The 57,671-nt window shown below is 39.6% G+C and carries 63 protein-coding genes and 1 pseudogene (2 of these 64 running past the window's edge); 11 read left to right on the top strand and 53 right to left on the bottom strand.

Annotated features, from left to right (window positions below; all coding sequences use genetic code 11):
- A protein-coding gene (locus tag X781_RS11790) for a YadA-like family protein (protein WP_025235655.1) crosses the window boundary here: on the top strand, positions 1–2,726 show its 3' portion. Its footprint begins 1,933 nt before the window's first position; the window shows 2,726 of its 4,659 coding nt (coding positions 1,934–4,659); the start codon falls outside the window, past its left edge; it ends in the stop codon at positions 2,724–2,726.
- Positions 2,727–2,840: 114 nt separating this feature from the next.
- Here X781_RS11790 and X781_RS03860 read toward each other — a convergent pair whose 3' ends face one another.
- From X781_RS03860 to X781_RS03915, 12 genes are all read right to left on the bottom strand, one after another.
- Positions 2,841–4,130 (bottom strand): MFS transporter, encoded by a 1,290-nt coding sequence (locus tag X781_RS03860; protein WP_025235656.1) that lies wholly within the window; start codon positions 4,128–4,130, stop codon positions 2,841–2,843.
- Between the two features lie 206 nt (positions 4,131–4,336).
- The gene (locus X781_RS03865) at positions 4,337–4,660 is read right to left on the bottom strand and encodes an RnfH family protein (RefSeq protein ID WP_051411624.1); all 324 of its coding nucleotides are present in this window, start codon (positions 4,658–4,660) and stop codon (positions 4,337–4,339) included.
- On the bottom strand, positions 4,650–5,084 hold the full coding sequence (locus X781_RS03870; protein ID WP_025235658.1) for a type II toxin-antitoxin system RatA family toxin: 435 nt from the start codon (positions 5,082–5,084) through the stop codon (positions 4,650–4,652). The genes X781_RS03865 and X781_RS03870 overlap by 11 nt, the downstream gene beginning before the upstream one ends.
- Positions 5,085–5,138: 54 nt before the next feature.
- Positions 5,139–6,194 (bottom strand): molybdenum ABC transporter ATP-binding protein ModC, encoded by a 1,056-nt coding sequence (gene modC / locus X781_RS03875; RefSeq protein ID WP_025235659.1) that lies wholly within the window; start codon positions 6,192–6,194, stop codon positions 5,139–5,141.
- Positions 6,181–6,873 (bottom strand): molybdate ABC transporter permease subunit, encoded by a 693-nt coding sequence (gene modB, locus X781_RS03880; RefSeq protein ID WP_025235660.1) that lies wholly within the window; start codon positions 6,871–6,873, stop codon positions 6,181–6,183. Before modB ends, modC begins: the two co-directional genes overlap by 14 nt.
- Entirely contained in the window at positions 6,873–7,631 is a 759-nt protein-coding gene (gene modA / locus X781_RS03885; protein ID WP_025235661.1) for a molybdate ABC transporter substrate-binding protein, read from the bottom strand. The genes modB and modA overlap by 1 nt, the downstream gene beginning before the upstream one ends.
- Positions 7,632–7,640: 9 nt before the next feature.
- Positions 7,641–8,402, bottom strand: a complete 762-nt coding sequence (locus X781_RS03890) for an ABC transporter permease (protein WP_025235662.1) — start codon at positions 8,400–8,402, stop codon at positions 7,641–7,643.
- 1 nt (position 8,403) lies between these two features.
- Positions 8,404–9,312 carry an ABC transporter ATP-binding protein gene (locus tag X781_RS03895; RefSeq protein ID WP_025235663.1) on the bottom strand — a complete coding sequence of 303 codons (909 nt, stop codon included), beginning with the start codon at positions 9,310–9,312 and terminating at the stop codon, positions 8,404–8,406.
- 4 nt (positions 9,313–9,316) lie between these two features.
- Positions 9,317–11,356: a DNA polymerase III subunit gamma/tau gene (dnaX, locus tag X781_RS03900; protein ID WP_025235664.1), complete on the bottom strand. Its 2,040-nt coding sequence runs from the start codon at positions 11,354–11,356 to the stop codon at positions 9,317–9,319.
- A 147-nt stretch (positions 11,357–11,503) separates the two neighbouring features.
- The gene (gene apt / locus X781_RS03905; RefSeq protein WP_025235665.1) at positions 11,504–12,043 is read right to left on the bottom strand and encodes an adenine phosphoribosyltransferase; all 540 of its coding nucleotides are present in this window, start codon (positions 12,041–12,043) and stop codon (positions 11,504–11,506) included.
- A gap of 83 nt (positions 12,044–12,126) precedes the next feature.
- A complete protein-coding gene (locus X781_RS03910) occupies positions 12,127–12,477 on the bottom strand; it encodes a TusE/DsrC/DsvC family sulfur relay protein (protein ID WP_025216984.1) in 351 nt (116 codons plus the stop codon).
- A 28-nt stretch (positions 12,478–12,505) separates the two neighbouring features.
- Complete coding sequence (locus X781_RS03915) at positions 12,506–13,171, bottom strand: Bax inhibitor-1 family protein (RefSeq protein WP_025216985.1); 666 nt, start codon at positions 13,169–13,171, stop codon at positions 12,506–12,508.
- 197 nt (positions 13,172–13,368) lie between these two features.
- On the opposite strand from X781_RS03915, the gene pgsA reads away from it, so the two are divergent.
- The 8 genes and pseudogenes from pgsA to X781_RS12490 form a co-directional block, all read left to right on the top strand.
- Positions 13,369–13,917 carry a CDP-diacylglycerol--glycerol-3-phosphate 3-phosphatidyltransferase gene (gene pgsA, locus X781_RS03920; RefSeq protein WP_025216986.1) on the top strand — a complete coding sequence of 183 codons (549 nt, stop codon included), beginning with the start codon at positions 13,369–13,371 and terminating at the stop codon, positions 13,915–13,917.
- A 75-nt stretch (positions 13,918–13,992) separates the two neighbouring features.
- Positions 13,993–15,828, top strand: a complete 1,836-nt coding sequence (gene uvrC / locus X781_RS03925) for an excinuclease ABC subunit UvrC (RefSeq protein WP_025235666.1) — start codon at positions 13,993–13,995, stop codon at positions 15,826–15,828.
- Positions 15,829–16,071: 243 nt separating this feature from the next.
- Entirely contained in the window at positions 16,072–17,382 is a 1,311-nt protein-coding gene (locus X781_RS03930) for a nucleobase:cation symporter-2 family protein (RefSeq protein WP_025235667.1), read from the top strand.
- Positions 17,383–17,511: 129 nt separating this feature from the next.
- On the top strand, positions 17,512–17,841 hold the full coding sequence (trxA, locus tag X781_RS03935; protein ID WP_025235668.1) for a thioredoxin: 330 nt from the start codon (positions 17,512–17,514) through the stop codon (positions 17,839–17,841).
- A 210-nt stretch (positions 17,842–18,051) separates the two neighbouring features.
- Positions 18,052–19,317 (top strand): FtsH protease activity modulator HflK, encoded by a 1,266-nt coding sequence (gene hflK / locus X781_RS03940; RefSeq protein WP_025235669.1) that lies wholly within the window; start codon positions 18,052–18,054, stop codon positions 19,315–19,317.
- 2 nt (positions 19,318–19,319) lie between these two features.
- On the top strand, positions 19,320–20,207 hold the full coding sequence (gene hflC, locus X781_RS03945) for a protease modulator HflC (protein WP_025235670.1): 888 nt from the start codon (positions 19,320–19,322) through the stop codon (positions 20,205–20,207).
- A 173-nt stretch (positions 20,208–20,380) separates the two neighbouring features.
- Positions 20,381–21,679, top strand: a complete 1,299-nt coding sequence (purA, locus tag X781_RS03950) for an adenylosuccinate synthase (protein WP_025235671.1) — start codon at positions 20,381–20,383, stop codon at positions 21,677–21,679.
- Between the two features lie 414 nt (positions 21,680–22,093).
- Positions 22,094–22,772: pseudogene (locus X781_RS12490) on the top strand (IS3 family transposase); the annotation flags it as partial.
- 44 nt (positions 22,773–22,816) lie between these two features.
- Here X781_RS12490 and X781_RS03960 read toward each other — a convergent pair.
- From X781_RS03960 to atoD, 5 genes are all read right to left on the bottom strand, one after another.
- Positions 22,817–24,142 (bottom strand): GntP family permease, encoded by a 1,326-nt coding sequence (locus tag X781_RS03960; RefSeq protein WP_025235672.1) that lies wholly within the window; start codon positions 24,140–24,142, stop codon positions 22,817–22,819.
- Between the two features lie 111 nt (positions 24,143–24,253).
- Entirely contained in the window at positions 24,254–25,012 is a 759-nt protein-coding gene (locus X781_RS03965) for a 3-hydroxybutyrate dehydrogenase (RefSeq protein ID WP_025235673.1), read from the bottom strand.
- A 29-nt stretch (positions 25,013–25,041) separates the two neighbouring features.
- On the bottom strand, positions 25,042–26,223 hold the full coding sequence (locus X781_RS03970; RefSeq protein ID WP_025235674.1) for an acetyl-CoA C-acetyltransferase: 1,182 nt from the start codon (positions 26,221–26,223) through the stop codon (positions 25,042–25,044).
- Between the two features lie 87 nt (positions 26,224–26,310).
- Positions 26,311–26,970, bottom strand: a complete 660-nt coding sequence (locus X781_RS03975; protein ID WP_025235675.1) for a 3-oxoacid CoA-transferase subunit B — start codon at positions 26,968–26,970, stop codon at positions 26,311–26,313.
- Positions 26,971–26,986: 16 nt separating this feature from the next.
- On the bottom strand, positions 26,987–27,634 hold the full coding sequence (gene atoD / locus X781_RS03980) for an acetate CoA-transferase subunit alpha (protein WP_025235676.1): 648 nt from the start codon (positions 27,632–27,634) through the stop codon (positions 26,987–26,989).
- Between the two features lie 280 nt (positions 27,635–27,914).
- Here atoD and X781_RS03985 point away from each other — a divergent pair, with 280 nt between their 5' ends.
- Entirely contained in the window at positions 27,915–28,814 is a 900-nt protein-coding gene (locus X781_RS03985; RefSeq protein ID WP_025235677.1) for a LysR family transcriptional regulator, read from the top strand.
- A gap of 316 nt (positions 28,815–29,130) precedes the next feature.
- Here the strand turns inward: X781_RS03985 and X781_RS03990 are convergent, their stop codons facing one another.
- The 35 genes from X781_RS03990 to X781_RS04150 all read right to left on the bottom strand — a co-directional run bounded on the left by X781_RS03990 (position 29,131) and on the right by X781_RS04150 (position 56,575).
- Complete coding sequence (locus tag X781_RS03990) at positions 29,131–29,472, bottom strand: hypothetical protein (protein ID WP_025235678.1); 342 nt, start codon at positions 29,470–29,472, stop codon at positions 29,131–29,133.
- A gap of 62 nt (positions 29,473–29,534) precedes the next feature.
- On the bottom strand, positions 29,535–35,204 hold the full coding sequence (gene gpJ / locus X781_RS03995) for a TipJ family phage tail tip protein (RefSeq protein ID WP_025235679.1): 5,670 nt from the start codon (positions 35,202–35,204) through the stop codon (positions 29,535–29,537).
- A 71-nt stretch (positions 35,205–35,275) separates the two neighbouring features.
- A complete protein-coding gene (locus X781_RS04000; protein WP_025235680.1) occupies positions 35,276–35,788 on the bottom strand; it encodes a tail assembly protein in 513 nt (170 codons plus the stop codon).
- A 17-nt stretch (positions 35,789–35,805) separates the two neighbouring features.
- Positions 35,806–36,585, bottom strand: a complete 780-nt coding sequence (locus X781_RS04005; RefSeq protein WP_025235681.1) for a C40 family peptidase — start codon at positions 36,583–36,585, stop codon at positions 35,806–35,808.
- Between the two features lies 1 nt (position 36,586).
- Positions 36,587–37,318 (bottom strand): phage minor tail protein L, encoded by a 732-nt coding sequence (locus tag X781_RS04010; protein WP_025235682.1) that lies wholly within the window; start codon positions 37,316–37,318, stop codon positions 36,587–36,589.
- Complete coding sequence (locus X781_RS04015) at positions 37,318–37,653, bottom strand: phage tail protein (RefSeq protein WP_025235683.1); 336 nt, start codon at positions 37,651–37,653, stop codon at positions 37,318–37,320. The genes X781_RS04010 and X781_RS04015 overlap by 1 nt, the downstream gene beginning before the upstream one ends.
- A 9-nt stretch (positions 37,654–37,662) precedes the next feature.
- On the bottom strand, positions 37,663–41,088 hold the full coding sequence (locus X781_RS04020; RefSeq protein ID WP_025235684.1) for a tape measure protein: 3,426 nt from the start codon (positions 41,086–41,088) through the stop codon (positions 37,663–37,665).
- 53 nt (positions 41,089–41,141) lie between these two features.
- Complete coding sequence (locus X781_RS04025) at positions 41,142–41,378, bottom strand: hypothetical protein (protein WP_025235685.1); 237 nt, start codon at positions 41,376–41,378, stop codon at positions 41,142–41,144.
- Between the two features lie 73 nt (positions 41,379–41,451).
- Positions 41,452–41,727 (bottom strand): phage tail assembly protein T, encoded by a 276-nt coding sequence (locus X781_RS04030; protein WP_428993369.1) that lies wholly within the window; start codon positions 41,725–41,727, stop codon positions 41,452–41,454.
- A complete protein-coding gene (locus X781_RS04035) occupies positions 41,727–42,143 on the bottom strand; it encodes a hypothetical protein (protein WP_025235687.1) in 417 nt (138 codons plus the stop codon). The genes X781_RS04030 and X781_RS04035 overlap by 1 nt, the downstream gene beginning before the upstream one ends.
- A 57-nt stretch (positions 42,144–42,200) precedes the next feature.
- Entirely contained in the window at positions 42,201–42,857 is a 657-nt protein-coding gene (locus tag X781_RS04040; RefSeq protein ID WP_006252746.1) for a hypothetical protein, read from the bottom strand.
- Between the two features lie 4 nt (positions 42,858–42,861).
- On the bottom strand, positions 42,862–43,206 hold the full coding sequence (locus X781_RS04045; protein ID WP_038643902.1) for a DUF3168 domain-containing protein: 345 nt from the start codon (positions 43,204–43,206) through the stop codon (positions 42,862–42,864).
- On the bottom strand, positions 43,203–43,685 hold the full coding sequence (locus X781_RS04050; protein WP_025235689.1) for an HK97-gp10 family putative phage morphogenesis protein: 483 nt from the start codon (positions 43,683–43,685) through the stop codon (positions 43,203–43,205). Before X781_RS04050 ends, X781_RS04045 begins: the two co-directional genes overlap by 4 nt.
- Complete coding sequence (locus X781_RS04055) at positions 43,678–44,001, bottom strand: phage head closure protein (protein WP_025235690.1); 324 nt, start codon at positions 43,999–44,001, stop codon at positions 43,678–43,680. Before X781_RS04055 ends, X781_RS04050 begins: the two co-directional genes overlap by 8 nt.
- Positions 44,002–44,319 (bottom strand): head-tail connector protein, encoded by a 318-nt coding sequence (locus tag X781_RS04060; RefSeq protein WP_025235691.1) that lies wholly within the window; start codon positions 44,317–44,319, stop codon positions 44,002–44,004.
- Between the two features lie 43 nt (positions 44,320–44,362).
- Complete coding sequence (locus X781_RS04065; RefSeq protein WP_025235692.1) at positions 44,363–45,559, bottom strand: phage major capsid protein; 1,197 nt, start codon at positions 45,557–45,559, stop codon at positions 44,363–44,365.
- 1 nt (position 45,560) lies between these two features.
- The gene (locus X781_RS04070) at positions 45,561–46,238 is read right to left on the bottom strand and encodes an HK97 family phage prohead protease (RefSeq protein WP_235068790.1); all 678 of its coding nucleotides are present in this window, start codon (positions 46,236–46,238) and stop codon (positions 45,561–45,563) included.
- Positions 46,210–47,448, bottom strand: coding sequence for a phage portal protein (locus X781_RS04075; protein ID WP_025235694.1), 1,239 nt, complete (start codon positions 47,446–47,448; stop codon positions 46,210–46,212). The genes X781_RS04070 and X781_RS04075 overlap by 29 nt, the downstream gene beginning before the upstream one ends.
- Entirely contained in the window at positions 47,445–48,956 is a 1,512-nt protein-coding gene (locus X781_RS04080; protein WP_025235695.1) for a terminase large subunit, read from the bottom strand. The genes X781_RS04075 and X781_RS04080 overlap by 4 nt, the downstream gene beginning before the upstream one ends.
- Positions 48,956–49,420, bottom strand: a complete 465-nt coding sequence (locus tag X781_RS04085; protein WP_025235696.1) for a hypothetical protein — start codon at positions 49,418–49,420, stop codon at positions 48,956–48,958. The genes X781_RS04080 and X781_RS04085 overlap by 1 nt, the downstream gene beginning before the upstream one ends.
- 97 nt (positions 49,421–49,517) lie before the next feature.
- Positions 49,518–49,841: an HNH endonuclease gene (locus tag X781_RS04090; protein ID WP_025235697.1), complete on the bottom strand. Its 324-nt coding sequence runs from the start codon at positions 49,839–49,841 to the stop codon at positions 49,518–49,520.
- Positions 49,842–49,965: 124 nt separating this feature from the next.
- The gene (lysC, locus tag X781_RS11960) at positions 49,966–50,250 is read right to left on the bottom strand and encodes an Rz1-like lysis system protein LysC (protein ID WP_025235698.1); all 285 of its coding nucleotides are present in this window, start codon (positions 50,248–50,250) and stop codon (positions 49,966–49,968) included.
- Positions 50,156–50,518: a DUF2570 family protein gene (locus tag X781_RS12645; protein ID WP_081732096.1), complete on the bottom strand. Its 363-nt coding sequence runs from the start codon at positions 50,516–50,518 to the stop codon at positions 50,156–50,158. The genes lysC and X781_RS12645 overlap by 95 nt, the downstream gene beginning before the upstream one ends.
- An 83-nt stretch (positions 50,519–50,601) precedes the next feature.
- Positions 50,602–51,201 (bottom strand): hypothetical protein, encoded by a 600-nt coding sequence (locus tag X781_RS04100; RefSeq protein ID WP_025235699.1) that lies wholly within the window; start codon positions 51,199–51,201, stop codon positions 50,602–50,604.
- The gene (locus X781_RS04105) at positions 51,202–51,555 is read right to left on the bottom strand and encodes a phage holin, lambda family (protein ID WP_025235700.1); all 354 of its coding nucleotides are present in this window, start codon (positions 51,553–51,555) and stop codon (positions 51,202–51,204) included.
- Positions 51,556–51,691: 136 nt separating this feature from the next.
- Positions 51,692–52,204 carry an antiterminator Q family protein gene (locus X781_RS04110; protein ID WP_259740469.1) on the bottom strand — a complete coding sequence of 171 codons (513 nt, stop codon included), beginning with the start codon at positions 52,202–52,204 and terminating at the stop codon, positions 51,692–51,694.
- The gene (locus tag X781_RS04115) at positions 52,191–52,556 is read right to left on the bottom strand and encodes a RusA family crossover junction endodeoxyribonuclease (RefSeq protein ID WP_025235702.1); all 366 of its coding nucleotides are present in this window, start codon (positions 52,554–52,556) and stop codon (positions 52,191–52,193) included. Before X781_RS04115 ends, X781_RS04110 begins: the two co-directional genes overlap by 14 nt.
- Positions 52,553–52,831: a DUF1364 domain-containing protein gene (locus X781_RS04120; protein ID WP_025235703.1), complete on the bottom strand. Its 279-nt coding sequence runs from the start codon at positions 52,829–52,831 to the stop codon at positions 52,553–52,555. The genes X781_RS04115 and X781_RS04120 overlap by 4 nt, the downstream gene beginning before the upstream one ends.
- Positions 52,832–52,932: 101 nt before the next feature.
- Complete coding sequence (locus X781_RS12295; protein WP_158497208.1) at positions 52,933–53,073, bottom strand: hypothetical protein; 141 nt, start codon at positions 53,071–53,073, stop codon at positions 52,933–52,935.
- Between the two features lie 40 nt (positions 53,074–53,113).
- Positions 53,114–53,746, bottom strand: a complete 633-nt coding sequence (locus X781_RS04125) for a DUF1367 family protein (RefSeq protein ID WP_025235704.1) — start codon at positions 53,744–53,746, stop codon at positions 53,114–53,116.
- Positions 53,716–54,228 carry a DNA N-6-adenine-methyltransferase gene (locus X781_RS04130; protein WP_025235705.1) on the bottom strand — a complete coding sequence of 171 codons (513 nt, stop codon included), beginning with the start codon at positions 54,226–54,228 and terminating at the stop codon, positions 53,716–53,718. Before X781_RS04130 ends, X781_RS04125 begins: the two co-directional genes overlap by 31 nt.
- Positions 54,225–54,872 (bottom strand): replication protein P, encoded by a 648-nt coding sequence (locus X781_RS04135; protein ID WP_025235706.1) that lies wholly within the window; start codon positions 54,870–54,872, stop codon positions 54,225–54,227. The genes X781_RS04130 and X781_RS04135 overlap by 4 nt, the downstream gene beginning before the upstream one ends.
- On the bottom strand, positions 54,872–55,645 hold the full coding sequence (locus X781_RS12495; RefSeq protein WP_025235707.1) for a replication protein: 774 nt from the start codon (positions 55,643–55,645) through the stop codon (positions 54,872–54,874). Before X781_RS12495 ends, X781_RS04135 begins: the two co-directional genes overlap by 1 nt.
- A complete protein-coding gene (locus X781_RS04145; protein WP_025235708.1) occupies positions 55,642–56,352 on the bottom strand; it encodes a Rha family transcriptional regulator in 711 nt (236 codons plus the stop codon). Before X781_RS04145 ends, X781_RS12495 begins: the two co-directional genes overlap by 4 nt.
- A 55-nt stretch (positions 56,353–56,407) precedes the next feature.
- Positions 56,408–56,575: a transcriptional regulator gene (locus tag X781_RS04150; protein WP_269464900.1), complete on the bottom strand. Its 168-nt coding sequence runs from the start codon at positions 56,573–56,575 to the stop codon at positions 56,408–56,410.
- Positions 56,576–56,748: 173 nt separating this feature from the next.
- Here X781_RS04150 and X781_RS04155 point away from each other — a divergent pair, with 173 nt between their 5' ends.
- Complete coding sequence (locus tag X781_RS04155) at positions 56,749–57,447, top strand: XRE family transcriptional regulator (protein ID WP_025235710.1); 699 nt, start codon at positions 56,749–56,751, stop codon at positions 57,445–57,447.
- A 42-nt stretch (positions 57,448–57,489) separates the two neighbouring features.
- On the opposite strand, the gene X781_RS04160 is transcribed toward X781_RS04155, so the two are convergent.
- Positions 57,490–57,671, bottom strand: the 3' end of a protein-coding gene (locus X781_RS04160; RefSeq protein ID WP_025235711.1) for an exonuclease domain-containing protein. It continues 685 nt past the right edge of the window; 182 of the gene's 867 nt are visible here — the last part of the coding sequence; the start codon falls outside the window, past its right edge; it ends in the stop codon at positions 57,490–57,492.

A 57,671-nucleotide genomic window follows, 5' to 3' on the forward strand; every position in this document is an offset into this window, starting at 1 on the left:
TAGGTGATACAGCCACCATAACAATTACAGATGCTAATGGTAAGACTACTACCACTACTATTAAGGATGGTCCAGCGGGTCCACAAGGTCCAGCGGGTCCAGCAGGTAAAGATGGTGAAGCAGGTCCACAAGGTCCTAAGGGAGAAAATGGAAAAGACGGCAAATCGGTGGTAGCGGAGAAACAAGATGACGGCAGTGTGAAAGTCAGCGAAGTTGATCCTGTAACCAAAGAGAAAACAGAAGTTGCAACGATTACTAACGGTAAAGACGGCAAATCAGTGGTTGCGGAGAAACAGAATGACGGTAGTGTGAAAGTCAGCGAAGTTGATCCTGTAACCAAAGAGAAGACGGAAGTTGCAACGATTACTAACGGTAAAGACGGTAAATCAGTGGTTGCGGAGAAACAGAATGACGGCAGTGTGAAAGTCAGCGAAGTTGATCCTGTAACCAAAGAGAAGACGGAAGTTGCAACGATTACTAACGGTAAAGACGGCAAATCAGTGGTTGCGGAGAAACAGAATGACGGCAGTGTGAAAGTCAGCGAAGTTGATCCTGTAACCAAAGAGAAGACGGAAGTTGCAACGATTACTAACGGTAAAGACGGCAAATCGGTGGTAGCGGAGAAACAAGATGACGGCAGTGTGAAAGTCAGCGAAGTTGATCCTGTAACCAAAGAGAAGACGGAAGTTGCAACGATTACTAACGGTAAAGATGGTAAGGATGGCAAAGACGGCAAATCGGTGGTAGCGGAGAAACAAGATGACGGCAGTGTGAAAGTCAGCGAAGTTGATCCTGTAACCAAAGAAAAGACGGAAGTTGCAACGATTACTAATGGTAAAGACGGTAAAGATGGCGTTAGTTCTTGGAATATTGCAGAGAACGGCAAGCCAAAAGATGTTGTGAATAACAATGACACAGTAAGTTTTGTTGATGGTAAAGGTACAACAGCTGTTGTTGAAAATACCGCAGAAACCTTAACAAATGTTACTTTCAATGTTGATAATGGTGATATCACCAATAACACAGATGGTTCTGTAACTGGTCCTGTAACCAATGCTAACCAAACACTTGAAGATGCAAATAAAGCACTTGAAGATGCGAAGAAAGCATTAGCAGAATTACCTGCAAATGCTACACAAGCAGATAAAGATGCAGCACAACAAGCGGTTGAAAATGCACAAAATGTTGCAAATGAAGCTCAAAAAGCAGCAGATAAAGCAGGTAATAAAGTTGCAACAGCACAAAATGTAGCGGATGCAATCAACAAGTCTGGCTTTAACCTAACCACCTCTAACAACGGTGAGAATACTAGTGAAAACAACCTAGTTAATCCAGGTGATACCGTAACTATTGATGGTGGTAAGAATGTTACTGTTACTCAAACTAAAGATGCAAACGGTAATCCGATTGTTTCTGTAGCAACCAAAGACCAAGTAACTTTCGGTGAAAAAGCTGAACCAGGTAAAGATGGTAAACCGGGTAAAGACGGTGTTGATGGTTCTGTTGGTGTAAACGGTAAAGACGGCTCCGCTGTTGTATTAAACGGTAAAGACGGTTCTATCGGCTTGAATGGTAAAGACGGCAAAGACGGCTTAACCTTCAAAGCAGCTGACGGTGCACAAGGTGTTGATGGTACAGACGGTGAAAACGGTCTACCGGGTAAAGACGGTCAAACTCGAATCGTTTACCAGCCAACAAATCCGGATGGCACACCAAAAGGTAAACCGGAGCAAATTGCAACACTTAACGATGGTTTAATCTTCACAGGTAACAATGAAGAGCTTAACCGTCATAAGCTAAACACAGTAGTGAAAGTGGTTGGCGAAGGTGTTGATAAAGCAGCATCGGAAAACTTTAAGTCTGCAGCAGGTAACATCAACGTGAAAGCGAACGGAACTGATACCTTAGAAGTTCAATTAGCGAAAGTGATTGATTTAACCGAAGATGGCTCTGTAACAACAGGTGATACTACGGTAAACAACAATGGTTTAACCATTAAAAATGGTCCAAGTGTAACTAAAGCTGGCGTAGATGCAGGTGATAAGAAAGTAACCAATGTAGCAGATGGTGAAATCTCAAGCACAAGCAAAGATGCAGTAAACGGTAGTCAGTTATACAATGTTATCCAAAACACGGGCTGGGATTTAACGGTTGATGGTAATGTTGCAGAAAACACTGGATCAACTCGCGTAGCTAACAATGGTAAAGCGACTATTAAAGGTGGCAAAAACATCGTTGTTTCGCGTAAAGACTCTGTGGTTGAAGTGGCAACTTCAAATAACCCTGAATTTAATACAGTGAAAGTAGGCAACACAACGCTTAGCTCAAAAGTAGCACAAGATGGTGTAAATGAGCTGAATGTTGCCGGTAACAACGGTGCTCCAACGCGTATTACCAATGTTGCACCAGGTGTGAAAGGCACAGATGCAGTAAATGTGAATCAGTTGAAAGGTGAAGTTAATAACATCAATAACAAGATTAACCGTAACCAGAGAGAGTCTCGTGCAGGTATTGCAGGTGCAGCGGCGATTGCGGGCTTACCTGAAATCCACTTAGCGGGTAAATCAATGGTTGCTGCTGCAGCAAGTACCTATAAAGGTCAGAATGCAGTTGCTGTAGGTTACTCACGCTTATCTGATAATAGTAAGGTTAAACTGAAACTTTCAGGTAGTGCCGATACTCAAGGTGATTTCATTGGTACTGTAGGTGTTGGCTACGCTTGGTAATCTGTGAAATAAATAAGGTTGCTAATATAGCAACCTTATAAAACTATAATTTAAAGGGCTGAATTGGTTATCCAATTCAGCCCTTTTTTATACTAGATTATAATATTAGGATTATTACTTCTTCTGTTTAAGAAAATGTACCGTACAAGCTGCAATCAATAATACAGCTGCCGCTCCTAAATAGAGTTCATTCTTTTTCCAGCCGGCATCTAATAAAACACCGGCAAGTGTTGGTGAAACAATTGAACCTAAGCGACCTACACCAATAGCAGTGCCTACACCTGTACTGCGAAAATCCGGTGCGTAAAGCGTTGGGTTGATAGTGTATAAACCTGTAATGCAGCCATTAATTAATCCACCAACAAGAATTGCTAAGGCAATGGCTAAGCCTAAAGTGCTTGAGAACACGAAAGCAATGACAGCACTTGCAGCAAGAATACTAAATAGCTGTAAAATATTTTTTGCAGCCCAGCGGCTAACTAAGAAACCGAAAATTAATGAACCGATTGTTCCGCCCACTGAAATTGCCATACCAACCGTTTGGCTTTGGGTTTTAGGCATTCCGGCTTCTTCTAACAAGGCTGGTGTCCACGAGCTGATGAAATAGAATGAGGCTGAAATTGCAATAAAGGCAACCCAAATTAATAAGGTATTGCGACGATATTCAGGTTCAAAAAGGCGTGCGATAGCAACCTTTTGTTTACCTTTCGCTTCAACTTCCGGTAATTCCCAATTCCCACCTAAGCCTAATTTTACCGCAATTTGGTTTAAACGCTCTTTGGCATTTTTAGGTCTTTTAGAAATTAAAAATTCGACGGATTCAGGTAAAACAAAAAAGAGTAAAAGGAATACTGCACCGGTTAAGATTGCACCCACTAAAAATACCGCTCTCCAGCCATATTCACCTTGTAACAATACGGCGGACATTCCCCCCAGCATCGCCCCAATACCAAAGCCGGAAGCATAAATGGCAATTGCCAATCCACGCCATTTTTGGCTGGCATATTCACTGACTAATACGTTTGTACCCGTTAAAATAGAGGCAACGCCTAAACCTGTGATGATGCGATATAAGCCAATCTCAAAAGCGGAAGAGGCGATATAGGTGAGTAGCATACCCAATGTAGCTAAGCCTGTTCCGATTAAAAGGAGTGGGCGACGACCAAATTTATCTGCAAGCGGTGAAAGGAATAACGAACCGATTGCCATACCAAATAAACCTGCACTCATTAGTGTACCGATAGTTGCACCATCTAAATTTAATTCTTCTCGGATACTTTTAGCGGTAAAGGCGAGTGCCATTAAGTCAAAGCCATCAAGTAAGTTAAGTAAGACTGTTAGCCCAACGACTAACCATTGAAATGAAGTCATTTTATTATGAGCAATTTGATCACGAATATCCATAAGTGGTTCTCCAAAAATAATGTGTAAAGCTATTGTTATAGCTTGAACTATATGGACTTAAAGAAAATTAATCAAACGCAAAATTTACATAAAATTTATGAAAGATTTTCATAATAAGGTTTTAATGGAGGAAGGGAAAGTGAAAATAAAGCTGAAAGCTTTCCCCTCTTGATAAAAGAAGGGGGGAAGGAGAGTTGATAACGGTTTTATTTCTTCTCAGCTTGTTCAGCTGCTCTTTTGCGTCTAATTTCTTTCGGATCAGCAATCAGAGGACGGTAGATTTCAATTCTATCGCCATCTTCTACTGTTTCATTGAGTTTGGCAGGGCGGCTGAAAATACCGACTTTATTTTCTCGTAAGTCGATTTCAGTGTATTTTTCTAACACGCCTGAGAGCAGAATAATATTTTGAATAGTGGTAGTTTGCGGCACTTGTAGCTTTTTGAGGAAATATTTATCCGGATAGGCATAAAGCACCTCTACGTTAATCTCTTGTATTTCCTGCTCTGTTTGACGTTGTTCAGACACCATAGACCTCTTTTGCACGTTGTTTAAACGCATTCACCATTTTTAACGTAAGTTCGTTGAATACCTTGCCGAAAACTAATGCCACAATCGGGCTTGAAAATTCAAAATTAAGTTCAAGTGAAATTTTACAGCTCTGTTCATCGAATGGAGTGAATGTCCAAAAACCGTGTAAATGGCGAAAAGGACCTTCCACTAAAGTCATCTCAATTTTATAGGGTGGGCTCATTTTATTATGAGTGCTAAACGTTTGGCTAATCCCCAATTTTTGAATATGGAGCTCAGCAGTTAATTCATTTTCCCCTGTGCTTAAGGTTTTTGTACTCACACAGCCTGATAAAAACTCAGGATATCTCTCATAATTATTTACAAGCCGGTACATTTGTTCAGCACTGTAAGGCACAAGGGCAGATTGATTAACAATTGGCATAATATCTCTTTTTTGAATTAACAAGCGGTCATATTTTACAGGAAATTTGCAAGTCTATAAAGAAACGCTTTTGACTTGAAGATAAACCTCTTGCCCTTCTTTAAGCGAAAGCTCATCAAAAGACCACAGGCTTATCGTACTCCAAACAGTTTGATTTTCGACAAGAACAGCCACATCAACCCGATCTAAATGGTTTTCGATTTTCTGTATATCACCTTTTAATATATTGCGGATTGAACTTTGCATTGGTTTTTGTAAGCTGATAGAAACATCTTTACTCGCAATGGTAACACGCAAATTTTCGCCTATTTGATGACGAGGAAGTTGATGAATCCAAAGGCGTTGCTCATTTAGCCCTAGTCCAAGCATATTATATCTTGGTTGCTGCTCTTTTATCGGTAACTCAAGTAAACTAATGCGTTGATTGTTTGGTTGCCAATCGGCAAAAGCCGGGCTATGCCACACATTAACAACGCTATCAAATGCCATCACTTTGCCATTATTAAGTAAAAGGAGCTGATCAGCAAGGCGAACGATTTCTTCTAAACTATGGCTAACATAGAGAATGGGTATGTTAAGCTGAATAGCTAATTTATCTAAATAATCTAATAGCTCTTGTTTGCGTGGAAGGTCAAGAGCAGATAAAGGCTCATCCATCAATAAAATATCGGGCGAACTTAATAATGCACGCCCAATTGCCACTCGTTGTTTCTCTCCACCAGAAAGGCTGGCAGGGTAGCGATCTAACAAATGAGAAATGCCTAAAAGCTCCACAATTTGCAAAAAATCGAAAGAATTTGACCGCTTGTAGCCATATTTCAGATTTTTCTCCACCGAATAATGAGGGAATAGGCGATTCTCTTGGAATACATAGCCAATATTGCGTTTTTCAGGCGGAAGATTGATTCCTTTTTCGCTATTAAATAGCACTCGTCCGTTTAATTCAATCCGTCCAGATTGAGCAGTAGAAAGCCCTGCAATTAAATTAATCAGGCTTGATTTACCCTCCCCCGAACGCCCGAAAATAGCGGTAATACCTTGAGCAGGAATCTCTAAATTGACATTCAAATCAAGATTGCCGAGTTGCTGAATAAGGTTAAGTTTTAGCATAACGTTTCTGCCTTTCAGCTAACCATTCCGAACAGAATAGGGCGATCAGTGAAATCGCAATCGCCACCAAACATAAGCGGGCAGCAGCCATTTCGCCATTTGGCGTTTCAATAAAAGTAAACAGGGCAGCCGGAATGGTTTGGGTTTGATTTGGAATGTTGGATACAAAAGTAATGGTTGCCCCAAACTCACCTAATGAGCGAGCAAAACCGAGTACACTCCCGGCAATAATACCTGAAAATGCAAGGGGTAAATTTAAGGTAAAAAAGACTTTTAATGGGCTTGCCCCTAATGTGCGTGCAGCTTGTTCGAGTTTGGGATCAACCGAATCAAATGCCAAACGGATTGAGCGAACCATTAGTGGAAATGCCATTACCATTGAGGCAAGTACCGCACCTTTCCACGAAAAACTGAAACTAAACTGAAACCATTCCCACAAATATTGCCCGATTACCCCACGTTTCGCCATAGAGATTAACAGCAAATAGCCGATTACTACCGGCGGTAAAACCAACGGTAAATGAACAATACCGTTTAAAATGCTTTTGCCCCAAAATTGTTTACGAGAAAGCACCCAAGCCACCCACACGGCAAGTGGTAAAGCAAGTACCACCGCAATGAAGGCAACTTTTAGGCTGAGAACAATCGCATTTAGTTCTTGTGAGGTAAAATCAAACATCACTCAATCGGTTTAAATCCAGCCGCTTCAAATCGAGCTTTGGCTTCCGGTGTTTGTAGAAAATCTAAAAATTTTACGGCAGATTGTTTTTCACTCACCACTGCGGCAGGGTAAACAATTTCGCCATAGCTTTCCTGTGGAAATACGGCAAGCACTTTGACTTTATCAGACACTTTTGCATCGGTGGAATAGACAATCCCTAATGGTGATTCACCACGTTCAACAAAAGAAAGTGCATCTCGTACGTTTTTTGCACGAGCTAATTTGGGCTCAACGGTTTCCCATAAATTATAGTAGGTTAAGGCTTTTTGAGCATATCTTCCAGCAGGAACGTGGGATGGGTCGCCCACAGATAAATAACTATTTGTTAATTCTTTGGCAAAATCGACCGCTTGTATGCTTTCTGCTTGGATTTTGCTCTCGTTTGGGGCAATTAAAACCAGTTCATTTTTAATGAGATTGATCCGCTGCTTAATTTTAGCTGGTTGTTTTTCTACAAGATAATTCAGCCATTGTTGGTCGGCAGAAATAAAGAGATCGGCAGGAGCATCTTGCTCAATTTGTTTGGCTAATGCAGAAGAAGATGCAAATGAAAATATGATCTTATCTTCCGGATATTTTTGTTCAAAATCTTGCCCGATTTCTTGCAGCACATTATTCATTGACGCGGCAGCAAAAACAGTAAGATTTTCTGCAAATGCCATATTAAGTGTTAATGCAAAAACAGTGCTGATAGATAATTGATTTAACATTTTCATCTTGATTACCTAAGAACGTAGCCCAATTCCTCGCTGAATTAACGAATAAGCTACAATATATAGCCCTAAACATAATGAAATTAACACCCCAAAGGTGTAAATCAATGCTACATCACTAATACCTAAAAAACCATATCTTAAGCCGTTGATCATATACACAATAGGGTTAAATTTTGACACTGTTTGCCAAAACTCTGGCAGAAGCGAGATAGAATAAAACACACCACCTAAATAAGTGAGTGGTGTAAGCACAAAGGTAGGAATTAATCCTACATCATCAAAGGACTTCGCAAAAACGGCATTAATCAAACCGCCTAATGCAAAGGCAACAATGGTTAAAAATAGCGTTAGTACAATGATAGCAAAGGAATGAATATCAAAGCTCACAAATATCATTGCAACTAACATTACCAAAAGAGCTGCCAAGCCGGCTCGTAAAATACTACCTAATAAATAGCCCCAAATAATGTTATGAGTGGAAAGGGGAGAAATCAGTAATTCTTCAAAATCACGGGTAAATTTGCTTAAGAAGAAAGACGAAGCGGTATTCACATAAGAGGCAGTAATTGCCGTCATCATAATCAAGCCGGGAGCAATAAATTCCATATAACCCACGCCATTCATCTCGCCAATGCGTCCACCGATTAATTTTCCAAAAATTAAAAAGTAGAGGGTAGTGGTAATTACAGGCGGCACAAGAGTTTGTCGCCAAATTCTCAGAATACGACGGCACTCTTTGCACGCTAAAGTATAAAATCCGATAAAATTCATTTTATTGAGCCATATTAATAAAGAGTTCTTCCAAGCGGTTAGATTTATTTCGCATACTTAATACTTCCGCACCTTGAGCCGCGATTTGTGAAAAGAGATTTGTTAGCCCTTGCTGACGTTTCACATTGACTTCAAGGGTGTTTTCATCGATCCATTTATGCGGATAATCTTGAATGGCAAGCGGTTGATTTTGAATAGAATTTTGCAAATCCAACACAAACACCTCGCTTTCTAATTTCGCAAGCAAGGCTTTCATTGATGTGTTTTCAATCAATTCACCATTTTGAATAATGCCAATATGGCGGCATAACATTTCAGCTTCTTCTAAATAGTGGGTAGTTAGAATAATCGTTGTGCCTTGATTATTTAGATCTCGTAAGAAATCCCATAATGAGCGGCGGAGTTCAATATCCACCCCTGCGGTGGGTTCGTCTAAAATCAATAGTTTGGGATTGTGCATTAAGGCTCTGGCGATCATCACACGGCGTTTCATTCCGCCGGAAAGCTCACGAGTAAGATGTGTGCGTTTTTCCCATAAATCGAGCTGTTTTAACCATTTTTCGGCACGAATAAGAGCCTCTTTGCGTGGAATACCGTAAAAACCGGCTTGTTGTACCAGCACATCAATGACCTTTTCAAACTGATTAAAATTAAATTCTTGTGGTACAAGCCCGATTTGGTGTTTTAATTCCACTTTTTGTGTATCTAAATCGTAGCCAAACACTTTTACGCTACCACTTGTTTTATTTACAAGGGAGCTAATAATACCAATAGTGGTGGATTTTCCTGCACCGTTATGCCCAAGTAGAGCGTAGAAATCCCCTTGCTCTACCACAAGGTTGATCCCTTTTACCGCTTTAACACCGGTCGGGTAGGTTTTCACAAGATCAATTAATTCTAATGCTTTCATCTATTTACTCACTCTGTGCAACCGCTCGAATGGTCGATTCATCAATTTGTGCATCGAAGGCGTTGCGAAGTAACATTAATTTTTCATCGTTCAGCAAAGCAGATTTTGCTGCTTCGGTGAGTTGTTTGAAAATGGCTCGACGAATTTCCAGCGGCGTTTGTTTATCAGCATTGTCGCCGATAGATAAATCATAGCTATAGCCTTTTTCAGCCAATGCCACTTCTAAATTTTTACGAGATTCCACATTATCTAAATGTGCCATATTGGGCTTTAACACCAACGAAAGATGGTTGTCTGCGTGTTTATCTAAGTAGCTGTTTAAGGCAATTTGGCGTGAAAAACCGCCTAAATTAAGCGAATTAGCAATCTCACACCATCTATCTTGTTGACAAGATAAATCAATGGTTTTTGCCACTAGTTCTGGTGTACGTTCTTGCAAAATAGCTTGCTTAATATCCGACGGTTTGGCACTGTCTGCTTGGTTTTCTAATTCAGGGTTGAGCCAAGTCCAACGGTAATCTTCATCGTCTATGCTTTTAGGCGTGTTTTCTGCTTTTGAAACGGATTGATGTGCCGTTTGCTGTTGATTTTCTGCAAACTGGATAAATCGTTCTTGTAATGAAGCGGTCGAATTTTCCGATTTTTTTGCAATAAATTGAGGCGTTTTTAACTCAGGCTTTTTTTTTTCGGCTTGAGTTAAATCAGCTTGCTGTTGCTGTAATTTTTTGCGGGCTTCAAGTGCAGCCATTGCCGGAGAAAACGTAGTGGTATTTTCTTCTTTAGGCATTATAGGAGCTACAGTTGGTGCTTGTGTCGTTTGTGAAGCCACTACCGATTTTTGCTGATTTTTCTCTAAGGTTTCTCTTAGTTGAGCAATTTGATTTTGTGGCTTCGGCAGAGTATTTGTAACCACATTAGTTTGCGGAACGGCAGATACCGTTGGAATGACCATAGTTGCCATTCTTTCCGCCTGTTTCGGGTGGAAAGCTAATGCACGCAGTATCGCCATTTCTACACCGGCACGTTGTTCGGGTGCAAAAGGTAGCTCTTTTTTGCTGTTAAGGATAAGTTGATAGAAAAACTGCACATCTTCAGGTGGCATCTGTTTTGCCAGAAAATGAATGAGCGTTTCTTCTGCGGTGGTAGTTTTGACTAATTGTAACATCGCAATTTTGTGCAATGTTTCTGCAATATCACTCAGCAATTGCTGCCAATCCACCCCTTTAGAGGCAATTTGTTCAATGATTGCCATTGCTTTTTCGCCATCAGCTTGGGCGATTGCTTGCACTAATTCTAATGGCTGATTGTCATCAATGAGCCCCAACATTTGGCTTACCGCATCAAGAGTAATATTGGCATTACTCATTGCGATAGCTTGATCAGTGAGACTGAGTGAATCACGAATACTACCCTGTGCCGCTTTTGCTAGTTTTTCAATAGCAATAGTTTCATAAGGAATACTTTCTGCGTTGAGAATAAATTCTAGGTGTTTAGCAATTTGCGATTGCTCTAATGCACGCAAATGGAATTGCATACAGCGAGAAAGAATAGTGATCGGCAGCTTTTGTGGATCGGTAGTCGCCAATAAGAATTTAACGTACTCAGGCGGCTCTTCAAGGGTTTTAAGTAACGCATTAAAGCTGTGGCGAGAGAGCATATGCACTTCGTCGATCAGATAAACCTTAAAACGCCCAACAGTGGGTTTGTATTGTACGTTATCCAGTAGTTCACGAGTATCTTCTACTTTGGTGCGAGAGGCTGCATCGATCTCAATCAGATCGATAAAATGCCCTTCTTCGATTGCCTTGCAGTTGGCACATTCTCCACAAGGGTCAGCAGTAATGCCATTTTCGCAGTTTAGCCCTTTTGCAAAAAGGCGAGCAATGGAGGTTTTTCCTACGCCTCGGGTGCCTGAAAACAGATAGGCGTGATGAAGCCTATCTTCTCTTAAACTGTTTTCAAGAGCAGATAAAACGTGTTGTTGTCCAACGACTTCCGAAAAGCGTTGTGGTCTCCATTTACGGGCTAAAACTTGATAACTCATTGATTTCTTTCACAGAATATTTTTACAAGCGGTTATTTTTTCTAAATTTTTTGCAAAATGTCTGCGTTTTAACATCAACTTTGCTGACAAAACAAAATGCGAACATAGTGAGTAAATTTTTAGTAAAAAGCGACCGCTTGTAATAGATTAATGGCCTTCAAAGCTCACTAAACTGAAGGATTTAACTCCTTCTTTTTCTAAACGCTCTTTGCCACCTAATTCCGGTAACCAAATTACAAATGCGGCGTGTTCCACTTTGCCACCTAAACGGCGAATCAATTTAGCTGTTGCATCAATAGTACCACCAGTGGCTAATAAATCATCGATCATTAACACATAGTCATTAGCGTTGATAGCATCTTTGTGGATTTCTAGCGTATCTTCACCATATTCAAGAGTATAAGATTGAGAAATTACTTCACGTGGTAATTTTTTGGGTTTACGAACTAGCACAAAAGGCACACCAAGTGCTAGGGCAACAGGGGCTCCGAAAATAAAACCACGAGATTCCGTGCCGACAATTTTAGTAATGCCTTTGTCTTTAAATTCAGCCACAATAGCATCAATGGTTGCTTGGAATGCGGTTGGTACCTCTAAAAGTGAAGTAATATCACGAAAAATGATCCCTGCTTTAGGGTAGTCAGGAATAGATTTGATAGAAGATTTGATTAAATCTAATTGGTTCATTATTTGACCTATATGTAATTTGAAAATAACTGGAAAACTCTATAGAAAAATGAGGGAAATTTCAAGGAAATTAGTCAATTTAATCATAAACATTTCGCAGGTTTCGGCAATCCTGCAATTTTTGTAGCTTGTTTTGCAGGTCCGTCGGGGAATAAACGTTGCAAATAACGGCTATTGCCTTTTTCTTCGCCAAATTTTTGTGCCATTGCTTTGACTAACATTCTAATTGCAGGAGAGGTTTTATATTCTTGGTAAAACTCTCGCACTAAGTAGATGATTTCCCAATGTTCAGCAGTTAATGTAATTTGTTCTTTTTCTGCGATTTTTTCAGCAAGTTGTTCAGACCAATCATTTAGGTTTTTCAAATAACCTGCATCGTCAGTTGGGTATTGGATATTATTCAGTTCTATAGACATAAAATAAAAATGCCACATAAAGTGGCATTCCTCTTATATTTTAATATTAATCATCACTACCTAATACACCAAAGATTTGTAAGAAACTTACAAATAGGTTATAGATAGAAACATATAAATCAACAGTTGCACGAATGTAATTTGTTTCGCCACCGTGAATAATATTGCTAGTTGCAAGTAAAATCGCACCGCTTGAGAAGATAACAAATAAGCTGCTTAACGCTAAACCTAGCGCTGGAATCGCTAAGAAAATATTAGCGATAATGCCGACTAATAGTACCACAAATAATGCTACCATCATTCCACTTAAGAAACTCATATCTTTTTTTGTGGTTAAGACGTAAGCTGAGCAAGCGAAGAAAACTAATGCCGTTGCACCGAATGCAAGGGCAACAATATCGCCTAAACCGGCACCGATGTAACGGTTAAGAATTGGCCCTAAGGTATAACCTAAGAAGCCTGTTAACGCAAATACGCTTAAGATACCCGTACTGCTATTTGAGGTGGCATTTGTTAAGAATAGTAAGCCATAAAAGCCGATTAATAAGCCCCACCAAGGCATTGCCGGTGCGTTCATTTGCATTGCAACAAAAGCAACAACAGCTGAGAAAGTCAGTGTCATTGCCAATAACATATAGGTATTGCGAAGCACTTTGTGAGTGCTAATCAGTGATTCAGATGTTGAGTAACTATGAGCTAAACGATTTTCCATAAAAATTCCTTCTGTTTTTGTTTTTAAATCGGAAAAACCGACGGATTGATATGTATGGATAAATTCCCATAAATCAAGTCTTAAATTAGCGGTAATTTATTGTAAAGTCAATGCGATTTTGTAACAGGGGAGTAAAAAAAATAATTTAGTTATGTTACACTTAACGCAATTCTACTGCTTGTTCCTTTAGTTTTGTTATGAAGCTTAATTTCCCAACTTTTTTAACTTTATTTCGTGTCGGAATGATACCACTTTTTATTGTGGCGTTTTATCTGCCGACTAAATATGCTCCAGAAATTGCTACCTTAATATTTTTCATTGCTTCTATTACTGATGCGTTTGATGGCTATTTAGCCCGTAAATGGAATCAAACCACTAGACTTGGAGCATTTTTAGACCCTGTCGCAGATAAAGTACTGGTTGCTGTTGCTTTTGTTTGTGTGGCGGAGCATTACCATACTTGGTGGGTTACCATTCCAATCTGTATTATGATTGCCAGAGAGATTATTATTTCTGCTTTGCGTGAATGGATGGCAGAGCTTGGCGAGAGAGCAAGCGTTGCCGTTTCAATTTGGGGAAAAGTTAAAACAACTGCTCAAATGTTAGCCTTGGGCGGAATGATTTGGCGACAAAGTGAAGCAATGGAAATTTTAGCCTTTATTCTACTTTATATTGCGGCAGGTTTAACTATTTGGTCGATGTTGCAATATTTGAATGCTTCCAAAGGCAGCTTGTTGAAGTCGTAAGCGGTCTATTTTTATTATTTTTTTGCAATTGTGAGGCTATTTTGCAATTGCATATTCTGAATTTCATCACGCATAATGTCCGAATTTGATTCCAAATCTTTTCTTGTTGATGTTCCTCATCAGCCCGGTGTTTATCGTATGTACGATGGCAAAGGAAAGATTATCTATGTTGGTAAAGCCAAAGATCTAAAAAAGCGTTTATCGAGCTATTTCCGTGCGAATTTACCTAATCGTAAAACCGAGGCATTGGTGTCGAATATTGCCCATATTGAGACAACGCTAACCCATTCCGAAACAGAAGCCCTACTGTTAGAACACAACTATATTAAAGAAAATCAACCTAAATATAATGTGCTTCTGCGTGATGACAAAGCCTATCCTTATATTTTACTCACTAAACATCAACATCCGCGTGTGGGGAGCTTTCGAGGCAGTAAAAAAATCAGTGGTGAATATTTTGGACCTTACCCTAATGCCACGGCAGTGCGGGAAACGCTCTACTTGTTGCAAAAAATTTTCCCTGTCCGACAGTGTGAAGACAGCTATTATAAAAACCGCTCCCGCCCTTGTTTACAATATCAGATCGGACGTTGTCTTGCCCCTTGTGTGGAAGGTTATTGCACGCAAGAAGAATACGATAATCAAGTGAAATTGGTTCGATTGTTTTTACAGGGTAAAGATCATCAAGTGGTAGAATATCTGATTGGTAAGATGGAAAGTGCGGCTGAAAATCTGGAATTTGAAACGGCGGCACGTTATCGAGATCAAATCCAACTCGTGCGTGAAGTAATGGAAAAACAGTCGATCTCAACTGATCGTCAGGACGATCTGGATTTTATTTCGATTGCTTACCAATATGGTATTGCTTGCGTGCATATTTTGTTTGTACGACAAGGCAAGGTATTAGGCAATCGAAGCTATTTTCCAAAAGTGCCAAATCATACCGATCTTGCTGAATTAAGTGATACCTTCATCGGGCAGTTTTATTTGCAGATGAACCAGCATCGCACAATTCCCAATCAGATCATTATCGATCAAACAGTGAGTGAAAAAGAAGCCTTAGAAACCGTACTATCTGAACAAGCCGGGCATAAAGTTACCATTTTAAATAAAGTACGAGGTGAAAAAAGTCGCTACCTCGCTCTTGCTCAAACCAATGCAATTGCTGCTCTGAATGTTCAATTAAAGCAAGACGAACGTATTCACACTCGCTACGAAGCTTTACAAGCGGTGCTAAATCTCGAAAAAATTGCAAGAATGGAGTGCTTTGACATCAGCCACACAATGGGTGATCAAACAGTCGCTTCTTGTGTAGTGTTTGATGAAAACGGCATTTTGAAATCGGATTATCGCCGTTTTAATATTGAAGGCATTACGCCCGGTGATGATTATGCCGCAATGGAGCAAGCTCTTCTGAAGCGTTATGACCGACCACTTCCACCGGAAAAAATTCCTGATATTATTTTTATCGACGGAGGCAAAGGGCAGCTTAATCGAGCGTTAGATACTTTTTCCAGGCTGAAGGTGGAGTGGGATATATCTAAACCGCTCTTAATTGGTGTTGCAAAAGGTGTAGAACGTAAAGCAGGGCTAGAAACCTTGATTATCAGCAAATGGGATAAAGAGATCAACTTACCGCCCGATAGCCCTGCTTTGCATTTAATTCAGCATATTCGAGACGAAGCACATAACTACGCTATCAATGCACATCGAAAAAAACGCCAAAAAGCCTTTACTGAAAGTGGGTTAGAAAGCATTGAGGGCGTTGGAGCTAAACGTCGCCAAGCTTTATTAAAATATCTAGGCGGAATGCAAGGTGTGAAAAATGCCACGCTTGAAGAAATTCAAAGCGTGCCGGGTATTTCTAAAGCTTTAGCGGAAGTTGTTTTCGATACTTTGAGAAATAGTTAATTAAACAAGCGGTCATTTTTGTTGAAAAATTTACTCGTTATGCTTGCAGCTCGTATCATCAGTAGCACTGATGTTAAAACGTAAGTGTTTTTGCAAAAATGTCCGAAAAAACAACCGCTTGTTATATTGCAAATTGAAATGAAAAATAAGCAAACGTTTGCGTAATCGTTTGCTTATTTGGCGGGAAATCCGTATAATTCGCCCCTAATTTTTTATTTCTTTCAATCTTATTTTGAGGCATTTATGCAAAAAATTCTTTACCCTGTTGATTCTAAACCGCCATTCGGTCTAACGCTTCTTCTTGCGGCACAACATTTGTTGGCGGCACTTGGTGGTATTATTGCCGTGCCGTTAGTCATTGGCAATGTGCTAAATTTACCTGCATCGGATATTATCGTGCTGGTTAATGCAGCGTTATTGGTGTCGGGTATTGTAACGATTATTCAATGTCAAGGCATCGGACCTATCGGTTTACGTTTACCAAGTGTGATGGGAACGAGTTTTACTTTCGTAGCGGCAGCACTGGCTATCGGTTTTAGTGAGCACGGAGTAGCAGGGATTATGGGGGCATCGTTAGTTGGTTCTCTAGTAATGATTATCGGCAGCTTTTTTATGCCTTATGTGCGTAAACTTTTTCCACCTGTGGTAACCGGTGTTGTTGTAATGATGATCGGTTTAAGTTTAATTCCTGTGGCGGTGGACTGGTTTGCAGGCGGTCAAAGAGGTGATGCACATTATGCCGATCCTGCTAATCTTGCAATGGCGACTTTTGTGCTGGTTCTGGTTGTGATTTTAGTACAATGGGGCAAAGGCATTTTTTCAGCAGCTGCAATTGTGATTGGTATGATAGTAGGCTATGTAGTGGCTTTAGCTTTAGGTTGGATAAACTTTGATAACGTGAAATCAGCCGATGTGGTAGCTATTCCACAGCCATTGCATTTTGGTCTTGCTTTCCCGATTTCAGGTATTATTGGGATGAGCATCGCTTATTTAGTAACCATTGTGGAATCAAGCGGTAACTTTTTAGCGTTAGGAAATGCGACACAAACCGAAATTACAGGTAAACATTTACGTGGGGGCGTGTTGTGTGATGGACTAGGCTCAGCATTTGCAGCAATTATGTCTACCACGCCATTTTCATCATTCGCCCAAAATATCGGTGTGATTTCTTTAACCGGTGTTGCAAGCCGCTATGTTGTAACTGTGATGGGGTGCTTATTGGTATTAGCCGGTATCTTCCCTTGGTTTGGAGCCTTGATTGTGTCTATTCCAACCCCGGTTTTAGGTGGAGCTGGCTTAATGATGTTTGCGATGATTATTGCAGCAGGTATCCAAATGTTAGACAAAGTAGAACGTTCAAAACGTAACGGGTTAATTATTGCGATTTCAATCGGTTGTGGCTTAGCTGTTACTACTCGCCCGGAGTTATTAGATAAACTCCCTTCGTTTGTAAAAGAAGTATTTGGGTCGGGCATTACTGTTGGCTCACTATTTGCACTCATTTTGAATTTAATTCTACCAAAAGATGAAAATAAAGAATTAGAAAATGAATAGTGATTGATTTAATCGGTAAATCTTACTTGAAATTTCATTGATTAATCACTATCTTAGCAAAAGCTGTACGCCTTAACTCGTAATCAGTTGGGGCGTTTCTTTTTTATTTAGATGTTTAAGGACAAATTTATGAGTAATGTTATTCACACAACAGATGCAACATTTGAACAAGATGTTTTAAAATCAGATGTGCCTGTATTGTTAGACTTTTGGGCACCGTGGTGTGGTCCTTGCCGTATGATCGGACCTGTGCTTGACGAGTTATCGGTTGATGCACAATTTGAAGGCAAAGTAAAAATTGCAAAAATGAACGTAGATGAAAATCCAAATGTAGCGGCACAATTTGGTGTACGTAGCATTCCATTTTTACTTTTATTTAAAAACGGCGAGGTTGTTGCACAACAAGTTGGTGCTCTTCCACACGCACAAATGGCTGAATTTATTAAACAAGCGTTATAATTAAATTAAAGCAAAAATAGGGCGAATTTGTCGCCCTCTTTTTTTGTGATTTGAATATTGCTTGCACAAGGGTAAATCTGCAAAAAAATAGCAAAAAAAGACCGCTTGTTTTATCAGATAAGCCTAGTCAAATGATGACTAAATAGGTACAATCTTTAAATTGCGTTTTAAATTTTAAAGTGCGATTCGATTTTATTTTTGGAGATATTTATGTCGTGGAATGAATCAGGTAATCAGCAAGACCCTTGGGGGAAGCCGGGGCAGAGAAGATCTGAGCCAAAGCCTGAACAGCAAGAACAAGATCAAGGGCAAGGTCCTGCTCAAGGCTCACAACAAGGACCAACCAATAATCAACGAAACGAACAGCAACCACCTGATTTAGAAGAAGTTTTCAGTAGTCTATTGAAAAAAATGGGCGGTGGAAAATCGCCTAATAATGGTTCTAGCAATCCAAATAGTATCGGATTTGGCAAATTTCTACCTGTTGTTTTAGGACTTGCCGCTGTGGTGTGGGCAGGTTCAGGATTTTATACTGTACAAGAGGCTGAGCGAGGTGTCGTTACCCGTTTAGGTAAACTTGATAATATCGTTATGCCGGGCTTGAATTGGAAGCCAACTTTTATTGATTCTGTAACTAGAGTGAACGTAGAACGTGTTTCTGAGTTAAATACGAGCGGTTCAATGCTTACTCAAGATGAAAATATGGTTCAAGTTGAGATGACGGTTCAGTATCGTGTAGAAGATCCTGCTAAATATCTGTTTAGTGTGAGCAATCCTGATGAAAGTTTAAAGCAAGCCACAGACAGTGCGTTACGTTATGTGATTGGTCATATGACAATGGACGAAATTCTAACCACAGGTCGAGCAACAGTGCGTGAAAGAACGTGGACGACTTTGCGTGAGATCATCAAAACCTATGATATGGGCTTGTTGGTAACGGATGTGAACTTCCAATACGCTCGTCCGCCTGAAGATGTAAAAGCAGCATTTGATGATGCGATTAAAGCACAAGAAGATGAGCAGCGTTTAATTCGTGAGGCGGAAGCTTATGCAAGAGGGGAAGAGCCGATTGCACGCGGTCAAGCACAGCGTACGATTGAACAAGCAGAAGCCTATAAAGAAGCTGTTGTGTTAAATGCAAAAGGGGAAGTTGAACGTTTAAGCCAATTATTACCTGAATATAAGGCTTCGCCAGCGCTGACTCGTGAGCGTTTATATATTCAAACGATGGAAAAGGTGATGAAAAACACACCTAAAGTTGTGATGGATTCATCAGGTAATAATTTAAATGTATTACCTTTTGATAAGTTAATGAATAATTCATCAGCTCCTAAATTTGAACAACAAAAAATTGAGCAGCAAGTCGCACCGGTACAAACACAAGTTGCACCGCCACCGGTTGTTCAACCAAGAATACAGGTTCAGCCACAATCAGCAGAGCAGCAAATAGACCAAACTCGTAAAGGGAGATTTTAATAATGCGTAAATTATTATTACCTGTACTGGCTGTGGTAGCATTTGTTGTACTGCAATCAGTAACCATTGTGAACGAAGGCGAGCGTGGCATTATGTTACGTTTTAATAAAGTTCATCGTGATAGCGATCAAAAAGTGGTGGTTTACCAACCGGGTATTCATTTCAAAATGCCATTTATTGATAGCTTGAAAGTGTTAGATGCCCGTATTCAAACGCTAGATGGTCAAGAAGACCGCTTTGTAACGGTGGAGAAAAAAGACCTCTTGGTAGATTCCTATGTGAAATGGCGAATTAGTGATTTTGGTCAATTCTACACCTCAACAGGTGGCGATTATCAGAAAGCAGCTGATTTATTACGTCGTAAAGTCAGCGACCGTCTGCGTTCTGAAATTGGTTCTCGTACTATTAAAGATATTGTATCAGGCTCTCGTGGTGAATTAATGGCAGGAGCTCAAAAAGCATTAAATACCGGTGAAGATGGCACAGAACGTTTAGGTATGGAAGTTGTTGATGTGCGTGTTAAACAGATCAACTTACCGAATGAGGTTTCTGCTTCTATTTACCAACGTATGCGTGCAGAGCGTGATGCGGTTGCTCGTGAACACCGTTCACAAGGTAATGAGAAAGCAGAAATTATACGTGCTGAAGTAGATAAAAAAGTAACTTTAATTTTGGCAAATGCTAATAAAACGGCTCAAACATTACGAGGCGAAGGCGATGCTCAAGCGGCAAAACTCTATTCAGAGGCGTTTGGTAATGAGCCGGAATTTTATAGCTTTATTCGAAGTTTAAAAGCGTATGAAGATAGCTTTGCTGAAGGGCAGAATAATATGATGTTATTGAAGCCAAATAGTGAGTTTTTACGCTTTATGCAAGCTCCTACAAAATAGTTGTATCTATAAAACCCGATCTAGTATCGGGTTTTGATTTTTTACCTATTTAGGCGATTACAAGCGGTTAATTTTAATAAAAATTTTGTAATTTTCTGCGATAAATTGACCGCTTGCAATATACCGTTATAATAGGTTATCACTGTTCATTCTAATTTAAAGAGGCATTTTCTATGGGTAAAAGTGTTGCGATTCTCGGGGCTCAGTGGGGCGATGAGGGCAAAGGCAAAATTGTTGATTTATTAACAGATCGTGTGAAGTATGTGGTGCGTTACCAAGGCGGTCATAACGCAGGGCATACGCTAATCATTAATGGTGAGAAAACCGTTCTTCGTCTTATTCCATCTGGTATTTTACGCGATAACGTAACTTGCTTAATCGGTAACGGTGTGGTGCTTTCGCCGGAAGCGTTAATGAAAGAGATGGGTGAATTAGAAGAGCGTGGCATTAATGTGCGTGAGCGTTTAAAAATCTCAGAGGCTTGCCCGTTAATTTTACCTTACCACGTTGCGATGGATCACGCTCGTGAATCGGCACTTGGTAAAAACAAAATTGGTACAACCGGGCGTGGTATCGGTCCGGCTTATGAAGACAAAGTTGCCCGTCGTGGTTTGCGTGTAAGTGATTTGTTTGATAAAGAACATTTCGCAGAAAAATTAAAGGATATTTTAGATTACTACAACTTCCAATTGGTGAACTATTACAAAGTAGAAGCGGTAGATTACCAAAAAACTTTAGATGATGTTTTTGCGATTGCCGATGTAATCACTGGAATGGTGGCAGACGTAACAACTTTACTCCACGAAGCTCGTAAAAATGGAGATAACATCTTATTTGAAGGTGCTCAGGGCACAATGTTAGATATCGACCACGGTACTTACCCATTCGTAACCAGCTCAAATACTACCGCAGGTGGTGTTGCAACAGGTTCTGGCTACGGACCTCGTAACTTAGATTATGTGTTAGGAATCATCAAAGCCTACTGTACACGTGTAGGAAGTGGTCCATTCACTACCGAATTATTTGATGAAGTAGGAGCAGAAATCGCTCGCAAAGGTAACGAATTCGGTGCAGTAACAGGTCGCCCACGTCGCTGTGGTTGGTTTGATGCTGTAGCAGTTCGCCGTGCAGTACAAATTAACTCTATTTCTGGTTTTTGTATGACAAAACTTGACGTATTAGATGGTTTCAAAGAGTTAAAAATCTGTACAGCATATAAAATGCCAGACGGCAGAATTGTGGAATATGCACCACTTGCAGCAAAAGACTGGGAAGGTGTTGAACCAATTTACGAAACAATGCCGGGCTGGTCAGAAAACACCTTCCGTGTAACTAAACGTGAAGAGCTACCGCAAGCTGCATTAGATTACATCAAACGTATCGAAGAATTGGTCGGCGTACCGGTGGATATCCTCTCAACAGGTCCGGATCGTGTAGAAACGATGATTCTAAGAGATCCGTTTGCAGCATAATTTTTGTAATGCTTGAGTACTAAAACCATTTAGTTGTAAAAAACTAAATGGTTTTTTTAGTGTGTAAAAAAGTCATAAAAATAAACCGGCTTGTATAGTATTATCTAACAAGCGGTCAAAAACGGTCAATTTTTTGCAGAATATGCTACTTTTTATTTTGGTATTGTCAATTCGGGATTATAAGTCAATGATTGTAAGCCTTTGATAAATAAGGTATAAACAGTTTCTTACCTAAATCAAAAGATCACCCGTCAATGAAACCCAAATACCCAAAATGCCATCGCCACCTAAAACCGAAGAAGAGCACTTACGTTATCGTATTTTAGAGCCGGAAGCGGAGAATACTATCCTAAAAAGTAGCAGGAGTTAAACCAAGCAAAAATACCGATATTGAGCAGAAAGTTGTCTAGATTTATCCACGACAATAACAACGGCTATCGTCGGATTACGTTGGTGCTGTGGTTGATTTAGACAATTAACCACAAAAAAGTCCAAACGATAATACAAAGATTGGATTAAAAGGGAAAAGTAAACGCCGAAAATATGGCTCCTATCAAGGCAACTTAGAAAAAATAGCGGATAATCTTTTTTGGCACGAAATTTTGTTTCCACTACCCCAAACGAGAAATGGGGAACAGACGTGAGCGAGTTCAAATGTGAGGAAGGTAAGCTATATTTATTGCCTATCAAAGACTTATTTAATGGTAAAATTATCGCTTACGATTTGACGAGAACCCCAAATTTTGAGCAAATTACCCGAATGATCGCACAGGCTGTGGTAAGGCTTGAAGAAGCTAAACCGATATTGCACTCAGAAGGTTGGCTGTATCAAATGTCGGATTTTCGAGAAATTTGTCAAAAAACGGCATAACGCAAAGTATGCCGAGAAAAAGATATTGTCCGGATAACGGGGTGATGGAGAGTTTTTCTGGCGACTGAAAAAGGAATATTATTTTAGCAAGCGGTTTGAAACCTTTGAACCGCTTGAACAAATAATTCACAATTACATTTATTACTACAACAATGAGCGTATTCAAGTGAAGCTAAAAGGACTCAGCCCTGCGGAATACAGAGAACTCAGTCCTTGAATTAAATCAGTTTAACTTTGGGGGGAGAGCATTATCCAACCTTTTTAAATTATGCTATACCAAATAAACTATATAATGTAATCACTAATATGGTTGCAAGAATTGGCATAAGGAAAGATGTTACCGCGATTTCCAGGTAGGAATCTTTATGAGTCATTCCAGTATTACTCAATAAGGTTAATACCGCACCGTTATGTGGCATAGTATCTAAACCGCCAGATGAAAGTGATGAAACACGGTGCATCGCATCTGGTGAAATTCCGAATTGTTGGGCAATTTGTAAGTATTTCTCACCAAGAGCTTCTAACGCAATACCCATACCGCCTGAAGCAGAACCTGTTGCACCTGCTAAGACATTAATCGCAATAGAAAGTGAAATTAATGGGCTACCTGGGATATTTAAGATCATTATAGTTAAATGTTCAAATCCCGGTGCCATACGAACTACGCTACCAAAACCTACTGCCGCTGCCGTATTGATAATTGCCCCTACTGCACCATTCGCACCTTTACCTATTGCAGGAATAAATTTATCGCGTTTGTTTAAGCTGAGCAATATAACTAATGCAATACCCGCTAGTAAGGCAATTACGATATTTTTAGGATCACTATTTTTTAAACCGATTAATTCTGGTACAAAGTTTAATACGACAATAACAGCAATTAATGGCAAAATGGCTAAAAGTGGATTCGGTAATTTTTCATCGGTTACTTTTTCTATTCCTTCCGTAGGTTCTACAAAAAATTCACCATTTGCTACGTATTTTTTACGACGCATTTCAAGGTAGGCAACACCGCCAAAGAATAAAAATGCGGTTGCAACAAGCCCCATGAATGGTGCAGCCATTGCATCGGTATGGAAATAGCGTGTTGGAATTAAGTTTTGAATCTGTGGTGAGCCCGGTAAAGCTGTCATCGTGAAAGTAAATGCACCTAATGCGATAGTGCCAGGAATTAGACGACGAGTAATATTCGCTTCTTTAAATACTGCTAATGCTAGAGGATATACTGCAAATACAACTACGAATAAACTCACACCGCCATAAGTTAATAATGCACAGCCTAATACGATTGATGCAATAGCACTTTTGGTGCCTAATGCTTTAGTTAGCCAAGAGGCGATAGATTTAGCTCCTCCGCTCACATCCATTAAGTTACCAAAAATCGCACTTAGTAAGAAAGCAGGAAACCAAGCTTTCACAAAGCCGACCAGACCTGTCATATAGCTATCTAAATAGGCATCTAGTACGTCTAAATCTCCTGTAAAGGCAACCACAGCAGCACATAACGGTGCAATCCAAACGATTGAATAACCTCGGAATGCAAGATACATCAATAGTACTAAGCCGACAAAAATGCCAATTAAACTTAACATATAAATCTCCTAGAAATATAAGGGTGCGTATAAAAGCACCCTGATTAATAATGGTGCCTTTACATTAGCATGCACCCGTGAAATTTAAGGATTATTCCTCAATTTTGTTGATTAACGAGCAGTCCAACCGCCGTCCATAGTTAAAGTAGAACCGGAGATAGATGCAGCAGCATCAGAGCATAAGAATTTCACAAATTCACCTAGCTCTTTTGGCTCAATCATACGTTTCACCGCAGCGTTCGCTAACATAATCTTGCTGATAACTTCTTCTTCTGAAATACCGTGGTTTTTCGCTTGGTCAGCAATTTGTTTGTCCACTAATGGAGTACGAACATAAGCAGGGCAAATAGAGTTTACGGTAATACCAAATTGACCACCTTCTAATGCCGCAGTTTTGGTTAAACCAGATAAACCGTGTTTAGCTGACACATAAGCAGATTTGTAGTCAGAAGCTACTAAGCCGTGGATTGAATTCAGATTAATAATACGTCCCCACTTATTCTCCTTCATATGTTTCCAACTATATTTGGTAAGTAAGAATGGGGCAGTAAGCATTAGATTGATCATAAAATCCCATTTGTCTTCTGGGAAATCTTCAATCGCAGCAACATTTTGGATACCTGCAACATTCACTAAAATATCCACGCCGCCAAATTTTTCTGTAGCGAAATCGACAGCAGCTTTACAACCTTCACGTTTAGAAAGATCTGCTTGAATATAAACCGCACCTAAACGAGAGGAATGTTCTTTCAATGCTTCCTCATTTACATCAACCATCACGATATTTAAATCTTCGGTTGCAAGACTTTCACATACTGCCAAGCCAATACCACTTGCCGCGCCTGTTACTAAAGTTGTTCTTTTAGCCATAATAATTTTCCTTCTGTTTTTAGTTGTGATTAAATACGTTCAACAATCATTGCAATGCCTTGACCACCACCAATACATAATGTTGCTAAACCAAATTGTTTATCACGTGCATGCATTGAGTGTAATAAGGTAACTAAGATACGAGCACCACTCGCACCAATTGGGTGACCAAGTGCAATAGCACCACCATTTACATTTACTTTTTCAGGATCAAAACCTAATTCTTTGCCAACTGCTAAGAATTGTGCTGCAAAGGCTTCATTTGCTTCAATTAAGTCAATATCACTTAACTGTAAGCCTGTTTTTTTCAATGCATTTAAAGTCGCAGGAACAGGTCCCATTCCCATAATATCCGGAGCAACACCACCGCTTGCGTAACCTTTCACACGAGCAAGAATATTCAAACCTAATGCTTTTGCAGTTTCTTCTTCCACGATAACTAATGCTGCCGCACCATCGTTGATACCTGAGGCATTACCTGCAGTAACCGTACCTTCTTTATCAAACGCAGTACGGAGCCCCGCTAGAGCATCAAGCGTTGAATCTTGTTTTACGAACTCATCAGTATCAAAAACAACGTCTTTACGTTTGATCTTGATATTTAATGGCACGATTTCATTTTTGAATGCACCTGATTGAATTGCTGCGGTGGCTTTTTGTTGAGAGGCAAGAGCTAATTCATCTTGCATTTCACGAGTGATACCATATTTTTTTGCTACATTTTCAGCAGTAATTCCCATATGATAGTTATTTTCAGCACACATTAGACCATCGGATAAAATCACATCTTGAACTTTCGCATCACCTAAACGATAGCCCCAGCGAGATTTAGAATCTAATAAGTATGGAGCTTGGCTCATATTTTCCATACCACCTGCGACAATGATATTGGCATCACCCGCTTTAATTGCCTGTGCAGCTAACGCCACCGCTTTTAAGCCTGAACCACATACCTTATTAACGGTATAAGCAGGAACTTCTTGTGCAATTCCCGCTCGTAATAACGCTTGACGTGCAGGATTTTGTCCAAGACCTGCTTGCAAAACATTACCCATAATCACTTCATCAACGATACCAATATCAATACCTGATTTTTCAATCGCTGACTTAATGACACTTGTACCCAGCTCAACTGCGGATACACCGGCTAAAGAACCACCAAAACTACCGATAGCGGTACGTACCGCACTTGCAATAACGACATTTTTCATACTATATCTTTCCTTTTATTAGGATAAATCTCATTTACAAGCGGTCTGTTTTTGCAAATTTTTTACTAAAATTGACCGCTTGCTACTTTATAAGCCTGCGAGTGGCATTGTTTTTAAGTTTGGAGAAATAATAAATTCTGCTTCGGTTTTAACTTTAACAGTCTCTAAATCACAGCCTTCGGCAATTTCAGTTAGGGTTAATTTACCGTCGATAAATTCAAATACCGCAAGCTCGGTAACCACTAGATGGACTTTATTACGTGCGGTTAAAGGTAGCGTGCATTTTTTCAAGATTTTTGAAGCACCTGTTTTAGCACAATGTTCCATTCCAATAATGACTCGACGGGATCCAGTCACTAAATCCATCGCTCCCCCCATTCCAGGAACCATTTTCCCCGGTACCATCCAGTTGGCTAGGTTTGCTTCTTGATCGACTTCTAAACCACCAAGTACGCAAGCATCGACATGGCCACCACGGATGAGAGCGAATGAGTAACTACTATCAAAGAACATACCACCGGCTTGGATTGAACAAGGTTGACCACCAGCATTGACGATGTTTTCATCAGGATTTTCAGGATCAAAGGCAGCCAAGCCCAAAAAGCCATTCTCAGATTGCAGAGTGATGGAAATATCACTTGGCACGTAGTTCGCTACCATAGTGGGTAAACCAATACCAAGATTAACGATATCTCCGTTTTTAAACTCTAGGGCAATACGACGGGCAATAATTTCTTTAGCATTCATTGTTATTCTCCTTCCATTATCCTTGTACGATGTAGTCCACAACCGCCGCAGGGGTCATTACTAAATTCGGATCAATTTCACCTACTTTCACGATTTTTGTGGCTTGCACGATCACGGTTTTTGCAGCTAATGCCATCATTGGGTTAAAGTTGCGAGCAGCCCCAGCAAAAACTAAGTTGCCACTTTCATCGGCTATATCTGCTTTAATAATGGCTACATCAGCTTTTAGTGGTAGCTCAAGTAGGTATTCAACACCATCTATAGTGATTTTTTGTTTGCCTTCTTCTACCACTGTGCCAACACCAGTTGGCGTTAAGAAACCACCTAAGCCTGCACCACCTGCACGAATACGTTCTGCAAGCGTACCTTGTGGGCAAAGTTCAACATCGATCTCACCTGCAATCATACGTTTACCGGTTTCAGGGTTTGTGCCGATATGTGAGGCGTAGAGTTTTTTCACTCTCCCATTAACAATTAAAGGACCTACTCCGGTATCGATCATTGCTGTATCGCTACTAATCAGAGTAATGTCCTTAATTCCTAAATCTAAAATTTCTTTAATGATGATTTCGGGAGCCCCACACCCCATAAATCCACCTGACATTATGGTCATACCATCAAAGAAATGGGTTCGGATCTTATCTATTGAAATACATTTAGACATAACACTCTCCTATAAGATAAAATGAATTTATAAATAAGGTTAAAAATTGATTACAGATAAAAGAGCAAGTTGGTCAATAACCTTTAAGTAAATCGACAGATTATGCCCATAAAGCCTAAATTGGAATGCTTTCTACCTTACTTTTAGATAGAGAGTGTAGTGGCTTGTTTTGTTAATTTAAAATACAGTTTTTTTACTTATCTATAAATTAATTTTATAGTTTGATTTGAGTGTTTAGTGATTGCTAAAATTGCTAGATAGAGATAGGTTGGGAGAAATAATGGATATCAAACATTTACGCTATTTTATTGGAATTGTAGAGAACGGTTTCAATTTAAGTCGGACGTCACAAAATCTTTATATTTCTCAGCCCGCTTTAAGTATGATGATCAATGAATTTGAACATCAGGAGAATGTTGCGTTATTTACAAGGGCAAATGGCAAAATCAGTGGTTTAACCTATGTTGGTGAGAACTATTACCGAGATGCGAAGGAATTGCTTGAAAAATATCACCAGATGAATCGAAATTTGCATAAGAAAAAGCAAGAAATTACAGGGAAAATCTCCATTGGTATTCCGCCTTTAATTCTTTCTATCATTTTTCCTAAAATTTTGCCGGAACTGATTTTAAATAACCCTCAAATTGAGTTTGAGGTAAAAGAGTTGGGGGCGTATTCATTAAAAAGTGAATTATTATTGGGGAATGTGAATTTTGCGACTTTACTATACCCAGAGCATATTTCATCTAAAATTATTGAATCCTTTGAGATTTATCGCTCGGAATTGTCCGTCTTTTGTTCCCCAAATCATCATTTAGCACAGAAAAAAAGTGTTACTTGGCAAGATCTGCATAAAGAGAAAATAGTTACTTTTGATAAAACCTTTATGATTTATCAGCACCTAAAGGAGTCTTTTGAAAGATATAATATTCACCCAGATATTGTTTATGAATCGGCATCTTGGGATTTTCTATATTATACGGCAAAATCTAATTCCGATATTTTAACTATTCTTCCATTGGCAACAGGGGAATATTATCAAGATCCACATTTGGTTAGTGTTAAAATTGAAGATCCTGTCTTATGGCGGGTAACACTATGCCGTTTGAAGAAAAGTAATTATTCCAACGCTGAGAATTATATTTTTGATGAAATATTAAAAGTATTTAGTTTACTATAAGTATAAAATTGTTTTTAGATATGGAACTAAATGGCACGCCCTAAAGGATTCGAACCTTTGACCCACGCCTTAGAAGCCCGTTAATTACAAATAGATGCAATTAAAATATTTAATATAAACAAAGACTTATAGAGCAATCCCAATCTAAAGTACTGTGTATATTTGCATCTTTTTAGTATAAATTGATGTAACTTAGTCACAAATTAGTCACAAAATCCCACCTCTTTCAATTCTATTTTCACTCCTTAAAATTATCAAGATAATAATCACATACCTGAATTTTTCAGGGGCATTTTCAGCCCCATGCAGTAATGTTTTATTTAGTTTCTGTCGTTTCTTTAACCTTACCTCCAGCAAACATATATGGATTTACATAACCGCTGTATGTTTCAGGTACAAAATCTTCTGGTTGTGCTTTGACTAATTCAGATAAAGCCCACTCATACGGAATTTGATCCCACGATGGGACAGCCGAAATAGTGAAGGTATTTACCGATAGAGATTCCTTACCCTCATCTTTTTTCTGTTTGGATACATACGATGCCATTGTGATAAAAGTACTATTATTCACATAGTCCACTTGTAAGCCTGTTACCACGTGATGATTTGATAATGCACCTGTACGTTGGCATTCAGTTTGTTTTTCGATGAATTTCATAATGTTTTCCTTTTTGTGTTGATAATAAAAAAAGCCCAAGTATTTCTACTTGAGCCGTTGAGCTATGCAACTAACGCAACTAAAGAGTTTTGTCCGCTTAGTGCTGTTGAATTATTTGCTGTTACTTTTATAAGAACACTTTCACCTGTGATCTGTTTGTAACCCGAGATGCTTCCTGATGTAGGAACTTCCAGCATAAATGATGTCCTAATAGTTGTCATTGGCGTTGTTCCTGTCGCAAAGCCAGTAGCTGTTCCTGTAACTCTCCCTGTCGCTCTGCCATGAGCCTCGCCACTCACTTGACCTGATAAAGAACCTGAAGCCGTTCCTGATAGGTTGCCTGATGCCATTCCTGAAACGTGTCCACTAACAAAACCTCCATTGACATTCCCATTTACATTACCAGAAACAGTACCACTAGCTTGTCCTGAAACCATACCACTAGCTTGACCAGAAACTGAACCTCTAACGCTTCCTGATAAATCGCCACCGACATCACCAGAAACCGATACTGATACACTTCCCCTAATCTCTGTGGGAGCAATAGTTGCCATAATTGGTATTTCTTTCCTTATTCCTGAAACACTTGATTCAGCTACTTTTGACCCATCGATATATATAGTGACCGTACTTGTTTCACCACTATTTGCATTAAAACTGATTGATGGAATAACTACAGTACGAGAGGAAATCTCACTTGCTGGTACAGTACCTTCAAAGTCATTTCCTTTTTTAGTCAGAATAACTGCTTTCACAATATCCCCAAGGATTGTTGAACCACTAATTACTCCACCTTCAATACGAGAACCTTTAACTGTACCCCCACTAACTGTCGTACCAGTTACCGTACCACCACTAACGGTTGTACCTGTAATAGTACCACCACTTATTGTTGTACCAGTGATGTTAGTCCCTGAGATATTACCGCCATTGATATTAGGAGAGGATAAATCGGTATTTGCTCGAATTTTATCTCCAATAATAGAACCATCAGCAATCAGATCTCCACGAATACCAACTTGACCATTTGCCACACTAAATACAGGTTTCACATTTCCATCATTCGCATTAGCAACAATGCCAAATTTATCCGCCATTACGATAACAGATGATTCTGTAGTTACACCGTCAGAACTTGCTCCCATCGCGATACCTGCAATAGCAGTTCGTCCACCTGCAATAGTCTGTGCTTTGATAGTGTGAGTTGCAGATAATTTACCATTTACACCTGCAACCGCATTACTCACCTGTGAAATTTGTGCTTTATTGCTATTCACGGATGCTGTTACGCTGTCAATGCGAGAACTTAAAGCTGAATCAGAATTAGCTAGAGTTTGCTGAATGGTATCAATTTTGGCTGACACAGCACTCACACTGCTTTCCACATCTTCAGGGGCAGGTGTCCAGTCTGTAGCAATATTGCCTTTCTCCAGTTTGATATTCTTCAACCAAACTTCAGCACCTACAGTAAAACAACCTAAAACAGCTAGCCAATACTTATGTGTTTTATCAGATGAAGCTCTATCTTCAATCTCAATCTGAGCTGAAAATTTACCCCACTCATTACTAATACCTGTAACCCATACTGCTTTGTTGTTACTTTCACCATTATTAAAATATTGGCGTACTGAAAACCAAATGCGGTCATTATCAATATTGCTCTTAGCCATAAAGCTAATTGTATATGTGCCAGACTCTAACCGGTTCAGCGATTCTGATGATAATCTCTGACTTACTGAACTTTCTCGGCTAAATTGATGCCACTCTGAAACTTTATTGGTTTTTGAGTTAAAGTACAAACAACCATCAATAATAGTACCGTTGCCATTTAAAGCGGTTTCATTAGCGTGTTGAGCAAACTCCCAGCCGGAAGAAAAATCTTTAGTGTAGCCTAAATAATTCCGACCTCCGACTTTAAATCCATTAACCGCAGACTGTACATCTGCTTTCCAAATTGCTTGCAATGAATTTTGAGCAAGGCTTGCTACTTCTGTCTTGCTCGCTTTGGTGGATTGAATACCGGTAATGCTTGACTCTGCATTTGCAACACGGCTTGTTATGTCTGTGAGTTTATCTGCATTCACTTTATCTGCATCAACACGAGCTTTTTTTTCTTCCGTGATTTTGGCATTGAAATTAGTCTCTGCTTTGGTCAAGTTCACAGATAACTGATTAAGTTGCTGTGCTTGTGCTGAATCGGCAGCTGCTTGGGTTTGTTTGTAGGTGGTTAAATCAGCAGATACAGCACTCACACTGCTTTCCACATCTTCAGGGGCAGGTGTCCAGTCTGTAGCAATATTGCCTTTCTCCAGTTTGATATTCTTCAACCAAACTTCAGCACCTACAGTAAAACAACCTAAAACAGCTAGCCAATACTTATGTGTTTTATCAGATGAAGCTCTATCTTCAATCTCAATCTGAGCTGAAAATTTACCCCACTCATTACTAATACCTGTAACCCATACTGCTTTGTTGTTACTTTCACCATTATTAAAATATTGGCGTACTGAAAACCAAATGCGGTCATTATCAATATTGCTCTTAGCCATAAAGCTAATTGTATATGTGCCAGACTCTAACCGGTTCAGCGATTCTGATGATAATCTCTGACTTACTGAACTTTCTCGGCTAAATTGATGCCACTCTGAAACTTTATTGGTTTTTGAGTTAAAGTACAAACAACCATCAATAATAGTACCGTTGCCATTTAAAGCGGTTTCATTAGCGTGTTGAGCAAACTCCCAGCCGGAAGAAAAATCTTTAGTGTAGCCTAAATAATTTCGCCCACCCATACTTAAATTATCCAGCTTCGCATTTAAATTTTGGCTGACTTCACTAATGCTTTGGGCATTAGTTGCTACCGTACGTTGAATAGTTGCGATATTGCTTTCAGCAGATCCCATTCTTGCTGTTAATGCTTCACGGGCTTGAGATTCAGCTTTATCGCCGTTTGCTCGGGCGGTTCTTTCTTCTTCCAAACCTGATAGAGCGTTATTAGCTTTTGCCGTGACAGCAGAAATGAGTTGTGCTTGTTGAGCATCAACATTTTGTAACTGTGTAACAGCATTCCCTCGGGTCGCTGCTTCGGCTTGAATTTTTTTCGTTAAATTTACACTTTCTGCTTGAATTGCTTTGGTGCGATTATTAGCCTCGTCCTGAATGGCTTTAGCTCTAGCTTGAGATTCTGATATGATTTGTGAAACAGCATTAGCGACAGCTGATTGTCTTAATCCTGCTTCACCTGCAACAGCAGTATCAATATCTTGCTGTAATGAGGCAATCAAATCTGAACCTAACTGGCTACGAGTAATTTGACCTTCAAGCACATTTAGCAAAGTGTCAGGATTATGATCTGCTTCGCCAAATACGCCTTCTGTAAATTGCCCTTTATTCCCTGCTTTATCGCCACAACGAACAAAGAAATAATAACTTTCGTTTAAATCAATGCCGTTGAGAATATAGCTATTTTGTGGATACGGCAATGTCGCAATTTTTTTCGCATTGCTGATATTATTATCCACGCTACGCCAAATTTCGGTGTAATTACCTACGGTTGCCGTTTTCGGTAGATCCCAGTCTAATTGAATAGAGAAATAAAGTGATTTTGTGGTTAAACGGTTGATCGTAAGATTGATTTCAAACGCACGAGTAACAGGATCAGATAATTGACCATTAGCATTTTTAGAGCGAATTTCTGCAACATAACTACCATCCTGTAAATCATCAAAAGTAAGCTCGGTGGTTTCCAAATCTAAATAGGTTTGGTAAAGAACGCCATTGCGATATAGGCGAACTTCATATTTTACAATGCTATTAGATGATGGCATCTCCCACGTTAATTTCACACCGTTTTCGTTAATGCTTGCTTCCGCATTTGCTACTTTCTGAGTACCACCAGTATGAGCTGTTGTCACAACAGGAATGAAACTCGCACTACCATCAACAATCGACTCTTTTTGCGGTTCGTGTTGGAGAGCGGTAATGGTATAACTGCCGTCGTCATTTTCTGTAATACCAATCGCTCTATAAAGCTGAGTAGAAACGGTTGGTGTTTTTAGTACCCAATCATCCATTGGCTCAAGCCCTGTTGGAACTGTTGCCAATGTAACTACGGCTTTATTTTTGCTATCTACGCTAGAAATTGCCACTTTTACGACTTTCATTTCATCGTTGAGGTAGCTCAAATAACTATTACCTGAAATTTCAATCGGCTGATCAAGCGTAACTACTTTACTATTAACCGCTACAACACGACCGCCAAGCGTTTTGCCTGCGTAATCGTTATCAGCGATTTCGATAATATCCCCTGGTAAATGTAATAAGCCTTGGCGACCAACACTAAATGTAATGGTACATTGTTCTAGTAGTGATGTGGCTAAAACCCATTTACCCCAACGGTGGGCTTGCCCACGACTTGTTGTGGCGTAAGCGGTCATTTTCTTGACGTTGTAGCCGTAACGCTCGATCATTAAATCATCAGCGACATATTCCACCGCCTTTTGATACATATTGCGTTCATCGGCATACTCAACTTCGGCAGCGGTATAGATGGATTTCATCGTCGCATACTGGCGAGAGAATTTACCGTCGATTACGTTTGCTTGGCTATAAGTACAAACTGGATCGGCTGTACGGTCTTGAATTGCTGTGAATTGCGTACCGTTCCATACGGCAATCGCACGAAATACCGATGCCATATCAGAAAGCACTTCATAGGCAGAACGTTGATCGGTCAGCCATAAATTAGCTGTCATTCGTGGTTCTTTGCCACCGTAGCCGTCATCAACCAACTCGTCGCAGTATTTGGCAATTTGGTAGAGCTGGAATTTATCCAAACCATAATCGCCCACACGTTTACCTAATCCAGCTAAAGGGTCGGTTACTAAATCGTAAAACACCCAAACAGGGTTATTTGTCCAAGCTTGTTTCCAGTCGCCTTTCCAAAGTGCAGAAGAATAGGTACGAGTTTCAGGATCGTAAGTGCTTGGCACTTTAACCAAACGTCCATAAAGCAAGAAATTCACATTCGGGAAGTTGGGGTTGTAGCGTGAATCAGTTTTAATGCCAACCAATGCCATATTTGGATAAGACAATTTAGTGTCAATAATCTCTGTATAGCTGACCCAGTTCGTCGCATTTTGTAAGCGTTGGCTTTTAGAATCCGTCGTTGTACGTTCTACCGTAATAGTGAAAGGGCGTTCAGGTAAATTATCAACAATGTAGCTACGATAAAAACGTGATGATGACTTACCGTTAATTTCATAGGTAGCACGTGGCAAACCGTTAATTAAAATACGAAACCAAACCGATGTGCCATTAGTATCGCCCTGATCGTTTTGTTCATAGAGAGCATTTACGCCCAAAGTTACACGTAAACGAGTAACATCAGGATCGGTAACGGTTCGAGTGATTGGCGTGGTGTATTTCACTTCAGTGCTAACCGATACTTCACGCTCCGACATTTCAAAGCCTTGTAATGGGAGTTGATCTTGTGTGCCTAACGTAAATGACACTTCGGTATTTTTAAAGTTAAAACTGGCTTCATCGTTATCATCAACGCCATTTTCGTTTTGAATTGGTGTATTATCAAAAAAAGTGGATTTCCACTTGTTTACAGGGCCTTTAATTGGACCTAGTGAAATCAAACCAATCGCACGTAATCGCTGTGCTGATTTTAGGCTATCAGGTGCTTCGTGTGGTGTGCGTGCTGAACCTTGTTTTTTACCGCCCATACATACCTCTTAAAAACAGAAAACCGCCTGTAAACAATGCTTACAAGCGGTCAAATTTATTCAGAATTTTGCTAATTATTTAATGTTTCAACATCATCAAAGGTTTCAATCCCTTGTGAAATCAAGACAAGGCTGGTCATCATTTTGCCGTAAAGCAATGGAATTGGTCTGCCTTGAGGGGTTAAGTTACGGATATTACTAAATGATGTGCTTTGTTTTTTCTCGCTTTCGCTAGCACCTGTGCTCATTTCAGGTGTTCGAGTTAAAAGGGAAATTGCCCCCGACATCGCAAGTGAAGCTCCCATAGCACCAGCCATCATTGCAGCACCTGCCGACCAGCCTAATGGGTTCCACCACGCTACAGCAATCAGAACAACACCAACCACCGCTTGAATAATACCTGCTGCTTTACCTGCACCAGCGATCACAGGTGTGAAATGAATGGAAGAATTGTCATCAAGATCAATCATCGGGTTGGTTTGTAGCTGTTCATTGTTTAAGTAATTCTTACCAATCCGCACTTTGTAATAACCATTACGTAAATGTTCACGTAAACCTTGAATTTGCGTAAGTAGCCCACTCATTAATTCACGGAAGTTACTTACTTCAAGCTCGAACGGATGATTGCTAAATCGTTTAAGATCGCCGTGAAATGTAATTTTTGCCATTGTGAATGTCTCCAAATTGAATGAGTGGATTTAAGCCAAAAGCCGTCGTAGGGTACCCGTGCCGATAATCGCCCTTCGCTATGATGAATCATCATTTGATTGCCAAGGTAAACGCCAGCGTGATTGCCTACCTCTGATCCCACCTGAATTAAAATGACATCGCCAAGCTGTGGCTCTTCATCAAAAGGAATTTTTTCAAATCCGCAACGAACCAAGCCCTCTTCATATAAATTAGAATGCTCAAACCATTCAAATTCGTAAGTAGATTGATCGGGTAATTCAATACCGGCCAACATATAACAATCAAGAATGATATTTCGGCAATCTTGTTTATTATTTTCAAATTGACGACCAATAAGCGGTGCAATAGGGCGAAACTGTTTAATGTCATTATCCACCACTAACCAAAAATCTAATTGTGTACGGAGCTGACATTCTCTGTCTGCCGTTGATAAATACGGCAAGCCTTTTTCTGTTGCGGAATCGGAGTGCGAATGAACCAACGCCACAATATGCCCCAACTCTTCCGCACGAATAAATTCATCAGGCGAAATTTCAAAGAAATTGATTGGGTCGTCTGCCACGTTTTCGCAAGGCAAATAAATCAACTGCCCATACATATATTCAGAAACAACAAAACCGCAAGATTCTTGCGGTTCACATTGTTTGGCGTGAGCGAGCATTTCTTTTTTTAATCGGCCATCAATTTTCATTTTAATTTCCGTATTGTGTAGTGCTAGGGAAACCGCCAAAGGGTAACACGGCATTTTCACCGAACCGTAATTTACAGCCACGAATGCAATGTGAGCATTTATCTTTTTTACGGTCGGTGGTTGGCTTATCAAATTCATCCGCTACCGGTCCACCGGTATAACCACATTGTGCGGAGCGATATTGCCAAATACACACATCAGAAGTAATCATTAGTAGCGGAATTTTGGCGTTATCGGTTTCTGCCGGCGAAGCCAGTTCAAAGGTCGCTTGTTCATCATCGAGGCTTTTCAGTTGCTCAATAATAAAATAACTGATTGCTTCTTGTGTCGGATCAGATTTACTGTTTTTGTTACCTATAAAATTACGAGCATCAAGGAATTGAGCATACACCAAGCGGCGAGTTACTTTACCGCCTACACCTTGTCCGAAATTAGCAGCAATCCCTGTAATAATGCCGTACAGGTTGGAAACTGTAAGCGTAGGGCGTGAGCTTGGTCCATTGCCCGAAATCTCGAAACCGTCTGCTTTTATCGGGTAGGCTTGGTATTCATTGCCTTGCCACCAAATATTCGCACGGCTTTGACTTACACCATTATGGAATCGATACAACTCGCCACTATCGCCATTGCTGTTGGCAATATGACGTAAGTCAATTTCCCATAATTCAATCAACGCCCCTTGTTCCAATTTTGGCAATTCTTGAGACATTTTGGACGGTAGATCTTTTGGCATTACACCACCTCTTCAAATTCACAAGTAAATATTGTGTGTGTTTTCCCCACTTGTCGAGGAAATTTAGTACATACAACCTTTACTAACTCGCCACCAAGAGCTATATCTTTAAAATAAAAGGCACGAACTCCGCTATGTTCTTTCATAAAGTTACGGAATTGTGCCGATTCTTTGTTTTTTATTTTGTAGATTACGGAATACTTACGTAGCAGCGTATTAATTCCATCTTCCATTCGTTGCTGATAGCCATTACCATACTTCAGCACTTTTCGTCGTGGTTCTTCTTCCACGGTGTAACCAGGTTGCGGACACCACGACAGCGTTTTTAATGCCATATTCACCACCTATGAGAGCAAACCACCTGGGCGACGTTGCTTTTTCAATACTTCAAGCACATTAGCCTGAATAGCCATAGCGAGTTCTTTTCCTTGTGCAGCTTTTTGCTCCATTGTAACTTCCTCATTTCCATTGCTATCAATGTTGATCGTAATAGATACTTCATTGCTTTGGGCATTGTTACTATTAAACAAACCATCATAATTACCTGACTTGCCACCGACGTGACCACCATTCGCAAATTTAGGTAAACGACGTTGATTAAGGGCATTAAGAAATCCGACACCATAATGATCCACCGTGCGGGAAGTCATCACAAATTCGTTATTGGATAATCGAGCAAGAATAGAATCGCTTGTTCCTGTTCCAGGTCCTTGAACGTGTCCCCCTTTCGCAAAAGCAACGCTCGTTAGCTGGGAAATAACGTTCGCACCAGCTGCGGCGACTGCAGCCATATTCGCAAATTTTTGAGCTGGAGTCATAGCAGTAGGATCTGCCATTGCTTGAGTGATGGCTTGTGAGAGTTTCAGGCTGGCTTCAGCTATTGCAAAAGCTTTTGATACAGCAAACATCGCTTTGTAAGCCGCAGATTGCTTACCTGCAGATTGTTCAACCGCAGATGCAAGCGTATCAAATGCACCACCAAGATCGTTAAGTCCTGTCGCATACTCGGACATTTCCTTTTGCCAACGTTCGGTTTCGTAACGCGAAATGATTTGCTGTTTACGTTTTTGAAACTCCTCTTCGGTCATCAATTTCTGATCATAAAATGCTTGAAGTTGGGCTAATTCTTGTGCCTGTTTGTTTTTCAATTCTTGTTCAGAATCATACATGCCACGCACTTGTTCTAACGGACTAATAGCCTGCTGTGTTTTATTTTGAGCGTAATCAAATTTCAGCTGTTGCTCTGCAATTTGGTATTCGTTTTCGGTAAGTTGACCGGCATTACGCAGTTCTTGAATAGCAGACAATTCATTTTTTAAATTTGCTGCAAGTAGTTTTCCAGGGGCATATTTACCAGCTAACTCTAAACGTTCTTTCGCAAAACGTTGTGTAATGGCTGTTTTAGCTGTCTCATATTCTGTATGAGAAACCACGCCTTTTTTCATATGCTCTTCAAGTCGTTGAAACATTCGTGTTTCTTCGAGATTGATTTCATTTAACGTTGAACCACTTTTCTTGCGTAGGTCATCGTAAAATGAAAGCCAATTTTCACGAGCATTTTCACCACTACCTTTCTTAGCTTTTTTCTCTTTTTTTGGCTTAGTTACTTTAGCATTTTCTCTTAACTCAGTTTTAATGGTCTGAATTTGAGTCTCATTTTTGAACATTCCTTGTAGCATAGCTTTGCCGTCAAGGATTTTCTTCAAGGTTTCTTGTGAAAGCCCAATCGCTTTATCTGCTGCATTCGCTGCAGTAATTGTACCCGTGGCAATACCGATTAAAACCTCGTTATATTTAGCCCCTTCAACACCCAATAATTCATAAAGCCCGGCAAGCACATAGGCTGATTCTGCTTGCCCTTGTTGTTCTAGTTTAGCGACTTCCAATTTTTGAGCTAAAGTAACCGATCTCTCTTGCAATTTTTTCATTGCATCATCAAGATTAAGCGTTTCCCCTGCTGCTTTTTCGGCACTATCACCAATATCATTTAGCGTTGATGTAATACCGGCTAAAATCCATTCTGTTTCGCTTGCATCGATGCCTAAGAGTTTAAATTTAGCTCTAATATCATCAAGACTTTTTCCGCTTGATAACATTGCCCGGGCCAATGCCTCAAGTTGGTTTTCAAGCACAGAGAAATCAATGTTGGCATTTTCTTTCAACAGCTCAATTTGATCGCTTAGTTCGGCAATCTCTTTTTTTACACTATCAGGAATTGGTAAGCCTGTTGTAAACCAATTAGCTTCTAAGGCTGATATATCAGATTGAAGTTGCTGAATTTGGTTTTTGTAGTTTTCTAATTCTTCCTGTTGTTGGGTAATTTTGAGCGAGAGAGCGGCAGCACTTAACCCTTCATAGCTTTCTTTTAAACGTTCGTTTGCTCCTGCTGTATCTAGAGCTTTTTGGCGAGCTTGATCTGCTTGACTGCTAAAATACATTAACGCACTTGCTGCAATCATAATCACGCCAGCAGGACCACCAAGTAATGCCATTGCACTTTGTAGCCCCCGAGCCGCTGTACTAGCTAAAGTGTTCGCTGCTGCTAAATTGCGTTTGGCTGTTGCTTCTGCTTCCGCCAAAGCAATAATTTGAGCTGCTTGAACCTTCATTTGTTCACGTAGAGCGTAGCGAGTTCTTTCTGATTGAGCTAGCTGAAACTGCGCGGCAAGACTTGCCATTTCCACTTGTGCAGCAGTTCGCATTGCTGTTGCTTTGGCTAAAATAGCTTGAGCTTCACGAGTATGAGCGATTGCATTTTTCGCACTGTTGTAACCTGTTTGTAAGAGTGTCGCCGAATACTTACTGATATGCCCGATTGCTAATGCTCCAATAAGTGCTCCTGCAACTTTAATTAGCGTTTCGAGGTTTTCAGATACAAAATCAACTCCTTCTGCCAGTTTTTGAGTAACACCGTATGTCGAATCAACCTGTCCAACGAACTGGATCATTGATGTTTCAAGGTTGGTAAAGGACATTGAAAGTGTTTTTACACGCTTTTCAAAATCCGTATCAACGGTATCTTTCGCTTTTTGGAGAGCTTCAATCACTTTCGAGATTTGGAGCTCGCCATTCTTCCCCATATCCTTTAATGCACCAACGCTCACACCTAAACCATCTGCAATAGCTTGTGCTAATGCTGGTGTTTGCTCCATAACAGAATTGAGCTCAGCACCACGTAATTCACCGCTGGCCATTGCCTGACCAAACTGCATTAAAGCAGCTTCTGCAGAAGCAGAACTTGCCCCAGACATTGCAACTGCTTTTGATACTGTTTCTGTTAATTCAGCAACTTGTTTTTGGCTAATTTTGAGCGTATCAGCATTTTTCGCAAATCGTTGGTAAACTTCTGACGTTGCTCCAACAGCTTGATTTGTCCGTAACGATATATCAAATACCGTATTAGTTGCAGCGACCATTTCATTTTGGCTATCAGTTACTAAACGCATACGGTTTTGCAATTCTGTATAGCTATCCGCATATTTCAATGTTTGTGAGGCTGCAGATACCAAATTGTTTCCTGCCCAGTTGGCAATACTTGAAAATAAGCTGATATTTGCTGTTTTATTAATTGAGGCAGCTGCACGTTCAATATTATTTAAATATTGGGTTGTACGTTCGGAGAATTGTCTTGCTTTGTTTTGTGCGGCAGATAAATTTACTTGAAATTCTCTTGAAAATTTTTGTGATTGATAAGCAGATTTGTTTAGCCCTTGCTGAAATTGGAGTGTTTCCAAATTCAAGCTGATATTTAAGTTACCAAGAGAAGCCATATTTCCCCCAATAAAAAAGCCCGCAAATGCGGGCTTCTTTGAAAAATTTAGTTTTATTTAATAATGACATAGTTTACACGGGCTTTTTCTTTTTCAGCCTTTTCTAAGTCATCATAGTGTCTGTTAGTTTGAATAATAGCCTGGACTAAGCGAATGACGAACACAATGGTAAATACACTAAAAAACGTGAGAATATAGGCAAAATCAACAGCAAATAGAAGAAATACAGCACCTAATGCTATCAGCATTATAAAAAAGAATTTTGCCCAAAACTGGATAAAATCACGCATATGCTAATTCTCCTACTTGTTACTATCAATACTTTGATTATATTGTCTAGTTTTACGCCATGCAATAACTATTTTATCGATTAGCCAGATAAGCCACTGAACCATCATCTTCATCATTTTCAGCACTCTTCTTTTCAGAAAAGAATGGCATTAAATCGCTAAGGGTTGTGGCTTTTTGTTTCGGATCTCGATGAATTGCCGCTAACAGATGTGAAATCTGTGCTGTACGGTAATCTTCTCTCCATAGTCCAAAAGGTTGTTCTTCATAAAATAACATATATTCTTGGAAATGTGACTCAGGCATTTCTTCGATTTCTGCTAATGTTTTACCCAACGCAAGACTGAGTATTAGTTGGAACTTACGTCGGGTCGTGAGTTTTTTGGTTCTTCTACCATTAATGCACGGCTTAACTCTTCTGATACGGATTTATCTAGGCGGGATAACGCTTCTAAATCGTCCATATTTTCAAAATCAAACAAATTATTACCATCTTCATCGCATAAGCGTAGAGCAAGGTTTCTGGCTAAGCGATACGGATCGTAAACTTTGCTAAGCTGTTTTACCAATTCTTCAGGGTCATCATAGTTTAATTCAATACCTTGAGCTTCTGCTAACTCACACATTACTTTTTGTTGGCCATATAAGCTACGGTTCATATCACCAACATTAAATTCACGAATAAAGTATTCGGAATTACCAATTTTGATTTTCTTCAGTTTTGGCTTGTTTTCTGCCAATAATGATTCACGAGTGCCAATAGTCATTTTTTATCCTCATCAAATTAACAAGACCGCTATACAAGCGGTCTATTTTGGGCAAAATTATGCAATTACAGGTAAATGATAATCACGTTTTGATTTTTTAATCGTAACGCCTGATTCAAATTTACCTTTTACTTCACCGCTCCAATTCGGGCTAGTTTGAATGAAGCCTGTGCCATATAAAGAGCCCTGTTTGTTTTTCAGTACCATCATCCAAGGGAAGGTTTCTTTAGCAAAGAACTTTTTGCGAAGATCTGATTGCATTGCGGTAGCTGGAGCATAGAAAAAGGTGAGTTTAATTGAACCATATTCAATTTCACCTGCTTCGGTTTCTGTTCCTTCCGAACACATTGTCGTCACATCTTCTTCGCCTAATGTATCGCCATCGCCTTCAATGTTTTTGATCGCACAGAAGTTTGATGACCATTTCACAACTGCTACTTTTGCTGCTGCGAAATCCGTTGGTCTATCTTGTGATGTCCAATCTACCTCATCAGCAAATGTTAAGACATCTGAAGCAACAGACTTAACAGGATAAAAGCCATCAAGTGAACCTAAGCCGGTGATTTTGACAAAATCTCCTACTTTAGCACCGTGACCAGCGGCGGTAATTGTTGCATTAGGTGTTACCGTACAAGCAGTAATGGCTTTTTCTTGGGTTAAGCCAGTACCAATATAAAATTTTGTTCCCTGAAATGGGGTGGTTTGTGTTGCCATATGGTTATTCTCCGTAAGCAATTTGACAAGTCATCACCCGACGATGTAGTTTAGTGTCGGGTTCGTAATCGCTGAAATCATTCACACGCTCAGCAAAATCAAAGTTTTCTGTTAGGGCAGTAAAAATTGGTTTACGCAAAGCGAAGATGTCATCAGGATTGGGGCTGTAAATGTCAATCTGTACTGTAAAATCATCAAGATCGCCATCTTCAAGGGCTGAATTAGGCGTGATTGTTGGGAACTGATAAACAAGAACAGGGTATTCCTTATTAGTGTCAGGAATCACTTCATAAAAACAACGCCCCGAAACCAACGGCTTCAAGGCGTTAAAGAGTTGTTGCTGAATCATTTTTTCGCTTCTCGTAAGATATCATCTCGTAAGGTGGTAATGATTTCTCGTGCTGCTTGCTCCTTTTTAGAAGCAAAAGCAGGTTGTAAAAAGGGTTGGGCTGGCATTTTTGACGTACCAAATTCAACAAATCGCCAGTAAAACGGATCATTAGGATTGTACGCACCACCTTTCCCTGTTTTACCCTTAAATTCAATTATCTTGCTGTTTTTAAGGGAACGAACAAAGATGATAGTGCGGACTGAACCATCCTTTTGTGGTTTCGTGCTGGCGATAATGTTCTTTTTGAGCGTACCACGTTTACGATGTGGTACTTTCTCTTTGAGCAATGGGGCATTTGCCCTAGCTTGATCTCGGATAATTACGCCACCACGTCGCATAGCTTTCACTGCAATTCGATTTTTTGCTTTACGTTCTAAACTACTTAATCGTTGCTTTAACTCTTTCAAGCCAGTTACTTTAACGCTTAAATTAGCCATTGGATTTTTCCTTACACATCAGTTGAAGTGTTTTATTTAGTCCTTGATAATTCAGCACAGAGATAATTTCATAGTACTTGCCGTTGTGTTCTACTCTCATTGTAGGCTCAATATCTTCACGGTATCTGAGCCAAATTTGTGTAGTTGCTTCTGACTGTACTTGTTGGGCTGAGAAATATTCTCGCCCCGAAATTGGCTTGATTTCTGCCCATACGGTTGCAATGTTTTGCCACGTCGTAACAAAAGCACCGTAATCATTTTGGGTGTTAATTTGTTGTTGCAATGTGATGCGGTGGCGTAATTTTCCAATTTCCATTTATACCCCCATAATTCGGTAAGGTTGGATAAGTCGCCAAACACCTTCTTTAATTTCTGTTGAAGTTATACTTCCTACAACAACACTTTCTCTATGTTCATACCAGTGTGCGATAGTCATCAACATAGCTTGCGTAATGTCAGACTCAGCAATTAAACCTTTAGAATCATCTTCAGGCACGTTATCCGAATACAAATTACGGTCTAACTGTCTTTCAATGTATTTTTTCGCTGCAGATTCATATTGTTTGAGCAACTCATCTTCACTATCGTGATCAATGCGACAATGTTGTTTAATCAGTTCAATATTGATTAGCATGATTCTTCCCAGAAAGAAAAGCCCCATTTAAGGGGCTTAAAGGTTACTTAGTTTTCGCAGCTAGTGTGCCTTTTACAAATGATTCAGGACGGTAGATAGCTAATGCTAAACGTTCTTCGCAAAGAATAGTAACCAAGTTTTTCACAAAATCGTCTTCATTCTCTGTTGATACCGCAACACCTGATTGTTGGCGATCAAAGATTTGAGCACCTAAATTAAATGCACCGGTTAGGAATTGGTTTGCTTCAATTGCCTGTGTTTGAACAACCGGAACACCCCATAAAGTCGGTTGAGCTAAACTTTGTGGATTACCAATGATATTACGACCTTGACCATCTTTTTCTAACTCAATTTTCGCCCAGTCAATAGGGTTTAGAACAAAGCCATTTGACGGATACTCAGCAAGCATAACTTGTAGCAAGGCTAAGCGTAGTTGGTCAATGATGGTATAAGTCGCTAATTTTGCAGGATCAGCAAATGCCGTTGCTTTAGTCATTAAACCCGTTAATCCGCCAGCAGAACCATCACCATTTAACAGCATACGATCTTCTTTTAATTTAAGACCATAAATTAAGCGTCCGTTGATATGGCTTTCAAGCATTGGAGCATCATCTAAAACCTGGCGAGAGGCTTTAATATAATGAGCAATGGTTTTTACAGGTGTAGTTTCTTCACCGAATTGCAATGTAGATTGGGCTTTTTTATCGCCTTCGTTTGCTTGAGGTGCTGCATTATTGGTAAAGCCTGTTTCACGCACGAAAGTAATTGCGTTACTTGATGTATTACCTGGTGCTAATAAATCACGCAACGTTAAAATAGTTTGAGGTGGTGTTACAATACCTGGTAAACGATGCTCAGTAATTAAAGAACCTGCAGATCCAGCAGCATTCGTTGTGGCACTAGTGATAGTTGCTTTCACGGATAAATATGCTGATTTACCTGTACGTGGGTCGGAGGCAAAAGACTTAAACGAGTCAGATTCCATTAATTGTTGAGCAATGGATTTTTCCATTTGCTCACCGCCACCACGGCGTGCAGCTTTTTGTTCTAATTCGTCTAAACGGCTTTTGGCATCAGACATTGAGTTAAGAGCTTCATCAACTTTTTCTTTTAAGCCTTCTAAGCCTTTCTCATTATTTGCCATTTTACCTTGTAACTCTTCACCCAAACCTTTTACTTGGTCGGTTGCTTTTTTAAACTCGTTGGCGAGCTGTTCAATTGTTTTTTCTGCTTCTGACATATTAATGTTCTCCAGTAATTGATTTCATAATGGTTAGTGCGTTGCTAATTTGATTTTTTTCAGGCTCGCCCTGAATAAGTTTCTTCAAGCCATGACTAGCAACTGTCACTGCTTGGCTTTTTGAAAACCCTAAATCTCTCAGGGCTTTCTCAAACTCTGCGAGAGTCGGTAAACTGCCCTTGGCTAAAGCAGACTTCACAACATCAACGCGACTTTCTTCATTTGCGGGGAATGTTACGACTGAAATTTCTTTTAGGTCGATAGCCAGTAATTCCAATGCATCTTCTTTTTCGTTATATGCCCATTTACTAAGTCGATACCCGATAGATAACCCATCAATGGCACCCGCAAGCATTAAGGCGTGAATTTCTTTAGCTCGAGCCACATCATTGATGAGCAAACGAGCTTCGCCATATAAACCACGCTCATCTTCAACAAGCTTAGTCCATACGCCGATAGGCTGATTTCGGTCATGGTTCCAAAGCACAGGTGGCATTTTGTTTTGTGCGTTCCAACCTTGAATGGACTCCGTGAATGCACCTCGACGAACAATTTCGTCATAAGCATCTTTCACATCAAAAACATTACAATAGCCAGAAAAAAAGCCGTCATCTTTGACGGCTTCCGCTTTGAAAAGTAGGTCTTTAACTTCAATTGTCATTGTTTGTTTCCTTTCCAATTTTATCGATTGACGTTAAATTCAGTTGAACAGTTAGCTGATCTGCACCAGTTACAGGTGGAAGATTTTCTAATGCTCGAACTTCATTACGAGTCATTACACCATTTTGGAGCATTGCAGTATAAAAACTAGCACGCCCAGCACTATCAGCACGAAGTAGACCTTCTACACTAAAACGGGGATAGAACTTTGTTCGTTCATCAGGTTTCAATAATTTGCGTGAGATGGTTTGTTCAATTCGTTTGAGCGTTGGGGTTAATCCGTAAGTTAAGAAGTTTTGGTTAATTTGTTCAGATGATGATGCCCAAGAAGATGCTTTACTTGTGCTATAAATTAGCTGTGGTGGAACAATGAAAGCACGACAAATTTCTTCAATGCCAAAATAACGGCTTTCTAGGAGCTGAGCATCTTGCGGGTTAATCCAAGCACCTGACATATTTGCAGGCTCCATTCCAGCTTCAAGCACCATCCATTTTCCCGCATTTTCAGGCTTGCCAAACTCACTTAGCCCCTCTCTAACCCGTTTACGTTGATCTTCATTTAATATTCGCTCACCAGTTTTGAGGAAACCACCCGCTTTTAAGTTATTTTTAAAGGCTTTTGATGCAGCACTATTTGCCGCCATTTGTAGGCCCATTACTTGTGCTTGATAACCAATCGGTGACAGACCAATCAGACCATCAAGCGTGAAGCCTCGGAAGTGTAAAATATCTTTTTCACTGTATTCGCCACTATCCACATTATTTTTAGTGTATTTATAGATAATCTCACCGCTCTCATCTCGTCTTACACTCATATATTGAGGATCAAATAAATCAAGTGAAACCACTCGACTACCAATACGGTTAATTCGACAGTAAGCGTTCCCCCATAAATCCAGGTTAGAAATAACAGCTTCCCAAAACTCACTCGCACACATATCAGCATTTGGTGCATCGTGAATAATTTTATAAAGTGGATGTTCTGTTGCTATTTTACGGTCGCTATCTCTTAAATGTAATGGCAAAGATGAGATAGCTTGGCTACGTAAACGTACACATGCCCAAACGGCACTTAATTTTAAAGCATTTTCAGCTGTTACCTGGCCGCCTGATTCACTTGATTGGCTAGTAAAAGGGGATGATGTTGAACCTTTATCTAAGCGTTTACTACTGCCAAATATGCGATCATAGAAACGAGACCACCACCCTGTATCATTTAATGTACTCATCCGATAATCATATCCTGTAAAAATGAATCAATATCTTGTGGCACTTCCTCTGTTTCTGAAATACCTCGTGCCATCGCTAAAGCAACCATTCCATCAATACGTCCTGTTGCTTTATGTTTTTCAAACTTTCGATTTCCTGCTGGGTCTTTAGTTAATACCGTATTTGCGGCACACATTGTCAAAACAGGATTCATTCCGTGACATAGCTGACCATTAAGCAAATCACTTTCTAAGCTATCTATTGCGGGAGACATATCTTTAAAACCTTGACCAAATGGCACTAAAGGTAAGTTAATCCCTTGTAGTTCCATTTCTTTTTTGAAAATATCAATCCGCCAACGGTCAAAAGCGATTGCTGTAATATCAAAATCACTCAAGATCTCCGCTATATCACGTACCACATAGGCATAATCAACGGTTGCACCTGGTGTTGTTCGAATAAAACCTTGCCTTGCCCAAACATCATAGGGGGCTCGATCTCGTTTTGCTCTGTCTTCCAAACCTATTTCAGGTGTCCAAAAGAATGAGTAAACATTGACTCTACCATCGTAACCTTTAGCAGTTAGCACTAAAGCGGTTAAGTCTGTGCGAGCTGACAAGTCCAAACCACCATACACCGTTAAACCATCAGGGCTTTGTTGTTCGTTGCCACTCTCTTTCCATACATCAAGGCTGACAAAGGTTGATACGGTACTTACTCGTTGATTAAGGTTTAGGTTTCTGAAGGTATTTTCAAAACTTGGCATACGATTAGCTTTTTCAGCAAGTTTACGAATATCATCTTCGCTACGAAAAACACCTAATGCGGGATTTGCTTGTTTCCACGCTTTCGGATCAGTTATTTTCAAATCTTTATCTGCACTATAAACGTGGCAAACTGTATGTGGATCATTGCTGTTTATTGCATCATCAATCCAAATTGAGAGTAAATCGCCATCATTTGCTGCTTGAGTGCTGATTGTTAGTAGCAATGGGTTTTTATGAGCACCTTGTGCAGTTGTAATTGCATCAACAAACGCTGATTGTGGCCCTTGAACTTGCCCAACTTCATCAAGAATAGCTAATACTGGTGATAAACCTTGTGCTGTTTTACCATCAGCAGCTAAAGCCTTATATTCAACATTCATCGGTCTGCCAATCAAACGTTTACCACTTGGTTTAATATCAACAAGTGCATTCAACTTAGGATTAAGCTGAATCATTTTTACTGCAAGATTAAATACCAGAGCAGCTTGTTCTCTGCTCAATGCTCCACTCACAATCTGGCTATTTAAAATAGCAACTGGCCCGACTAAATGAGCTAATAAAAGACATGCAATTAATGCTGTTTTACCATTTTTACGACCGATGGATAAAATACCGTGACTCGTGCCATTAGGATTGTCGTACACATCATAAATGTACTCTTTCTGGAACTCTTCAAGTCTAATCGGCTGACCAACTAATGAACCTTCAGGCACAAAGCAATAACGCTCAATAAACGCAATAACTTTTTCTGCGACTGTCATTAGTTAAGAACCCTTGCAATTAACCCGTCATCATCATTAATAGCGGTGCGGGCATCTTGGTAAAGTTGGTTGGTCTTAACCTGATCACGACTTTCACCATTGGTTGCTCTGCTATGGATTTGTAAGCTACGGCACATTTGAATTTCACGTTTGTACAAATCTTCAATCACATAATGCAATGGATGCATTTTCATTGTGCCTGTATCTGTTTTTACCCAGCGGCGGGCTTGTGTAGCTAATTCTTTCTCGTAGTCATCAATTTCTACATATAATTTAGCGAGCTTTACCGCCCGTTGCTGATCAATAGGAGTCCAGCTATCTAAAGCTCGACTTGTAATAATACTTTCCCAATACCGCATCTCAATTTTTGTTAATTTTTGTGGTGGCTCGAGAGTTTTTTGTGCAGCTTGAGAGGCTAACATCTTAGCAGTCGAGCTATCAGCACGTAACTTTCGTTTACTCATAAAAGCCCTCCTAAAGTGTTAAAAAAGGGTAGAAAAACTGTAATAGCGATCCAACAGAGTTCCCGAAGCGGTATTCAGAGCTTTTAATCTGAACTTTTTACCCACCCCTCCCCAAGTTGAAAGGATGTTCAGGGTCAATCGGTAAACCGTTTTCATCGCAACCAATATAATTAACTTGTTTTAATTCTGCTTTTTGCTTTGTACTGTCGTGATGTAGCTTACAAAGCGATTGAAGATTTTTAGCATCAAAAAATAAATCTAAGTTACCTTTATGTGCTTTGATATGATCAACAACTGTTGCTGGTGTAAGCTTGCCATCTCTTTGACAAAATACACACAAAGGCTCTTTTGATAAATGATCTAAGCGTAATTGTTTCCACGCTTTACGGTTATACAAATAATGCCAATCATCACGACTCATATATGCACTCAATAAAAAAGGCGAGCATTGCTTACCTTATAAAGTAATCACCACTATTGATGTATCACGTACAACCAACAGCAATATCAACCACAATTATCATCACCACCCATCATACATAATCCTATTTGCTTAAATCTTCTGTTTGCCATTCACGAATCTTATCAATTCGGTTCAAACACATATCACGCTCACGTTTGAGTATTACCGCATACTGTATGACATCACCATAAGTACGTCCGCTAAATGGCGTTTTATCCAAATGTGCTGTTAATGCTGCTGGTAATTGCGGGCAGGCTTTTACTTGTGGCTCATTACTTACGCAAGAACTCAATAACACCGCTAGGAGCATCGGCATTAAAAGTTTCACTATCTTTGATTTGTCTTGGAATAGATTTAATGATTTCATTTGTCTTACTCCTTACGTCTGATTCAGCTTTGCTTAGCTCAAGCGTTAGTTGTCTGTTATGTTCCACATCTGCTTTGAGTTGTGTGATTGTATTGCTCTGTGTACTAATCGTTTTCAAGTACGTTTCGATTTCGGTATTTAAGCTATCAATCTTATTCGACTGATAGTAAATCCAACTACACAATCCAAAAACAATAACTACAACACCTATCGTACACAGCAAGAAAAATTTATTTAAACTGTCGCTAATGCTCATATCAACCACCATAACAAATAGTGGTGCGGTTTCGGGCTTTTATGTATATGCTTTCGCCATCTGTATCACTCGCTCCCAGTAACCGCACCAACTAATTAGATACCACGCACGCTTTTAGCACCGAGATCGTAATAATCTTTAATTGATGTACCAAAGCCATCTTTTGTTGCAATACCTGTTTGAGCAAACTTAATTGCATTGCCCGCACCTTTCAAGTGTGCCGCCATAAGTAATCCAGCTTTATGCTCAGCGTTGCCAACATAAATGCCTTTAACTGTCATTGTGCGTGCATTACGATTCATTAGTTTGATAATAGCCTCATCCTGAACAGCCTGAGAATTCAGAAATGCTGACTTGCCTCCCTCCAAGTTCCAGAAGTCATTTTGTGCTAAAAACCACTTATGATTTTTAGCATTTGAACCATTAGAGATCCCACTATTCAAAGATACTGCTTTTTTATAAGAGTCTGATTTTATAAGACCTACATCAACCAATGCAGCCGCACCAAATTGATACGCACCTAAATAACCAAATTTATTTTCGATTTGGTAATTACTATTACTCTCACGTTTTGCTAATGCTAAAAGTAATGCTTTTGTTTGAGCAGACGTTAAACCTGTTACAGTTAATGATTTTAATGTTGTCATATTCGTTACCTTCTTAGCCATATCTACTACTAAACTAACCAATTTCATTTACTCATCTCCACGCTTCCCAACATTGATGTCATTAACTTCAATCTTCTTACGGATAAGAGCAAACAAAAACTCACGAATTTTTTCAGCACCGACAAATCCAAGCATTCCGCCAATGAATGTAGATAGACTTTCTCCTGTACCAAAATGAGTTAATAACGACATACACGACAATGTAAGTGCTCCGCAAATAGCACCATCTAATAAACGCTGACGATATGTGCTTTTAGCTTGTAAAAACCAAGCACGAAGCATAGACATAAAAAAAGCCATCACGAACCCCGTAATGGCATTATAATTTTGTTGAATGTATGCAGTCACAATGAGCCATACACTCGGATCTTTATCTGGCATTTTTTACCATCTCCAAATTAAGAGCAATAAAAAGCCCCGACTGGAAAACCAATCAGGGCTATAAAATTCACTCGGTGAACATCACTTACACGACGACCACCATATATTGAAATGATAGGACAAGATGACAAGTTCGTCAATACATTATTTTGATATTTTTTGATTTTTCTTTACCTGTTCGAAGAAGAACGAAACCAGTTACCAACAGTTCGTGAATTATTGCTTTTGCTAACTTTAAGTCTTTTTCTACATTACGCTTAACTGTTTTTAAGCTAGGCACTCGAATATTTGACTTACCTGAACACGGTTGCATTTTTATTTCTCCGCAATTCTCACGCAATTTAACCGATATAAAATTTACTGTACGCTTGTTTACATAATATGAAAATACAATGAAATGCAACAAACTGTCATTCTTCTTGAAGAATTGCTCAATGGTCTGACTAATCATCATACCTGTTTCATCATCGCACATTGGCTCACTTGGCTCTGACGGAATAGCAGATTGCATCAATTTAGCAATAATGTTTAAGCCGGGTTTATCAATTCGACCGCTACGAATCCAAGCCCCCCATTTATACATATATTCATCAACAAACTCTTCCTGTTTATCTATTAGTGTTAATTCATTAAATTTACGCATTTCCATAATCCCTAATTTTTAAAATAATCATTCCGCCCTTTTTAAATCCTGCTGTAATCATTCTCTTATCGACTAAAATCTGATTGTGATCTTCTTCAATCAAACCGCCAATGGTTAATGCGTCCCATAAAGCCTTTTCTAGATTATCTGGGTCTCTTCGTCTTTTATCTGGATAATAAACCTGCAATACAGTCTGTACTGCACCTTTAAATGGATCGAACTGTTTACAAATTTCAACTACCTGTTGTCGGAAGGCTTGTCCTTTCTCTGAAATATAATGTCTGCCGTTTCGGGTATGTCGCCAATAATGGTTTACACTTGGCGGATAGGGTAATGCAATTTCAAGCCAATCGCTCATAGCTTACCTTCAGCCTCTAATATATCTTGCGTTCTAAAAACAGCATCAGCGTGAGCTTGTCTTACGAAATCATAGTCTAATATACGAGTACGGCGATCAATTTCATCATGGCAAGCAGAGCAGGCCCAAGCACCTCGTTTATCGCTCGGCTTTTTCGCAATGCCTGTATCCATACGATAATGAGCCAATACAGTTGTTTCAGGATTAAAATTACAAATTCCCGGCAATCTTACTTGGCACTCTCTGCCTTTCGCCTCTTTGCGTAAATTAGCCATTCCAACCCTCTCTATCTTTTCTGCCGAACCACTCAATAAAATAGAGTGTGCCGGCACAAACAACGACCACTCCAACCGTGATTAAAATTAAAGTTAGTTCATCAATCATTTCTGCTACCTTTATTCTTTTTTCTCTCATTCCATTTTTCTTGCTCTAATGCAGTTCGCTTTCCAATATAAAAAGCATTAATGAATAAACCGACAATAAAAATCCAATCCATTAAATTGTTACACTGGCTCATTTGTTATTCTCCTTAAATAAACCCCCCGAATTCGAGGGAATTAACAAAATCCTATTAATTGATTTATTTTGTTGTCTAATTCCCATTCATTCTTGTAAATGTTACAAAGTGTTTCATTCCAAATTACGCCGTACACCGTTTTGTAAACATCATTGAATTTTTCTTGGGGCATATTCGCAAATGAGATAGACCAGCGTTCTTTCATTGTGCCACCATCTTGTGTAGGTTTAATATCGTAAAAGCCAGCTTTTTTCATAACGTGATCGAGATAGGCTTCAAGGGTTTTCATTCCTTCATAATCCAATTTTGCTTCACGATTTGAACGTACTTTGGCTAACACACGCTCTGCAATAGGCTTTGTTACATTCCGGTAGAGATTTTCATCATTTGCAGCAATGGCAATTTCTCTTGCGACAGCTTGTGCAATCCATTCTTCCGCTTGAGTTAATACACTAAATTCAGGTTGCCAATATTCAAAACCAGCATCTAACAAAGCAAAAAACTTCTTATGGTGCTTATAATTTCTGTTATGGCTCATTGGTGTAATTTTTACCGCACAGCCAATAGGCAAACTCTTTAGCAAATTTCGGTCGTAATCTGTTTCAGCTACTACTGCACCATTGGCATATTTAACTGCGTGGATTACCGTCTTTTTCTGCTGTTTGCTCGCCATTCCAATGCTCCGAAATCATCAATATGAATATGTCGGATAACTTGCCCCATATTGCGATGCTTAGGGTCAAATATAGCCAAGTGATTGCCACGGCACACATCTGTCCATTTGTTGGTATCAGGACTTAAAAATTTAATACGGCCGCCAACAATAAAACGAATTTCCGTTGCTTTCTGTGTAATGAGATAGAACCATTCGGTGCTAATATCTACTGGTAGCAACATCACAACCAAACAGTTATAATTTTCAAATAACTCAACTGCACGCTTGATAAAACTGAGCGGATCGCTAAATGGTGGATTTATAAAAATACGCTCGTTTTCTAGAGGATAGGTCAGAAAATTCATCTCCGGAGTAATGAACTTTTCACACTTGGCATTATGTGGTAATGCAGCTCCATCAACGGTAAAACCAAATTCATCATTGATTGGATTAAATACCGAAAGTGATGTTGGGTAAGTGTCTTTGTCAAAATCTGTCATTGCATTGCTCCTGCTCGTTTCTTTTCGTCTAAAATCCGCTGAATACGTGGATCTATTGGCACTTTCTTTTTCTCTTCAATCACTGGCTTTGGAGGTGGAATTTGTTCACCTCTCATAATCCGTTTTGCCACCTCTACTAACGCTTTTTCAGCTTGGTTGCGTAGTGTTTCATCTTTCCAACTATGCTTGCGGTTACGCTCGTAGAGGTCGGTTAAAAGCCAATATTCGGCGTTTGAACGAAATTTAAAATTTTCGATTTCAGTAAACCCAAAAGCGGAAAAATGATTTAAACGCTTGAGTAATTGTTCCACATCTGGCAAGCCTAATTCGTGATAGTCAATCACATTGCACCACTGAATGAATTTACCGATACTTGGTACAAAATCATCGGTTTTGGCTCGCAAACCTTTCATACCCTGTCTGACTTGCTCAACGGTTCTAATTCCATTTTCGGCAAAACCTAAAATCCATTGCTGCTTAGCCGTTGCGATTTGCTTTTCCGTCCAGTATTGGATACTTGGGCAACTGGCTGGCAACTGGTCGAAAATACGATCTACCAAGTTTTCAATCTCGCCCGACAATTTGCCATTCGGATTATTCGCCACCACAAGCGGTCGATTTTGTGCAGTGTTTTGCAGATTCATCACAGCACCTCCGCCCACGCTTCCGGCGTATTCCATTCGGCTCGCATATTGTCTTTTGGTCGATGTTGCTTAGGTTGATCATCTTGCCATTTCCAATCTGCTTTAAAACCTATCCAGCCACGTTCAACCGCAATCTCTACCGCCTGTTGAATGGGAATGCCTGCTTTGTCCGCTTCTCGCTGAAAGCCTTTCAATGCGGTTTCGGTAATCGGGGCTTTTTTGGCTTTGCGGTGTACGATAAAATCCTCCGCCAGTTTGCCTGTAATGCCGAATTGCTCAAGCAACACTAACACCGCAGATCTTTTCGCCTCGTGCGTGTGTGCGTTAATACCCGTAAGGGTATTATTTGTAATATTTTTTTTAATAGTGTCTTTTGTAGAGTGCCAATTTTTGGTACTGGTACTAGTCCCATTTTTTGGCACTGGTTCAGAGGAATTTTTGGTACTAGTCCCATTTTTTGGCACTGGTTCAGAATCAACATCTTCAAACTCAAAATTAAGCGAAAACTCAGTAATTTCACCTTTTGATTTGTACGTTTTAATTAGTAAAACCCGCTCCAATTCTGCCAAACAAGAAAATGCAGTTTTACGGTCTTTAATGCCACATTTATCCATAAATTGGCTCACAGAAATCTTGTCTGATTGCTTTTGCCAACCTGTGGTTTGTCTAGCAATTAACGCATAGCATTTAAAGGCATTACCAGAAATACGAGATAGAAATTCATCTACAATCGCATTAGGCATTTGGAAGCTATTTGGAATAAATTTACTCATAACCCCACCGCCTTATCTTGTGTAAATTCACCGTTCCAGTTCTTCTTCATTGGTAATTCGCCTTTGGTGTACCATTCATAGAGCTTTGCCGCGCCTTTGCGTAACAACACCGGCTTGTATGCCACAAATGGTTCTTTGCCATGAAGAGCTATTTCGGTAGTTTCTTCGGTTAAATAGCGATCTCGAGCATAAGCGGCAACACGCTTGGCATTAGCTGCTTCATAAAGCCAACTTTTACCAATAAGATATTCCCCAATTTTGAGTGAGTTCACACCGTTCAAGCCTTTTACAAACTCAAAAGGTGAAATACCGTTGCGGAAATAGCTTTCCATCGAGGCAATCTGCACCGCTTGTTGTTGGTTCTGTTCGGCTAAATCCGCGGCCAAACGTAAGGCTTCGGGGAGGGTTTGAGGAATTTGCTGGCTCTCTCTTGCTTGCCAATAATCGACGAGCCTAGCGGTAAATTCAGGGCAAAGTTGAGCAACCACAATGTAAGTATCACGCTTGATTAGATGATACTCAGTAACGCTTTGCCCTAAATGATTTTTAACTTCCACCAATGGTGTAAGTTGAATAATCCCCTTATCTTGTAAGCGTTCAATCGTTCTCTTTACAGAGTCGTGTCGTGCTTCCACAATTTCAGCAATTTCACGACTACTCATCGTAATGCTTGATTTCTGTTCTGAAATATTTAATAATTGATTCATCGAAATTACCTTTCGTTGTTTAGTTTTAAAGAGCCACCGTTCCAGCGGTGGTTTTTTATTTGCCTGAATTTCGTAAAACTGCCCAATCAACATCAGGGCGTAGCTCTTCACAAGTTACTTTCCCTTCTGTAAATTTTTCGATTTCCGGGCAACGCTCTGCAGGTACTTTAGTTTTAAACCACTGCTGTACGGCTTGTGGCTTAACTCCAAGTTGGCGAGCAATTTCAGACTGATTTAATTCTTTTAATTTCGTAAGCACATTATTATCCCTCATAAAAGTATTTCTTGTTTTTGCTTTAATATATGTTACAAGTTTAAGCTTCTTTTTACAAGTTATTCTTTAATTGAATTTACAAGCTATCCTTGTAAAATGGCAGGGAATAAAGGGGGTGCATCATGAGCATTAAAAAACGAATTGAACAAATGATTTCTGAAAAAGGTTGGAATCAAACAGATTTAGCTATGAAATTAGGCGTAACACCTCAGGCAGTGCAGCAATGGTTAAGGAATGAAAATCCAACAACGCCATCTCAAGCTAGATTACGTAAAATTGCAGATGTTAGTGGCTATCCTGTACATTGGTTTTCAATGAGCGATGAAGAAATAGCAAGAGAAGAATTTTTAATTTCTAATATGCGTGGTAAATCTGATGATGTTCATTCTTATCAAATAGATTTGTTAGATGTTAAAGCCAAAGCTGGTGCTGGTGGATATATAAACAATGAATATCCTGATATTATTCAGTCTATTTACTTTTCTAAAGATGGGCTACTAGAGATCGTCGGTAGGAAAACAAATAACGGTTTATATATGATAACTGTCCCAACAGATAGTATGAGTCCAACGATTGATAAGGGTGATGTTGTATTTATTGATACAAATGTTACCGCTTATATTGGTGAAGGAATTTATATTTTTGCTGTCGATAATGAAGTCTATATTAAACGCTTACAACGCATTCCTGGTGGCGTTTATAAGGCTCTCTCAGACAATAAATCTTATGAACCATTTGAAATGACAGATGATTTATTTGAAACGGTCACAATTATAGGTAAATTTGTCCGTGTTTTACCGATACACCCAAGAGACTTATAAAATTGAACGCTCATACTAAATCAAAGTATGAGCGTTTTTCTACTAGCTTTCTCCAATCATCTTTAAGAAATCATCTTCCGAAATAATTTTGATTATATGTCCCTTAGAAATTAAGTCTTTTGCTTTTATTTCTTTATTGCTTAGTTTTTTACCAGCTAATCGACTTTTATCTTGAATACCTTTAACAAGTAAAGTCACTTTCTTGGATACGCCATCAACAACAT

Origin of the sequence: Mannheimia sp. USDA-ARS-USMARC-1261 (genome assembly GCF_000521605.1) — a bacterium.
Taxonomy (GTDB): Bacteria; Pseudomonadota; Gammaproteobacteria; order Enterobacterales; family Pasteurellaceae; genus Mannheimia; species Mannheimia indoligenes.

Bases quoted from the DNA above. Each gene is read 5' to 3' on its own strand.
- X781_RS12495 (WP_025235707.1), bottom strand. From the start codon at position 55,645: ATGAGTAAATTTATTCCAAATAGCTTCCAAATGCCTAATGCGATTGTA.
- X781_RS04005 (WP_025235681.1), bottom strand. From the start codon at position 36,585: ATGAAAATTGATGGCCGATTAAAAAAAGAAATGCTCGCTCACGCCAAA.
- X781_RS03915 (WP_025216985.1), bottom strand. From the start codon at position 13,171: ATGGAAAATCGTTTAGCTCATAGTTACTCAACATCTGAATCACTGATT.
- X781_RS04090 (WP_025235697.1), bottom strand. From the start codon at position 49,841: ATGAGTCGTGATGATTGGCATTATTTGTATAACCGTAAAGCGTGGAAA.
- X781_RS04025 (WP_025235685.1), bottom strand. From the start codon at position 41,378: ATGCGTGATTTTATCCAGTTTTGGGCAAAATTCTTTTTTATAATGCTG.
- purA (WP_025235671.1), top strand. From the start codon at position 20,381: ATGGGTAAAAGTGTTGCGATTCTCGGGGCTCAGTGGGGCGATGAGGGC.
- hflK (WP_025235669.1), top strand. From the start codon at position 18,052: ATGTCGTGGAATGAATCAGGTAATCAGCAAGACCCTTGGGGGAAGCCG.
- uvrC (WP_025235666.1), top strand. From the start codon at position 13,993: ATGTCCGAATTTGATTCCAAATCTTTTCTTGTTGATGTTCCTCATCAG.
- X781_RS03865 (WP_051411624.1), bottom strand. From the start codon at position 4,660: ATGGTGTCTGAACAACGTCAAACAGAGCAGGAAATACAAGAGATTAAC.
- X781_RS04045 (WP_038643902.1), bottom strand. From the start codon at position 43,206: ATGATTCAGCAACAACTCTTTAACGCCTTGAAGCCGTTGGTTTCGGGG.
- X781_RS03870 (WP_025235658.1), bottom strand. From the start codon at position 5,084: ATGCCAATTGTTAATCAATCTGCCCTTGTGCCTTACAGTGCTGAACAA.
- X781_RS04020 (WP_025235684.1), bottom strand. From the start codon at position 41,088: ATGGCTTCTCTTGGTAACTTAAATATCAGCTTGAATTTGGAAACACTC.
- X781_RS03985 (WP_025235677.1), top strand. From the start codon at position 27,915: ATGGATATCAAACATTTACGCTATTTTATTGGAATTGTAGAGAACGGT.
- X781_RS03965 (WP_025235673.1), bottom strand. From the start codon at position 25,012: ATGGCTAAAAGAACAACTTTAGTAACAGGCGCGGCAAGTGGTATTGGC.
- X781_RS03910 (WP_025216984.1), bottom strand. From the start codon at position 12,477: ATGTGGCATTTTTATTTTATGTCTATAGAACTGAATAATATCCAATAC.
- X781_RS04060 (WP_025235691.1), bottom strand. From the start codon at position 44,319: ATGCTAATCAATATTGAACTGATTAAACAACATTGTCGCATTGATCAC.
- apt (WP_025235665.1), bottom strand. From the start codon at position 12,043: ATGAACCAATTAGATTTAATCAAATCTTCTATCAAATCTATTCCTGAC.
- X781_RS04010 (WP_025235682.1), bottom strand. From the start codon at position 37,318: ATGCCAAAAGATCTACCGTCCAAAATGTCTCAAGAATTGCCAAAATTG.
- X781_RS04065 (WP_025235692.1), bottom strand. From the start codon at position 45,559: ATGTCAGAAGCAGAAAAAACAATTGAACAGCTCGCCAACGAGTTTAAA.
- X781_RS03890 (WP_025235662.1), bottom strand. From the start codon at position 8,402: ATGAATTTTATCGGATTTTATACTTTAGCGTGCAAAGAGTGCCGTCGT.
- X781_RS03990 (WP_025235678.1), bottom strand. From the start codon at position 29,472: ATGAAATTCATCGAAAAACAAACTGAATGCCAACGTACAGGTGCATTA.
- X781_RS04155 (WP_025235710.1), top strand. From the start codon at position 56,749: ATGAGCATTAAAAAACGAATTGAACAAATGATTTCTGAAAAAGGTTGG.
- lysC (WP_025235698.1), bottom strand. From the start codon at position 50,250: ATGAAATCATTAAATCTATTCCAAGACAAATCAAAGATAGTGAAACTT.
- trxA (WP_025235668.1), top strand. From the start codon at position 17,512: ATGAGTAATGTTATTCACACAACAGATGCAACATTTGAACAAGATGTT.
- modB (WP_025235660.1), bottom strand. From the start codon at position 6,873: ATGTTTGATTTTACCTCACAAGAACTAAATGCGATTGTTCTCAGCCTA.
- atoD (WP_025235676.1), bottom strand. From the start codon at position 27,634: ATGTCTAAATGTATTTCAATAGATAAGATCCGAACCCATTTCTTTGAT.
- modA (WP_025235661.1), bottom strand. From the start codon at position 7,631: ATGAAAATGTTAAATCAATTATCTATCAGCACTGTTTTTGCATTAACA.
- X781_RS04125 (WP_025235704.1), bottom strand. From the start codon at position 53,746: ATGGCGAGCAAACAGCAGAAAAAGACGGTAATCCACGCAGTTAAATAT.
- X781_RS04080 (WP_025235695.1), bottom strand. From the start codon at position 48,956: ATGACAGTCGCAGAAAAAGTTATTGCGTTTATTGAGCGTTATTGCTTT.
- X781_RS04085 (WP_025235696.1), bottom strand. From the start codon at position 49,420: ATGAGTAAACGAAAGTTACGTGCTGATAGCTCGACTGCTAAGATGTTA.
- X781_RS03895 (WP_025235663.1), bottom strand. From the start codon at position 9,312: ATGAAAGCATTAGAATTAATTGATCTTGTGAAAACCTACCCGACCGGT.
- X781_RS04015 (WP_025235683.1), bottom strand. From the start codon at position 37,653: ATGGCATTAAAAACGCTGTCGTGGTGTCCGCAACCTGGTTACACCGTG.
- pgsA (WP_025216986.1), top strand. From the start codon at position 13,369: ATGAAGCTTAATTTCCCAACTTTTTTAACTTTATTTCGTGTCGGAATG.
- modC (WP_025235659.1), bottom strand. From the start codon at position 6,194: ATGCTAAAACTTAACCTTATTCAGCAACTCGGCAATCTTGATTTGAAT.
- X781_RS04040 (WP_006252746.1), bottom strand. From the start codon at position 42,857: ATGGCAACACAAACCACCCCATTTCAGGGAACAAAATTTTATATTGGT.
- X781_RS04035 (WP_025235687.1), bottom strand. From the start codon at position 42,143: ATGACTATTGGCACTCGTGAATCATTATTGGCAGAAAACAAGCCAAAA.
- X781_RS03960 (WP_025235672.1), bottom strand. From the start codon at position 24,142: ATGTTAAGTTTAATTGGCATTTTTGTCGGCTTAGTACTATTGATGTAT.
- X781_RS04135 (WP_025235706.1), bottom strand. From the start codon at position 54,872: ATGAATCTGCAAAACACTGCACAAAATCGACCGCTTGTGGTGGCGAAT.
- X781_RS04075 (WP_025235694.1), bottom strand. From the start codon at position 47,448: ATGAGTACATTAAATGATACAGGGTGGTGGTCTCGTTTCTATGATCGC.
- X781_RS03975 (WP_025235675.1), bottom strand. From the start codon at position 26,970: ATGAATGCTAAAGAAATTATTGCCCGTCGTATTGCCCTAGAGTTTAAA.
- X781_RS04110 (WP_259740469.1), bottom strand. From the start codon at position 52,204: ATGGAAATGCGTAAATTTAATGAATTAACACTAATAGATAAACAGGAA.
- gpJ (WP_025235679.1), bottom strand. From the start codon at position 35,204: ATGGGCGGTAAAAAACAAGGTTCAGCACGCACACCACACGAAGCACCT.
- X781_RS04100 (WP_025235699.1), bottom strand. From the start codon at position 51,201: ATGAAATTGGTTAGTTTAGTAGTAGATATGGCTAAGAAGGTAACGAAT.
- X781_RS04115 (WP_025235702.1), bottom strand. From the start codon at position 52,556: ATGAGCGATTGGCTTGAAATTGCATTACCCTATCCGCCAAGTGTAAAC.
- X781_RS04145 (WP_025235708.1), bottom strand. From the start codon at position 56,352: ATGAATCAATTATTAAATATTTCAGAACAGAAATCAAGCATTACGATG.
- X781_RS03930 (WP_025235667.1), top strand. From the start codon at position 16,072: ATGCAAAAAATTCTTTACCCTGTTGATTCTAAACCGCCATTCGGTCTA.
- X781_RS03970 (WP_025235674.1), bottom strand. From the start codon at position 26,223: ATGAAAAATGTCGTTATTGCAAGTGCGGTACGTACCGCTATCGGTAGT.
- X781_RS04050 (WP_025235689.1), bottom strand. From the start codon at position 43,685: ATGGCTAATTTAAGCGTTAAAGTAACTGGCTTGAAAGAGTTAAAGCAA.
- X781_RS03860 (WP_025235656.1), bottom strand. From the start codon at position 4,130: ATGGATATTCGTGATCAAATTGCTCATAATAAAATGACTTCATTTCAA.
- X781_RS04000 (WP_025235680.1), bottom strand. From the start codon at position 35,788: ATGAGTGGGCTACTTACGCAAATTCAAGGTTTACGTGAACATTTACGT.
- dnaX (WP_025235664.1), bottom strand. From the start codon at position 11,356: ATGAGTTATCAAGTTTTAGCCCGTAAATGGAGACCACAACGCTTTTCG.
- X781_RS04120 (WP_025235703.1), bottom strand. From the start codon at position 52,831: ATGGCTAATTTACGCAAAGAGGCGAAAGGCAGAGAGTGCCAAGTAAGA.
- X781_RS04105 (WP_025235700.1), bottom strand. From the start codon at position 51,555: ATGCCAGATAAAGATCCGAGTGTATGGCTCATTGTGACTGCATACATT.
- X781_RS04130 (WP_025235705.1), bottom strand. From the start codon at position 54,228: ATGACAGATTTTGACAAAGACACTTACCCAACATCACTTTCGGTATTT.
- X781_RS12645 (WP_081732096.1), bottom strand. From the start codon at position 50,518: ATGGTGGTTGATATGAGCATTAGCGACAGTTTAAATAAATTTTTCTTG.
- X781_RS04055 (WP_025235690.1), bottom strand. From the start codon at position 44,001: ATGGAAATTGGAAAATTACGCCACCGCATCACATTGCAACAACAAATT.
- hflC (WP_025235670.1), top strand. From the start codon at position 19,320: ATGCGTAAATTATTATTACCTGTACTGGCTGTGGTAGCATTTGTTGTA.
- X781_RS12295 (WP_158497208.1), bottom strand. From the start codon at position 53,073: ATGAGCCAGTGTAACAATTTAATGGATTGGATTTTTATTGTCGGTTTA.